A 46,300-nucleotide genomic window follows, 5' to 3' on the forward strand; every position below is an offset into this window, starting at 1 on the left:
ACCCGTGCCGGTGGCCGTGGCCGGATACACCGTGGCGCCCAGCTCGGTAAAGCCCTTGGGCAGATCGTTGCTGGGCTCACGCTCGCCGCTGCCGCAGGCCGCCAGCGCGGCCGCCGCCAACGCCGTGAAGGCCCAGCGCCAGGGGGTTGCAGGAATCGACGACACCATCTCTTCACGCTTCAACATGCCCATCTCCTTGTGGTAGTTCTCTGATGCACGAATGCGCCAGGGGCCCTGGTCAGGCTCCGGCGCGGGAAGAACGCAGACGCCCCACGACGCCCGTGGGGAAATAGTAGACCGACAACACGAACAGCACGCCCAGCCACAGCAGCCAGCGGTCGGGCGACAGCAGCGCGGCCAGCCAGGGCAGGCTGTGCGCGGCCTCGCTGGCCACGCGCAGCAGGTCCTGCAGATAGCTCTGGGCGATGAGGAACAGCACCGAGCCGATCGCCGCGCCATAGATGGTGCCCATGCCGCCGATCACCACGATCAGCAGGCAGTCCATCATGATCTCGAACGACAGCGAGGTATCTGGCCCGTTATAGCGCAGCCACAGCGCCAGCATGGCACCGGCCACACAGGCGAACAGGGCCGACAGCACGCTGGACAGGGTGCGGTACACCACCACGCGGTAGCCGATGGCCTCGGCACGGAACTCGTTCTCGCGGATGGCCTGCAGCACGCGGCCGAACGGGGAATTGACGATGCGCAGCAGCGCCAGCACCAGCGCCACGGCCAGCACGAACAGCAGGTAGTAGGTGATGATGCGCCCGTCGATCAGCACGCCCAGCACCTCGTTCTCGAACGGCTCGAAGCTGGGCGACAGCCACTCGGGCAGCTTGAAGCTCAGCCCGTCCTCCCCGCCCGTCCATTCCGACAGTTGGGAGGCCAGCGTCTGGAACGCCGCCGCCACGGCCAGCGTGATCATGGCAAAGAAGATGGCCCGCACGCGCAGCGAGAACAGGCCGATGGCCAGCGACAGCAGCAGCGACACCAGCAGCGCCGCGCCCAGGCCCAGCGCCAGCGCACCCCAGCCCGCGCCCATGCGCGACGATGCAATCGCCACGCCATAGGCGCCAATGCCGAAGAACATGGTGTGCGCAAAGCTCACGATGCCGGTGTAGCCCAGCAGCAGATCGAAGCTGGCCACCAGCACCACGAAGATCAGCACCTTGGCCGCCACGTTCAGCGCCTTCACGCCAGGGAACACGAACGGCGCCGCCGCCAGCCCCAGGAAGATCAACAGCAGCAGCACCGCCAGCACGCGGCTGCGCGGCAGGTCGCCGGAAAGCAATCGGTTGAGCATGTCGATCACTCCTTCAGCGGTTCGCCACGGGATAGACGCCCTGCGGGCGCCACAGCAGGATGGCCACCATCAACGCAATGTTGGAAAACAACGCCACCTTTGGCACCAGGAACCCCGTGTAGTTGGCCATCAGTCCCACCAGCAGCGCGCCGATCAGCGCCCCGCCTGTGCTGCCCAGCCCGCCAATGATGATCACGATGAAGATCAGCACATTCACCTGCGCGCCCATCTGCGGCACCACGCTCTGCTGGTACATGCCCCACATCACCCCGCCCAGCCCGGCCAGGGCCGAGCCCGCCACGAACACGCCCACGAACAGGCGGCGCACGCGGTAGCCCAGGGCCTCCACCATCTCGCGGTCCTGCACGCCCGCGCGGATCAGCAGGCCGATCTTGGTGCGCGACAGCGTCCAGGCCAGCAGGGCAAACACCGCCAGCCCCACCAGCACGGCCACCACGCGGTACTTCTCCACGGCGGCATCGCCCAGCAGCCAGGCGCCCTTCATGCCCTGGGGCAGCGGCAGCGGAATCTGCTGCGGGCCCCAGATGAGCTTGATCAGCTCCTCGCCGATGATCATGCCGCCCATGGTGATCAGGATCTGCTTGAGATGCTGGCCGTACACGGGCCGCACGATGAAGCGCTCGAACGCCAGCCCGATGGCGCCCGCCACCAGCATGGCCACCACCATGGCCGGCAGCACGGCCAGCAGGTTGCGCCACAGCTGGTCCGACCCCGTCCAGTCGCCCATGGCGCCCAGCACGCTGGTGGCCACGAAGGCGCCCAGCGCGATGAACACGCCGTGGCCGAAGTTCAGCACGTCCATCAGCCCGAACACCAGCGTCAGCCCCGAGGCGATGATGAACACGATCATCCCCATGGCCAGCCCCGCCACCGTCAGCGTCAGCCAGGTCGAGGCCGAGCCCACCAGCGGCAGCGCCGCCAGGGCCAGCACGGGCACCAGCAGCAGCGGCTTGAAATCCATATCCAGCCTGTTCAGCTTGTTCATAGCGAAAGCCCCAGCAGCGACTGCTGCAACGCCGCGTCTGCCGAGAACTCGGCCATGCCGCCCGCGTGCACCACGCGGCCGTTGTCCATCACCGCCACGCGGTCGCCCAGGCGGCGCGCAAAGCCCAGGTTCTGCTCCACCAGCACAATCGTCGTGCCGCCCGCCTTGAGCTGGGCGAAGGCCGCGATCATGTTCTCGATGATGGCCGGTGCCAGGCCCTTGCTGGGCTCGTCCACGATCAGCAGGTCGCGCGGCTCCACGATGGCGCGCGCCACCGCCACCATCTGCTTTTGCCCGCCCGACAGCTTGCCGGCCGGGTGGTTCCAGAACTTCTCCACGGCCGGGAACATGCCGAAGATCCACTGCAGCCGCTGCGCGTCCATGCGGTCGGCGCGCGAGGCGCCGCGCGCGGCCAGCAGCAGGTTTTCCTGCACCGTCAGGTCCGCGAAGATGCCCATGTTCTCGGGCACATAGGCAATGTTCAGCCGCGCGATCGCGGGCGTGGGCAGGGCCGTGATGTCGGCCCCGCCAAAGGCGATGCGCCCCTGGCTGGCCCGCCACAGGCCCATGATGGTGCGCAGCGTGGTCGTCTTGCCCGCGCCGTTGCGCCCCAGCAGCATGGTCAGCTGCCCGCGCGGCACGGCCAGGTCCACGCCATGCAGGATGTGATAGGCCCCGATATGCGTGTGCACGCCCGACAGTTCGAGCAGGTTGGGGTGGGAACTGTGGTCGAGCGTCATGCGGACTCCTTCACGGCGCCCTGCTCCGGCATCACACCCAGGTAGGCCTGCTGCACCACAGGCGAGGCAATCACCTCGGCCGGCGGCCCATCGGCCACCAGCGTGCCATTGGTCAGCACGATGATGCGGTCGGCCAGCTCGCGCACCACATCCATCTTGTGCTCCACCAGCAGGATGATCTTGCTGCGGTCCTGCTTGAGCTTGCGTATCAGGTCCAGGATCACCGGCGCCTCGTCATGGCTCATGCCCGCCGTGGGCTCGTCGAACATATAGACCTGGGGTTCCAGCGCCATCAGCAAGGCCACCTCCAGCTTGCGCTGGTCGCCATGCGGCAGCGCGGCCACGGCCTCGTCGCGCCGGGCGGACAGGGCCACCTGGTCGAGGATGTGCAGCGCCCGCTGCGTCAATGCCCGGTGGTCGCTCCAGATGCTCCACAGGTTCAGGCCGCGCCGGTGCGGCCCCTCGTCGCGCGCCTGCACGGCCAGGCGCACGTTCTCCAGCACGCTCAGGTGCGGGAACAGATTGGTGAGCTGGAACGCTCGCCCCAGCCCGGCCCGCGTGCGCGCCGAAGGGGCCAGCCCCGTCAGCTCGCGCCCGCCCAGCAGCACGCGCCCGGCCGTGGCCTTGAGCTGCCCCGAGATCAGGTTGAAATACGTGGTCTTGCCCGCCCCGTTGGGCCCCACGATGGCCGTCAGCGTGCCCGGCTCGAAAGCGCAGCTCACGCCGTTGACGGCCACATGGCCCCCGAAGCGGATGGTCAGATCCTCTGTGCGCAGCATTGCTCAGCGGCCGTTGCGGATGGGAACCTGCATCTCCTCGGGCTTGATCTCGCGCACCAGCTCCGGCACGCCCCAGGCCAGCGCCGGGTCCACGCGGATCTTGAAGTGGTACATGCTCTGCAGGGCCTGGTGGTCTTCCTTGCGGAAGGTCATCTGGCCCTTGGGCGTGTCGAAGCTCATGCCCTCCATGGCCTTGATCAGACCGTTGGTCTTGGTGTCTCCACCTGTCTTCTTGAGCGCCGTCACGATGGCCATGGCCGCAGAGAAGCCGCCGGCCGTGAAGAAATCCGGCGGCGTCTTGTACTGCTTGTAGTGCATGGACACCAGCGCCTCGTTCACCGGGTTCTTGGGAATGCCGTAGTAGTAGTACGTGGCGCCCTCCATGCCCGGCAGATTCTTGTAGGCCGCCATGGCGGGCAGGATGTTGCCGCCCGTGGCGATCTCGATCCCGTAGCGCTTGAGATCCATGTCCGCGATCTTGAACGGATTGCCCGCCCCGGCCCACACGATCCAGATGATCTTCCTGCCCGGCTGGTCCTTGAGCTTGTCGATCAGCCGCTGCGCCCCTGCCGTGAAATCCGTGGTGGCGGCAGGCAGGTACTCCTCATGCGCCAGCTTGCCCTTCTTGATGGCGTCCTTGAAGGCCTTCACCCCGTCGCGGCCGAAGGCGTTGTCCTGGGCCAGCGTGGCAATCGTCACGCCCGCCTTGTCGATGGCCACCGCATTGCTGATGGCGTCCTGGCTGGAGTTGCGGCCCGTGCGGAAGATGTACTTGTTCCACTTGTCGCCCGTGATCGAATCGGCCACGGCCGGCTCCACCAGCAAAATCTTCTTGTACTCCTCGGCCACGGGCAGCATGGCCAGCGCCACGCCGGACGACGTGGGCCCCACGGCCAGATCGGCCTTGTCATCGGAATACGCCGTGGCCAGCAGGCTCTTGCCCAGGTCGGGCTTGCCCTGGTCGTCCTTCTCGATCACCACCAGCTTTTTGCCATTCACCGCCATGCTGCCGCCCGTGGCGTACTCCAGCCCCATCAGCAGCCCGGCCTGGGTCTGCTTGCCATAGGCCTCCAGCGCGCCGGTCTTGCTGTAGACGTGGGCAATGCGGATCTCGCCCTGCTGGGCCAGTGCAGCAGGAGCTGCAGCGGCCATGGCGGCGAGTGCGATGGTGCAATGGAGGAAGGGGCGGCGGTGCATGGTTTGTCTCCTTTGGGGTTTGCGGCTTGATGGCCTGGCTGGGCCTGCCGTTTTGCAAGGGGACCATGCATGCTTTGTGCCAGGCACGCCCAGACGGCACCCAGGCGGCACCAAGACAGGGACGGCCTTGCGCCCCCCGGGGCCAGGCCGCCCGTGCCAGGGCCGAAAGTGTCTGTCCATTGAACAGATTCAATGTCTTTTTCCAAGACAGCTGCCTGAATCCGATACAGGGCAAACCATGAATTCCTGGGATGTTCCCCTGCGCCTGGCCCGCCATCACGTCCTGGCCGGCCAGCAGCTTCATGAGTTCAGGAGGCCCATGGGCGTGGAGAGAAAACCGTTGTTTTCTTCATGCAACAGCCGCTGATTCGGCCAGATGGGGCATGGTGCGCTGCCTCAGTTCGACCAGCGGCAATGCCCGCTGAACCGCCAGCGCGGCCCGCTGTAGCAGTGCCTCGTCGTGCAGGCGGTAGTCCACGAAATCCTTGTCGGTCGCGTAGACACCCAGTGGCAGGGTGCGCGCCTGGAAGAAGCTGAACAGCGGCCGCAACTGGTGGTCGATCACCAGGGCATGGCGCTCGCTTCCACCGGTGGCCGCCAGCAGCACGGGTTTGTCGATCAAGGCGTCCTGGTGGACGAAGTCGAAGAAGTGCTTGAACAACCCGGTGTAGGCGCCGCGAAAGACCGGTGTGGCCACCACCAGCACATCCGCCTGCTCCACCGCCGCAAGCTCCCGCTCCACCGTCTCGGGCAACTGCGAGCGCCACACCGCGCCGGCAAGCTGCGGCGCGAGCTGGCCGAGTTCCACCAGGCGTTGTTCACACGGAACTTCGTCGGCGATCAGATCAGACAGATGCTCTGCCAGGGCGGCAGACTTGGAGGGGCGCTGCAGTCCGCCGGATACGGCGACCAGACGAAGTGGACGTGTCATTGCTGCTCTCACGCAAGATGGCCGGGGTTCAACGCGGGAGCCGGTTGTGGCGACCATGCGGTCCGAGGTGAAGTGATGGCCATGACTGCTTCCCAAAATGCAAACGAACAATGGGAGCGGATGATATGGAGCCAAATCAATGAAGTAAAATGGTTTTATCTCACAATTACATGATTGAAACTCATATAAAGCCTTAAACCTGCCCCGTCGGTGCTGTTCGGGGGAGCATCCGGGTCACAAGCGAGGCGGGCATCTGCATCGCGCACAAGCGGGCCGTTGCCGAACCGGCATTCCCGCTCAGCAGCCCGCCCCCTGCACCTGCACCAGGCACTCCCGCAACGCCTGCGCCACAGGCCCCAGCACGCGGTCACGCCTTTGCAGCAGGCCCAGCGTGCGCCACACATCGGGCGCGGTCAGGGGTACGCCGCAGACCTGGGCGTGGTCCTGGCGCAGAGCCAGCTGGGGCACGGCGGCCAGGCCCAGGCCGGCCTCCACCAGGGCCAGGGCGCCTGTGACGTGGTTGCACTCGTGCCAGGCCACGGGCTGCTCTGGCAGGCCGGCCATCACCTGGTCCAGCAGCAGCCGGTTGCCGCTTTGGTGGGAGACGGACACCAGGCGCTTGCCCGCCAGCTCGGCCCATTCCACCTGGCTGCGCCCGGCCCAGGCATGGCTGCGCGGCATGGCCAGCACATAGCGCTCGCGCGTGAGCGCCTCAAAGCGCAGCGACGGCTCCTGGCTGCCCGTGAAGCTCAGGCCGAAATCCGCCTCCCCGCGCAGCACGGCCTCCACCACCTGGTGCGCGCTCTCGTCGATGACGTGCACCTGCACATCGGGCTGCTCCACGGCAAAGGATTTCAGCACCGGGGGCAGCAGATTGGTGGCCACCGAAGGCACGCAGGCAACCGTCACGCGGCCACGGCGCAGCTTGACCTGGTCATCCACGCGCTGCACGGCCTCGTCCAGGCCGGCCAGGGCCCGGCGCGCCTCCTGCAGGAATTCATGGCCTACCTCGGTCAGCTTCACTTGCCGCGTGGTGCGCTCCAGCAGCCGCACGCCCAGCACCGACTCCAGGCGCTCCACGCGCCGGCTCAAGGCAGGCGGCGACAGGAAAAGCGCTTCTGCGGCCAGGCGAAAACTGGCCTTCTCGGCCGTGGTCACGAAGGCGATCAGTTCCCCCATGTCGAATTTGATGCGCTGCACGCAACAGTCCTTCCAAAAGTTGCAATTCACAGAATAACACCCGCTGCATAGGATGGCGCCCTTGATAACGCTGCCCCCTGCGGGCAGGCAAGACCAACAAACGGAGACGACATGCACCAACGCAGACTGATCGCGGGCGGCGCCCTGGCCGCCCTTCTTTCCCTGGCCGTGGGCACTGCCCAGGCCCAGGACTTCCCCCCCAAGAAACCCGTGGTCATGGTGGTCGGCTTCGCCGCAGGCGGCTCGGCCGACATTGCCGCGCGCATCATCGCCAAGAAACTGGGCGAGAACATCGGCCAGAGCGTGGTCGTTGAAAACAAGCCAGGCGCAGGCGGCAACCTGGCCCACACGCAGGTGGCCAATGGCCCGTCCGACGGCTCGGTGCTGCTCTTCGGCTCCATCGGCCCGCTGGCCATCGCGCCGCACTTCATGAAGATCGGCTACGACCCGCTCAAGGACCTGGCCCCCATCACCATGGGCGTGAACTTTCCCAACGTGCTCGTCGTGCCTGCCGCCACCGGCATCAAGACCCTGGGCGAATACGTGGCCAAGGCCAGGCGCGAACCCGGCAAGCTGGACTTCGCCTCCACCGGCCCCGGCTCCGCATCGCACCTGGCCGGTGAACTGCTCAACGATGTCGCCAAGATCGACACCCTGCACGTGCCCTACAAGGGCGGCGCGCCCGCGCTGCAGGACGTGCTGGGCAACCGCGTGACCTCCTTCTACGCAGCCCCGCCCACGGCCCTGCCCCACATCGAATCGGGCAAGCTGATCCCGCTGGCCACCACGGGCCTCACGCGCCCGGCCTACCTGCCCAACGTGCCCACCGTGGCCGAAAGCTTCCCCGGCTTCAACGCCACCAACTGGTACGCCTTCGTGGCATCCGCCAAGACGCCCAAGCCCTTGCTGGACCGCTGGAACACCGAGCTGGTCAAGGTGCTGAACACCCCCGAAGTGCGCGACAACCTGCTCAAGCACGGCCAGACCGCCGCCCCGGGCACCCGCGAGGAACTGGGCCAGTTCATTGCCGCAGAACACGCCAAGTGGGGCCGCATCATCCGCGAGCGAAAAATCACCGCCGATTGATTCCCTCGGCAGCCGTTAGCCGTTCCCCAACCATAAAAAACCAGGAGACAAACCATGACCGCCATCCGTTCCACCCCCCTGCAGTCCTCCGTGCCATCCACCCTGCGCCGCCGCACCCTGGGCGCGCTGCTGGGCGGCGCCCTCAGCCTGGGCCTGGCCCTGGGCGCTGCCACGCCCTCCACGGCCAGCGCAGACGAAATCCGCGTGGTCACCTCGGGCGGCTTCTCTGCCGCCTACGACCAGTTGATACCCCTGTACGAGCAGGCCACGGGCCACAAGGTCGTCACCTCGCGCGGTGCCTCCATGGGCAATGCGCAGGACTCCATTCCCAGCCGCCTGGCACGGGGCGAGCAGTTCGACATCGTCATCCTTGCGGATGGAGCCTTGGACAATCTGGCCGCCCAAGGCAAGGTGGAAGCGGGCAGCCGCGTGGACCTGGCGCGCTCCATGATCGGCATGAGCGTGCGCAAGGGCACGCCCAAGCCCGACATCAGCACCGTGGACGCGCTCAAGCAGACCCTGCTGGATGCCAAGACCATTGCCTACTCGGCCAGCGCCAGCGGCACCTATCTGGCCAACGAACTGTTCCCGCGCCTGGGAGTGGCCGAGCAGATGAAGGGCAAGGCCACCCGCATCCTCAGCGAGCGCGTGGGCGCCGTGGTGCTGCGTGGCGATGCGGACATCGGCTTCCAGCAGGTCAGCGAACTGCTGCCATTCAAGGAACTGGAATTCGTCGGCCCCCTGCCCGATGAAGTGCAGCAGCGCGTCTTCTTCTCCGCAGGCGTGGCCACCGGCGCCAAGAGCCCTGAGACGGCGCGACACCTGATCCGCTTCCTGGCAGCCCCCGCCGCCGCACCCATCGTGCGCAGCACGGGCATGGAGCCGGCGGCCAAGCCCTGACGGCAGGCCCCCGAGCCCTCAAGGCTCTCTAGGCACTCAAGGCCCTCGACACAGAGAGGGCCTTCACCCCTCCCCGGTTCGACCTCCATTCAGCGGCGCTGCAACGGCACTGCTGCGGTATGCCGCTGCCCAGCCCTATCACCCTCGCCACACCCATGAACACCAAAACCCTGGTGCTGATCACCCTCGCCGCCGCACCGCTGTCGGCCCTTGCGCAATCCAGCATCACGCTCTACGGCATTGCCGATACCGGCGTGCGCTACACCAGCGGCCTCACCGCCGCCAACGCGGCCAGCAACACCTCGGGCGCCGCGCTGTCCAGCGGCGTCAACACCACCAGCCGCTTTGGCTTTCGCGGGCGCGAAGACCTGGGCGGCGGCATGTACGCCCTGTTCAACCTGGAAACAGGCCTGAACCTGGACACCGGCACCACCGCCAACTCCAGCAAGTTCTTCGACCGCGCGGCCATCGTGGGCCTGGGCGGCAGCTGGGGCCAGGTCACGGCCGGCCGCCAGACCAACCTGCTGGCAGAGGCCATCAGCCCCGTGGACCCCGTGGGCATGCGGTTTGCATCCTTCAACCCCAACATCGCCACCGCCGCGCTCAGCAGCCACGGCCTGGGTGTGGAATACGGCAGCGCGGGCGCCACCACCGGCTCCTACCGGCTGGACAACTCGGTCAAGTACACCGGCCGCTTCGGCGGCCTCACCGCCCGCGCCATGTACAGCTTTGGCGAGACGGCGCAAGGCGGCTCCGCCCGCTCATCGGCCGGCGCGGGCCTGGCCTATGGCACGAAGACATGGACCGTCTCCGGCGCCTACCAGCGCTTCAAGACCGCAGACCAATGGGAGCTGAAAGCCGCCACCCTGGGCGCCAGCTACCAATGGGACAAGCTGCGCCTTGCGCTGAACACCGCGCGCAGCGACGGCCAGACCAACGCCACCACCGCCCGCACCGTGCAGCGCGTGCACTCGCTGGGCGCCACCTGGTCCGCCCGCAGCACGCTGGACCTGACCGCCGCCCTGTACCGCGTGGAACGCGAACGCAGCGGCCGCGCCGCAGACGGCTACACCCGTGCCCTGCTGTTTGCGGAATACAAGCTCTCGCGCCGCAGCAAGCTGTATGCGGAACTGGACCGTACGCATTGGAGCGGAGGGTTTCAGGGCGGGCAGAACAAGGATGTGGCTACGGGGGTGACTGCGGGGTTGATGCATAGCTTCTAAGGGGCGCTGCGAGCACTCGCCCCATTGCCAATTCAGCCGCCCAGCTTTTTGAACGGCGTGTCGGAAGTGATCCAGCCCTTGCCTTGGGGGCAGATCACTTCCTTGTAACGCAGCTCCTTTTCAAAGCTCCAATGCTGGCCGAGTGCGCAAACGTCCCCTGCGTTGAGGACAAATGCCACCGTCTGTGGATCGCCTTTTTTCAGCAGAACATCGACGCTTTGCGTCGCTTCCCACCGCCAACTCGGCGACTGGCTGCATCCCAGGGTTGCCAGCAACGCCATGATCGCGCCCCTTCGCAGAACGTTTTTCATCAACTGCCCTTCTTGTAGTTGTCGCGCGAAGACTTTCGAGCGACGGCTTCAGGCTGAGAGCCGACAGGCCGCTTGGCAGGGCGTAGGGCAACCCGAAAACAGTCGTCCAACCTTGGGCTGAGCCGAGAACGACAGCTTTCTAACATTGTTGGAACATTGTCGGTAGTTTGCCCCCTCGCTACTGATGCTTAAAACTTAGTCTGGTAACGCGTCTTGATGTGATTGCAGGTAGCGACCAAGTTGGGGAAGACGGTACTCTCAGTAATATCGAGGCGTTCAAGCTCTTCCAGGACGGCACGCTTGTTCTCCACATTTATTCGATGGATAGTGATCGTGTCTGTGGTTTCTTCGGCCAGCACTGCTTCGTGGCCAAAAAGAAGAAAGGCGCCCGCTTGCGAGGAGATGCGGTCATTGCTCTTCTTACCTTTAACGCAGATTACACTGCCAAGTGACGAGGGCACGATGCGGTCTTGAAAGTAGGGCTTCTCGTTCTTGATGTAGTGCAGCAGGCGACGGATCGAGGGTTGGACGTTGAATTTATTCAGTTCAAAAGTCTGTCCAGCTACAACATCCATAGCCCCGGTGAAGTCGATGCTGTTTTTGTCGGCCGCGCTCAGCAACGCAAGATTGGCGATGCAACTTGCGGTGTCCGAGTCGAAATACTTGATGTGATCACGGCTGAGCTGGAACAGGATCACTTGGCCAGGTACGCCTAGCTTCTCTTCCGTCTGCTGCTTGCTGAAAACAGCGAAAAACAACGCAATCAAGGGGTTGGCGGTGATATCGAGCAGGCGCGTAGGAAGCTCGTAGTGCTGCATTCGAACCAAGCGGTCAAGCGTCGACGTGTCGTCCTTGAAGTCAAAAGAGTTTGAAACCAGCACTTCGCGAAACATTTGATGTTCGCTGTTTCTATAGAGCGGTACGCCTTGCTTATTTGTGCGAAATACAGATGGCTTCAGTTGGTACTCAATGTCTGTGTGGCCCCGATAGAAGGCTTCCCGGGTCGCGTCGTTCAGCTTGTTCACCTGGGCAATGAACTCGGAAACGCTGCGCACTACTGTCGGACCCTTCTGAACTATCAGGCCAGAGACGTCTTCGGCAGGTGCAAAATCCTCGAAGACATCTGCCAGAGCAGTCTCTTGGTCGACAAATGCAATGCTACTTTCTCGGAGCTTTTCTAGTAGATCGCCACTCTTGATTGCCCAGTGGGTGCGAGAAAACTCCCATTCGTGAATTCCGAAGCGCTTCTTGTGCTTGCTGAAATCGTCAAATGGAATTGGAGAAATGCGATTATCGAAGTCGATTTCAATGCGCACTGACCCCGCTTGAACTTCAATTGACTTGACCTTTGCAACACGAATGTCATACTCGCCTTCGTAAGCGCAAAGGCAAGGCATCTTCTTCAGTTGCTCAATAACCTCACTTGTAATGTTCGAGAACTTGGCAACGATGTCGTCCGGCGTGTACTCAAGGAAGCGGCTGCGAGAGTAGATCTCGACCTTGCCCTCCCATGCGCCTTTATCGGAAGTAACGAGGAAATGGAACATGGAGTTAGGATGAATTTATAATTTGACTACAACTTGGCTTGACTGAAGTCTAGTAGACTCAATGTAAGTAAGCGCATTGCTTCCATGTGTGTCGTTATTACATGAATAACCGATACGGATAGCTGTGCGCGGGTAAGCTGGGCACATTAGAGATGGTGCGTGACAGTCGTTGCGAGTACATAATTGTCACCGGCAAGGGGTCATACAGCGCATCGTTATTCCAGTCCATTTTGGCCAGCGCCATGGCTTCGGAAGCCAGGAGTTCGAAGGGGCCGCGCCCCATGTGACGACGAAGGACAATCGGTTTCGGGATACTCTTGCCTCCTTGGAAGTAATCCCTACCACCAACGGCTGACGGTGCATTGCCAGCAAGCCACAGGAGCGCCGCATTGCCGGAGGTCATAACAAGGGTGCCGCGTGGAACAGGGAAGCGCGCTGGCTGGATGCTGGGTTGCTTGGCTCGCGCCTCGACCATCCAGACGCCTCGCCATGCCGAGCTTGAGCCGATCTCGATGCACTCGACTTCCGGGATCGACTGCGTCGCGTCCTGCACTCCCTTGAGTTCGCTTTCGGTGAAGGCGGTGGTCTTATGGATCACAAGGCGACGCGGGACGCGGCCTGCATGTCCTTCGAGGTAAAGCCGGACGCTGCGCGTGAGGACCGCCCGCATGTCAGCTTGCGAAAGAAACGGGTTGCGCCGTGCCTCGGCTTCGTCGGCAATTGCATCGTTCGCTTCGAAGGCAATGAACTGCATGCCGCCGCCCTCCATATCGAAGACCTGGGAGCAGCAGGTCACATAGTGGGCTTCGTCCGAGGATCGACGAATGGCATAGGCCAGTCCGATGTAGGCGGTGTCCTCGGGTATGCCTTCGAGTGGCGCCAGCTTCCAGGGCGTCCCGCCGGCCTTGGCATACAGCGCCACGGAGAGGCGCCATGCGCGAGCGCCCCAGTTGCCGAACTTCAGTGACTTGTCATTGATGACCTGGGTCGGTATGCCCAATTGAGCCCCCAGCGCCTTGAGCTCGTCGTGCGCATCGAATTCCTTAGTCCGAAGATGTGAGAGCCATCGGTCGGGAAAGTACACCAGCGCCACATCGAACTGGGCGCGTGCAGCCTCAAGGCGCTTGAGTGCGTGATGGAGAGCTGCGCGGACCCGCTCGCTGACCGTGTCGCCCTGACCGAGGTCGTACAGCTCCTCGGGCCACACAACATGGGTCTGCTTGTCAGCGCTGAGCAGATCCACACCGAACAGGTTTTCGAATCCCGGATAAGCTTGAGCGTAGCTATTGTTGTCGGTATTGCGTTGCGGGCCACGCAGGCTCTCCCGCATGTCGCGCACCAGTGCCGCGCCCGATCTGGGCCCCACATACGCGACGCGAAGGTCCTGGCTGTAGTGTCGATACGATGCCTGATCGAACGCGCCAAAGCGCGACAGTCCAAGCAGCGGGTGCCGGTGGCGGGCCTTGGGGTCACCAGACGCGAAGGCCAGCTCAGGTTCCTCCAGCAGCGTGAACGCGGGCAAGCCGATCGGGAGTGGCTTCTCGACACTCATCGCTGCCCCCGCTGCACATGGAAAAAATCGTGGTCGTGTGCTGGCCTGCTGCGCGCAGTCTTTGAGCCCAGCTCGAACAACGCATCGACACCCGGCTCCTCGACCAAGCCGTAGGCGCTGCGTCGGGGGCCTTGGGCATGTGTCAGCAACTCCACCCAGGCATCAAGGATTTCAGACCAGCGGTCGTTGTACTTCCTCACCCAGCGCTCCCTGCGCCAATCCTCGGCCTTACGCCATTCGGCGCTTGCCTGAGGGGGATCAGCATCGGCTGCGCGGTGGTCGATGTCAATGAAAGTCGCCGGTTCGAACACAGCCCACCAGCGGTCGTCAGCCTGTTCCAGCCGTATTGAGAGACCTTCCGAGTATTTGCTGGACGTGCCTGGGATCGGGCCGGTCAGCTCGGACCGATACGCCGTTTTTAAGCGCGACAACCGTTCGTTCCTGGCCTGTGCCAGCTCCCTGGGGAGTTCGCTGTTCGGACGTGACACCGAGAGGCTGTGGCCACGGCCATGCAACCGTGCGAACAGAGGTAGCCCCCTGCAAAGCGCGCGAACGAGTGCGTCGTAAATCACGCCTTTGGCCCAGGAATCCCTAGCGATGTCCAGCGCGACCTCTCCAGCCAACCTGGCTCCGAGGGGTGCCAGCGCCTGCTCCAGCAGCGCGTCGGGTCCGAATGCTGCCAGTACGCCAGGGCCCCCTGCCTGTCCAACGGTGGCTCTCACGCCAGCCTGCTTGAGCAGGGCACGAACGTCGGCGATGCCAGCGTTCGAGTTGAGAGCGATCCTCCGGGCGGACTTGGGCATCTCGATCAGAGGCATTGCCGAAAGCCTGAGCACCGGCGCACGCAGTGCCGCATGTCGCTGCAGCGGTACTTGCGTTAGAGCGGCGGTGCTGCGGTCGCCGAACACATGGGTGACCAAAGGGGCGGGAAGTTCCGTGACGTCTGCGATATCTCCACATAGCTCATCGAAGGTGGTGCCCCTGACAAGATGCACATCCACTTGTGCCAATTCGGCTTGTTCAAGGAGCTCCCGGACCGAGGGGAGCAAGCTGTCGGCATCACGGCACAGCCAGTAAATGCCCTTGGGATAGCGAACAGGGAATCGAAGGACGGCGCTCAAGGCCTGCATGATGGACTCATCGCGGCCGCTGTAGCCGACAACGACCAGTCCGAACCGCTGTAGGGATTGGGTCAACACCAGCCGCAACTGGGCGTCTTGCTGTGCCAGCTCCTGATCGGTATTTTTGAGTGCGACAGACTGGTAGTCGCCGTGCAGCTTCACGATCAGCGGCCACTCGCTCTCGCGCAGGCAGGTTTCGGCGCGGGCCGCGTTGTCGATCGCGGCGAGGGTCGGCGTACCACGTTCGCTGGCGGGCAGAAGCTGCGATGCAATGGTGGCAGCACTTTCGATGAGCGAATCGAAATTCGTGGTGAACACGCAGGTGGTCTTCCGTGCTCCCAGAAGTGACCCCAACACCTTATGGCCGAGCGACGGGCTTCCCTTGCTGACCTGATTTCTGATGAAGAGCCGCCGATCCTCAGGCGTGGGGTACAGGGCTTCGAATGCCCGGCTGTACTCCGAGGGGTCTCCCTTGGCTGGGAGAATCCCCTTCCTCTCATGGTGGAGGTCGATGCGCGACTGCCAAACGGGGTCCGCTGAGTCGATTTCGCGCAGGCTGATACCGGTTTCCGAGGCAAACAGGCGTGTTCGGAACTCCTGAATCATTTGATAGCCCGTAGGTATGCCCGCAGTAGCAGAGGCTCCGGCACCGAGCAACCATGCAAAACCCAAAGGATTCAGAGCAAACCGCTCGGCGAAAGCCCGACCACTGATTTCCTTCATCCAGAACTCCTCTTGATCGCTTCTTCTTGCTTGTTTGTAACGTATCACAAGCGAAGTCCGACGCCAGCTTTTTGGGTTGACATGACCGATGCAAGGCGTGGGAACAACTCCTGTTTCCTTAGCCACACGCGAGTACAAAAGGGCAGTCACGCGCTTTTTTGGGAGCGCCACGGATTCAGGGCGACCAGTCGCATATGTGTTTTCGAGGACGAAGGTCTTGGTCTTGTTGCAATGGCTCACCAACTCTGAATAGACGGGAATGTTGAAGAGATTTGCTTCATTCGGAGCTCAAAGGCCGCTTCTGCCTCCCTACAGTTGCGGCCACACCGTAATCCGCGACCGACGGCGATCGCTGCAAAGTGGGCACCGGCAGGTACTGGAAAAACGTCTGCAACGGGTCAGCTTGCGACAGTCGAGCCATTCTCGCTGAGATCCACTGCCGCAAGGTTCGGCTATTGGCCGCGCTGTTAGGCTGCACGCGACCGATGTCGTTGCGCTGATGCGGAATGTGTGACCACCAAGTACCCGCCGATGATATGCCCGGAGGCGTATGGGCAATCTCTTGCCTCTACGGTTTAGAACATTTTTGTAATTTCGTTGGACTGAGCGTGGATGCGAATGCCCTTTACGTACGCTGGCGGATCACTCCACTCCATTGGGCTAGCGACGATTGGCGTGACAACCATGAGTGCCATGCCCTTTGGAGGGTCAGCAACGAAATCAAGATCCTGTATCCCATCTTCTGGGAAATTGATGTAATACCTTGGTTCAAGTCGAGCATTTGTCCAACCGGATGTGGATACTGATCCGGCAGCTTCGATGACGTATTGAGGTGGATTGGATTTGAGAATTTTTACATCTGCAGTTGTGACTGACATTACGGGCTTGCTCATGTCTTCTCCTGTCAAGTGGTTTGGCCTTAATGCTGCGAAATACAGGGAGGCTTACTCCCAGATTTTTGAGCCAGTGTTGCTGCAAAGGGTAAGTGCACTTCTTAAAATTTGAATAGGGGTATCCCTAGTGGTGTAGCAACAGCCGCAATCCTGACTGCACTTCAGGGCATCGACTGGGGACGCGAGGTGCTGATGGTGCGCACTTGGCCAAATGGTCGTATCGATGAGGTAGCGAAAGATGATAATGTTTTCTCAGAAAAAGCCTATGGAAGGCATTGGGGCTGATCAGTCTTTGTTGGATGTGTGCCAACAAGAATTTGGCAAATTTCTTTGCGAAGTTGCACCGAAGAAAAGTAACAGCTACTATGCACAACACTTATTTAAAGGAGATTCCTCATGAACCTTAAGCCGGGACCAAAACCGATTGCAAAATCGACGGGCAAGCCTGACCAGCGTCGTCGTGACAACAAAGAGACTCCTGGAAATAATCCTGCTTTGAAGCCTGCAGCACCTAAAAAGAAGTGAGGCACGCACTGGTCACAAGTTGCTATCAGCGGCAATAGATGGGGGCGTATGATTCATACATGAGCGGCCGAACATTAATTCCCATCTAGGACACTATCGCCGCCTGCATGGTGGCGATAGTGCCTATTTCACTACGCGGCCCATTCGAGTACGCATCGCTCTAAGCTATGCGCCACGATAGCGAGGCGCTGGCGGCTTTGGTGATTGGATGACCACTATGCGGCTGTGATCGAAACTGAGGATGCAGGCATGAGTGGCAGCAATCGCTGCAAAGCCGACACCTGCAGGCAACAGATGAGCATCACCAAATGGGTAGATATCAGGCCAGAAGCTGGACCACCAGCCAAGCCGGTTGACCAGTCCGGAGGAGATGCTCCGTGTCGCATTGCTTTCCAAGGCGGCGTTCACGGAGCTGCGCATACTGGCAGATCCTAGGGTCAAGGTCGCGGAAACTTCCGCCGCAACTCCAGCATGGTTCCGATCACGGAAAGCCCGTAGTTGTCACTGCGCATGACGGGATGGTCCTGGTTAAGCGGCATCAGCTCGAAAACCTCCTCGCCGCTGTCATCGTGGCCGAGCAGCCGGTACTTGCGAAACAGGGTTTCATTCTTTCCGGTCTTGGCGGCCACATAGTCGCCGGGCTGCGGCGTGACAGCAGGGTCGATCAGCACACGGTCACCTTCGCGGAACTCCGGGGACATGGAGTCGCCATCGAGTTGAAGGAAGAAAGCCCCCTGTGAGGGACTGTCGTCTCCGAACTCCACAAGGCGAACCCTCCGGCGGCGGGAGGGTCCCGTGAAGCTCAGAGGATAGGCGCGCCCCACGGCCGAGACCGCGCCATCTGCGGAAACATCAACGTCCAAAAGCAGGTCTACGTTCAGGATTCTTCCGACGACGGGAAGCCACATCTTGTCCATGCGGCCCGTCTTGAACCAGCCATTGACGCCTTGGGGAGTGCACTTGACGCCCAACTCCTTCTCGCACAGCTCCGCGAGGCGCTTCTTGGTTTTCTTGCCCTCCGCAGGCTGCCACCGGGCGAACGCGGCCTCCAGTCTGACCCGCATCAGCTTCGCTGTTTTCTCAAGCATTGCTGGATTCTGCTTTTAACAATTGATACAAACCAATACTTGATTTAATAAAGCATTGATGTATTAATTTAAGAAATCTACTAATTCGTCGGCCTCGCGATTGGCCGCAACTTTGGAATCCATGCACATCACCCACCACTTCACCCCTGGCCTGCGCTTCGCTGCGCAATGGAAGTACGCCGCCCGTGCGCCATCGGGCCGGGCCTGTTGGTCGCGGCTGCCGCTGGGGCAGCCTGATGCGGGCAGGGCTGATCCGCATGGCGCCTGGTGGTGTGTGCGGCGCTGCGCTGCCGTGCTGCGGCGGGAGATGTGGCAGTCGCTGGATCTGCCTTCAGACATGCCCTTGCGGCCGGGGCCGGAAGATGTGGCGCTGGCCCTGCACGCGCTGATGCCGCGCTGGCAGGTACAACTCAGCGCAGGGGCCGGGCACATGCCCATGCAGTCCTGCACCCAGGCGGTGATGGCAGGAGGCGGGGCGGTGCTGCAACTGCAGTCAGAGGCGCTGCACCGGCGGCCGCAGAGCACGTTCTGGGCCTGGGTGATTGGCGTGGAGATGCATCAGAAGATGCGGCCCGCGCCGGTGAAGCCATGGCCCGCAAGCCGCGCGCCCCGCCCTGCCGCGCTGCTGACCATTCCCTTTGGCTGGAGCATGCCCTGGGCCTGCGGCTATGCGGCGCGGGTGCAGATGAACAGCGACGGGCGCTGCGATGTGGATGGCATTGACGGGCAGTGGCGCGAGTGCCGCTGCCTTTCCGCCGTGACGCTGTCACCCGCGCAGGACGACCAACGCGGCCAACTCGGAGAACGAGGCCAAGTCGACCAAGTCGGCCATGCCGGCCTCCTGCAGGGGCACCCACTGTGTTGATGCCTGCCCTCGTCGGAAGATTTGCCCAAGCCGCTTGTCCCTTGCCGCCATCCATGAATCACGGGCGCGGCAGCCGGCAGCACCAGGGCCGCCGCAGCGGTGCCAAGGCCTCGGCCCTGCTACCGGGCCTGGAACCGCCGGCGATGCTCCACCACGGTGCCGCGCAACTGCAGCGCCTGCTCGTCGCTGCACAGTGTGGGATGGTCTTCGTTGAGCGGCACCAACTCGAAGATTTCCGCACCGGCCTTGTCCAGCCCGCGCACCCGGTATTTGCGCAAGATGGCCTGTTGCCGGGAGTCGGTGGCCAGCACGCAGTCCCCGGGCCGCGGCGGCAGGGCGGGATCGATGAGCACGCGGTCCCCTTCCCGGATTTCCGGGGCCATGGCGTTGTCTTCCAGTCGCACGAAGAACGCACGGGGCGATGCGTTGTCGCTGGCGACTTCAATGCCCAGGAACTGCTCATCGTCGGCATCGTCCATGGCGTCTTGTGCGCTGCGGCCGCCAGCCTGCTGCAGGCCAAGCAGCGGGTAGCGGCGCGTGCCCTGGGGCAGTTGGCGCTGCAGCGCCGCGGCATCGGCCGACATGGGGCCCTTGCCGCATTCCAGCCACAGGGCCGAGACACCGCACAGGGAGGCGAGCGTGGCCGTTTTGGAGGTGCCGCTTCCGCCTCTTTCAAGGTCGGCAATGGTCGATTGCCCCATGCCCGCCTGGCGGCCCAGCTGCGCTTGGGTGAGGCCCGCGAGACTGCGAGCGCTTTTGAGGCGTTGGCCGAAATCGGTTGACATGCTCCGTAGCTTACGGAAAACCGATATGTCAAATTCGATTGTAAAAAAATCGACTTTTCGATAGGATGAAACTATGGAATGGAAAGACTACCTCGCCAGACTTGCAGCGAAGGGTGTCAGTCAAAGCCAGATCGCCCGCGAAGTGGGCTGCGGTCAAGCAACGATTTCTGACCTCGCATTGGGCAAGACCAAAGAGCCGCGCACATCCCTGGGTATGGCGCTCATGCGCATCGGGGACCGCTGTGGCATCAAGACTCCCTACGGGGCCAGCCCTTCGGCACACGATGACGAGAGGTCCCGTGGCTGAGACCGCGCACGTCACCCACCGCTTCACCCCTGGGCTGCGCTTTGACGGGCTGTGGACGTACGCGGCGCGCATGCCGTCAGGCCGTCGCTATTGGGCGCGACTGCCGGCAACCCGCGCAGGCGGCGTGGCTGCAGCAGATCCACAGCGCGCGTGGTGGTGCGTGCGCCAGTGCGTTGCGGTGCTCAATCGCATGCCCTGGCATTCCGTGCATCTGCCCCCGGGCCTGCCTGTGCAGCCGGAATGTGGCGATGTGGCATTGGCCCTGGGCGCAATGCTTGCGGACTGGAACGTCAAGGTGCTCGACGAGAGCACGGCACAGGCGCCGCTGCTGCGCAGCACCGATGCGCTGCTTGCCAATGGCTGCTCTTTGCTGCAGTTGCAGGCCGAAGATTTGAGTGTTGGCGCGCCACCCGTTTTCTGGGCCTGGGTGGTCGGCGTGGAAATGCATGAGAAGTTCAAGCGCGCCAAGCGCACTTCGGCCTTTGACGTGCCCGGGCGTCCTCGCGCCCTGCTGATCTGGCCCTTCGGATCGAAATCTCCCCTGGCAAGGAACCACGCCTTGAGGATGACGGTGGATGGCGAAGGGCTGTGCGGTGTGGATGGCATCGATGCGCGCCGGGGCCGGTACCGGTGCATCGGGGCCATTACCGTGGCGCAGTCGGACAACCACAGCGCCGGCAACGGCGGCCTTTCCGGATCCGAATAATGCAAAAGCCCGACGACGCACCAGAGCCATGTGAGCGGGAGGTTCCGCAGGAAGACATCCGTCTCGATCACCGCCTCATCTGCGGCCTGCGCTTTGATGAGCACTGGCAATACAAGAGACGCACGGAATCGGGCCACACCAGTTGGACACAGCTGCCGACGGCATCCGACCCCGTTGCCCCGGCCGACCCCTATGGCGTCTGGTGGTGCGTTCGCCGGTGCACCGTGGTACTGGAGCAGCGAAGCTGGCTGTTCCTGCAGCTTCCCACTCACCTGCCCCCTGTTGCCGGCGTGCAGGAGATGGCGCAGATCCTCGATGTGCTGATGCCCGATTGCAACGTGCAGGCACATGCGCAATGCGCCGAGACACACTTGCTCTGCGCCCATGCGGTGGAGCAGGCAGGAAGTGCATTGCTGATGCTGGAGTCGCCGGAATGTGACGGCCCCAAGCCCGGCATTTTCTGGGCCTGGGTGGTGGGCTACGAGCCGCAACTGCCTTTGCCGTGCACCGAAGATTGCGTTGCACCCGACACGTGGCAGCCACTGGACATACAAGCCATGGCACCGCCCCAGGCCCTGCTGGTCCTGCCCTTCGACTGGACCATCCCCTGGTCCAGCGGATACCCCACCCGGATCCAGGTGCAAGCCGACGGGTCCTGCCATCTGCAAAATGCCGACGGGCCATGGCACCCATGCCGTTGGCTTGGCACTGTCACGCTTGGAGCCAGGACCGCACCGGCCTGACGGTGGCGCATCTGCCGTCGCAATGCATAGCCCCACCAAGTCTGCCGCTCGCACCTTCATGCCTGGCCTGCGCTTCGATACGCAATGGCGGTATGCGGTCTGCACACCCTCGCGCAGGACGCGCTGGGCCACGCTGCCCACGGTTCCCGATGCCCAGTGCCTGCCCGATCCGCTGGGCGCCTGGTGGTGTGCACGGCGGTGCGCTGCCGTGCTGCGGCAACGGGCATGGCTGCAGGTGCAATTGCCGCTGCAGTTGACGCCACAGCCCGGCCCGCAGGAGCTGGCGCAGGTTCTGGCGTTGCTGCTGCCCGGCTGGAAAGCGCAGCTTGAGAATTTCCCCGCCCTCGCTCCGCTGCGTTGTGCCCAAGCCATGCAGCGGGGCGGCAGCGCCATGCTGCTGGTGGAAATGCCAGGTCATCGATTTCGCGACCCGGCAGTCTTCTGGATGTGGGTGATCGGGATGGAGCGATCACCGCAGCGCCTGCGCCCAGCCAAAAATCCCAAGGGACTGCAACCCAGCCCACCAGCACAGCCGCTGCCCGAAGCCTTGCTGGCCATGCCTGCCCGCCGTTCAAAGCCCGGGGCTTCGCGCCACGTCACCCGTATCCAGATGGACGCCACAGGGCGCTGCATATCGGATGATGCCGCTTGGCCAGCGGATGGGTGCCGATGGCTGGCCTGCATCACGCTGGAGCGGCTGGGCCTGAGTTCAGCCTGAGTTGGGCCGTGGCAGCAATGCGCGCACGGCCCGTGCCCTCAGTCCCCCGCGCCCGCCTGCCTCTCAGATGCGCGGCGTGTACTTGAGCGTGAACATGAGGTTGCGCGGGTCGCCGAAGTCGTTGTTGCCGTTTTGCTCGGCAAAGCCGGGGATCCAGTAGCGCTTGTCGAAGACGTTGTTGAGGTTCATGGCAAGGCTGACTTCGGGGTTGAGCTGGTAGGCCAGGCGCATGTTCCAGACGGTGAAGCCGGGGACCTTGAAGGAGCGGTCATAGCCCAAGGTATGGGTCTGTGCAGTGAAGCCGGCACCCACGTTCAGGTGGCTCCATTGACCGGGCAGGCGATAGGCGGCCCAGGCGCGCAGCATGTGCCGGGGCGTCCAGGTGCTGAAGACCTTGCCCTGGTTGACGGGGTCGCTGAGGAACCTGGTGGTGTTGTACGTGTAGCCGGCCATGAGCTGCAGGCCGCGCAGCACTTCGCCGCTGACTTCGGCTTCCAGCCCCTGGCTGCGCACCTTGCCCGAGGCGGTGGAGCAGTACCAGTCGTCGCAGGCCATGCCGGAGGCTACGTCGTTGACGGCACGGTTCTTGTGGTCATAGCGGAACAGGGCCAGCGAGGTGTTGACGCGCCCGTCCAGCAGTTCGCCCTTGAGGCCGATTTCGTAGTTGGTGCCGATGATGGGATCCAGCACGTGGCCGGCCACGGTGCGCTCGGACTGCGGCTCGAAGACGCTGGTGTAGCTGCCGTAGGCCGACCACTGGGGCGTGAGCGCATAGACCAGGCCCGCATAGGGCGTGATCTCGCCCGAGGCGGTGATGGAGGTGCGTGCGTTGGACAGGGGCACGCTGTAGAGGTAGTCGTACCAGCTGGCGCGTGCGCCCGCAATGGCGGTCAGCGGCTCGGCCAGCTTGGCACGCCAGCTGGCGTAGATGCCTTTTTGCTCCACGTCGTACCGGGGCAGGGTCTTGATCCCGCCTCCGGCCATGATGGTGTCCAGGTTCTGCCAGGGCCGGTTGTGGTCGATGTTGAAGATGTTGCCGCCCGGCGTGAAGGTGCGCGCATACATGTCGTTGGATTTGTACCGGGAGTAGTTGGCGCCCACGGTGATTTCATTGCGCAGGCCCAGCGCCTGGAAGCGGCCGTTGACGAAGGCGTCCAGGCCGACCTTGGTGGAGTCGAAGTCGGTGACCCAGTTGGCATAGGTGAGGCCGCTGCCGTCGGCCGCGACGTTGCCGTGCATGCGCTGGTGGGCGGAGGTGTTTTTCTCGCTCATGCGCAGGGTGGAGACCTTGAGCCTCCAGTCGGCGTTGAAGCGGTGGTCCAGGTCGGCATAGAAGGTGGTCTGTTCTATGCTGGCCCGGTTCCACCAGGCGCCGACGAAGGTGGAGCGCGGCAGGCCGAGGTCGCGTCCATCGGCAAAGCGCGGCAGGCCCCGGATCATGGGGCGGCCGTTGCTGTCGGAGTGGCTGATGCCCAGGCCCACGGTGGTGTCGGGGCTGATGTCGTAGTCAAGGGCGGCGTACAGGGAGCGCGTGCGGTCGTTGACGTAGTCCACGAAGGAGTGGCTGCGCGATTCGTCCAGCACGACGCGGCCGCGCAGGGTGCCTTCGCTGTTCAGGGGCCCGCCCGCATCGAGCTGCAGGCCGTAGCGGTCCCACGAGCCGGCACGGGCGGTGATGGCGACGGTGCGCTCCGCCTGCCCGCGCTTGCGCACGAGGTTGACGGCACCGCCGGGGCTGCCCGTGCCCTGCAGCAGGCCGGAGGCGCCGCGCAGCACTTCCAGCCGGTCATAGAAGACCATGCCTTCGGTGCCCCAGTTGCCCAGGGCGTAGTTGTTGCGGGGGATGGCGACGCCGTCGTACTGCCAGGCGTCGATCTGGAAGCCCCGGGCCGAAAGCACCATGCCCTGCCCCACGCCCTTGACGCCCACGGTCCCGGTGACGTTGTTGGCGGCCACGCGCAGGTCGGTGATGCCCTGGTCGTCCAGTTGGCGGCGCGTGAGCACGCTGACAGATTGCGGTATGTCCTTGAGCGCCTGGTCGCCCTTGGTGATGCTGATGGCGCGCGCGGCCAGGGATTCGGAGCCCTCGGTGATGGCGCTGCGCTCTGCCTTGGCCGAGACGTTGACGGGCGCAAGGGTGAGCGAGCCGGTGGCCGCCCCCTGGGGCATGCGCCGCACGATGACGGCGCTGCCGTCGATTTCCGCATACAGGCCGGTGCCGGCCAGCAGGCGGCCCAATGCCTCGGAAGCGCTCAGGCGGCCTTCGACGGCGGGTGCGGTCCTGCCCTCCACCAGTGCGGGCTGCACCATCAATTCAAGCCGAGCCTGGCGGGCCAGCGTGTCCAGTGCCTGCGCCAGGGGCTGGGAGGCGATGCGGATCTGCACCGGCACGGAGGCCATGGCCGACGCGCCACCCGCACCACCCGCGCCAGGCAGCGCCTGCAACGGAGCCTGGGACTGGGCGCGGGACGGCGCGGCCATGGTGGCCAGCAGCAAGGCCGTGGCCAGGGCCAGCGGGACGGGGGTGAAGAGGACGGAACCGGGAATGGAAATGGAAATGGAACGGGGCATGAGGGAAATCTCCGGAAGGCTGCGAATACGAATCCTTCTCAGGTAGACGCACGGCACGGCAAAACCCCAACCCGCCCGTGAAAAATTTTTGAGGAACTCGCAGCGCCCGTCTCAGTGCGCGGCGACGATGAGGGTCTGCGCGCCTTCCCCACCCTGGGGGTCGAGCAGGCGCACGGGCAGCACCTTGGGCAGGGCCTTGCGGAAGTTGTCCAGGCGGCGCGGGTCGAAGGTGCCGGACAGGCGCATGGCGGCCACGGCAGGATCGCGCACCGCCAGGCGCGTGGGGCCATAGCGCTCGAATTCCGCCAGCGCCTGCGACAGCGGCACGTTGTCGAAGCTGACGCGTCCGTCGCGCCAGGGCGCGATGCCGGCAGGCGGCACGGCGCCGACAGCCGAGAGGCGGCCATCGCCATCGGCCTGCACCTGCTGGCCCGCAGTGAGCAGCACGGCATCGGAAGGGCCGGCCGCAGACACCCGCACCTGCCCTTCCTGCACGGCCACCTGCACCGGGCTGCCGGCCGTGTGGCGCACGGCAAACTGGGTGCCGACCACGGTGACCTTCACGCTGCCGGCGAGCACATCGAAGGGCCGGTCCGCATCGCCGTGCACCTGGAAGACGGCCTGCCCTTCGGGCAGGCGCACTTCGCGCCGCTGGCGGTACAGCGCCACATGCACGCGGGTGGCGGTGTCCAGCCGCAAGCGGCTGCCGTCGGGCAGCTCCACGTTCAACTGCTGGCCGCGCCCGGTGGCGTAGTCCTGGACAAACAGGGGCCGGCTCTGCCAATGCTCCCAGGCCATGCGGCCCGCGCCACCGGCCACCAGGAGCACGGCGGCCGCCAGCGCGGCACGGGGCACGGCGGCCGTGCAGCCGCGCAGCCAGGCCAGCGGAGCGGACCATGCTGGCCGGGCTGGCTGGACAGCGGGGGCGGGCCGTGGCCGCGCCCTTTGCCCGTGCAGGTCAGCGGCCTTGTCGGCAGCCAGTTGGCGGCGCAGCTGCTGGACGGCGGTGTCAGGCAGCGTATCAAGGCGGCGCCAGTCGGCCTGCCAGCGCTCGAAGGCGGCCCGGTGGTCCGGATCGACGGCCAGCCAGGCCTGGAAGTCCGCATCATCGAAGGCGGCCTGCGGCTGCTGGCTGAATTGCGCAAACCAGTCCAGCGCCTGGGCATCGGCGCTGCGGCTGGCATCGGTGGGCCGGGCTGGGGGGAGGTGTTCAGTCATGCGAATGACGCAGGCTACAGGGAAGCAGACGCACGGACAGCCGCGAACCCAACCCCGCGTGCGGGGCAAACGGGGTGAGGGCACAGGCCGCAGTCCGCGCAGGCCATGCAAGGTCTGGCCTCATCGAGCGTCTCCCGGCCGGGGCGATGCTGCGGGCGCAGGCGTGCCGTCCATGCGGTCCTGGCAGGCGCGGCAGGCCTGCATGCCCAGCTTGATGTGGCGCTCGACCATGGTGGTGGAGATGCCCATGTGCCGGGCCACTTCCGCCTGGGACATGCCGTCGAACTTGTGCAGGATGAAGGCCTCGCGGCAGCGCAGCGGCAAGGCGCCGATGGCGGCCAGCAGCGCTTGCACGGACTGGGAGGACATGGCGGCGATCTCGGGCTCGCAGGCCTGGGGGCCGGCCAGGTCATCCGCGCCCTGCGCCTGCTCCGCGCCCTGCGGCCCGGCATCCAGCGGCGCATGCGCTCCACGCACCTCGCTGCGGCGGTACTGGTCGATCACCAGGTTGCGCGCCGTGCGGTACAGCAGGGCACGCGGTTCGGCAATGCCCTCTCCAGAGCGCTGCACGGCCAGCAGGCGCGCATAGCTTTCCTGTGCAAGATCCTCGGCCGTGTCGCGATCCTTGACGGCCCTTTGCAGGAACCTCAGCAGTTCTCGGTAATAGCGTACGACCACGGGAGCCAACAACGGATCAGTCAACGGATGGCCATGCCCGGCCGCCTTGGCCCAACGGCAGGCGGTGCCGGGGGCCGCGAAGCGGCGAGTATAGACAGTTGAATGAGTTTCAATCTCAAACAGGAATAAAAAGAGGGCCGGCTGTGCGGCCATGCCACCTGCTCAGGTGGGCGTGTCCACGTCATCCCAGTCGTTGCCCTCGAAGCGCACCAGCCAGTTCAGGGCGTGGTGGCGCTCCATGAGCACGTCGGCGTTCAGCCCCGCGGGCGCGGGCTGCTGTTGCACCTGGGCCTGGCGCACGATCCAGTGCAGGCGGTAGTGCTGGTCCAGGGCGTCGAGGATGTCGCTGTCGGGCCGCATGCGCGCGGCATGCAGGGCGCCTTGCAGGTCGCCGGCCTGCAGCAGGGTGCGCGAGGTGAGCGGCACGTCGCAGATGGCATCGGGGAACGGCAGCGTATCGACCAGGCCCAGCGCCCATTCCAGCAAGTACGCGGCTTCGTAGCGCCAGCCGAACTTGGCGATGGCCTCTTCGGAGGGCTGGGCAGTGGCCATGAAGTCGCGCTCGTTGGGGGTGAGCGCGGCCTGGGCGGCTGGCAGGCGCTGGAACAGCTCGTCGGGCGTGAGCGGTTCGCCACTGTTCATTGCTTCGTTCAGCGATTCGGCGCGCACGGCCACGGCCAGCAGGGCGAAGGCGCGTGCGGCGATCTCATCGGGCGCGCGCATGCGCAGTTCGGGCTCGGAGATCAGCGGCGGCAGGCTGGCCGCTGGCGTGAAGCCGCGCTGCGCCAGCGTCTGCTCGCTGCGCTGCTTGCGCTGCCAGGCCTGCTGCGGATAGGGCAGCGCGGCCTGTTCATCGGGCTCGGCGCCGTTGGCGGCCAGCAGGATGCGGCCCTGCGGGTCGCGAATGCTGCCGTCCGCCAGAAATGCGATGGCGTTGGCGCGCTGTGCCCAGCCGGCAAAGGCATCGAGCTGCTCCGGCGCAATGCCCAGGCTCAGGTGCTGCTGCACGCGCTGGATATGGCGCATGGCGTGGTAGCGGTTGCGCGTCATCTGCCCATCGCCGCGCCCCAGCACATAGCCGACAAAGCCGGAAAGATGCGGTGCCAGCTCGGGGTCCGACAGATCGCGGCGCCCGGCCAGCGTGTGCGGAAAGTCAATCGCAGGAAGGTCCCAGACGGTGCAGTAGGCGTTGATGAGTACTTCGTCCTTTGCAGCATCCGCCTGGGGTTCCTGCTGCTGGCGTTGGTGTTGCGGGTGTTCCTGTGGGCGAGCGGGCTCGGGTGCAGGCTTGCTGAATGCGGTCTTGAGGCGGGTAAGGAGGTTTTTCATGTTCACGGACTGGGTTCCGGGATGGGCTCCGGGATGGGGAACAGCAGGAATCGCCCTGCCTCTTGGCCACGGTACGGCCTGCAGATGGCGGGTGACTCAGCCCCCCAGCTCCAGCACCGCCATGCGGTCATACAGCGTGGCCCGCGAGATGCCCAGCTGGCGCGCCGTGGCCAGTTTGTTGCCGCTGTTGGCGGCCAGGGTGGCGGTGATGGCCTTGCGTTCCAGCTCGGCCACCTGCTGGGCCAGGGGGCGCAGCAGGTCGGTGTCGGCGGGGCTGTCGTGGGCAGGGGACGGGGCGGGCGCAGTCTCGGGGCCGGGCGCAGGGGCGGCGGGTTCCACGCCGGATGAGCGCAGCACTTCGCGCAGTTGCTCTGCGTTGATGGCGGTGTCTTCGCTGCGCATGGCGGCCTGCTCCAGCACGTTGCGCAGCTCACGGATGTTGCCGCGCCAGGTCTGGCCGGCCAGCAGGGCCAGGGCGTCGGGCAGCAGTTCGGGCGGGGGCATGTCGTTGCGCAGGGCCAGTTCTTCGGAGAGGACTTCGACCAGGGCCGGGATGTCGCGCCTGCGTTCGCGCAGCGGGGGCACGCGGATGGGCAGCACGTGCAGGCGGTAGAAGAGGTCTTCCCTGAAGCGGCCGTCCCGCACCATCTGCGGCAGGTCGCGCGAGGTGGCGGCGACCACGCGCACGTCAAAGCGCACGAGCTGGTTGGAGCCCAGCGGTTCGATCTCGCCTTCCTGCAGCGCGCGCAGCAGCTTGGCCTGCAGGTTCAGGGGCATGTCGCCGATTTCGTCGAGGAACAGCGTGCCGCCGTCGGCCAGCCTGAATTTGCCGTCGCGCGGCTTGCGGTCGGCGCCGGTGAAGGCGCCGGGGGTGACGCCGAAGAATTCGGCCTCCAGCAAGGCGTCCGGCACGGCGGCGATGTTGACGGTGACGAAGGGGCCGCCGCTGCGGGCCGATGCGGCGTGGATGGCATGGGCCAGCAGCTCCTTGCCGGTGCCGGTCTCGCCCAGCAGCAGCACGGGGCTGAGCGACTGGGCTGCGCGGCGCGCCTGGCGCTTGACCTCCACGGCCGCCGGGCTGCTGCCGACAAAGCTGGCAAAGCTGTACTTGGCGCGGCGCTCGCCCTGCACGGCCACGCGCAGGCTGCGGTTGCGCTGGGCGGCCAGCTCGCGCCGGGCCTCGTCCAGGTCGCGCTGCAGAACGGCGAACTTGCTGATCAGGGGCTGCAGCGTGGTCTCCGGCTGGTCGAACAGCACGATGCCGATGGCACCGATGACCGCGCCCGCATCGTCCTTGAGCGGGATGCGGCTGACCACGAAGGTGCCGGCACGGTTGGTGAGCAGGTCGATGAGCACGGGCTCGCCGGTTTCCAGCACGCGGCGCATGCGGGTGTTGGGAATGACGTCCTCGACCATGTGGCCCAGGAACTCATCCACCGAGGCCACGCCCAGGTCGGGCAGGAAGCGCTGGTAGCCCTCGTTGACCCAGACGATGCGCCCTGCCCTGTCGGCCAGGAACATGCCCTGGCTCATGGTGGAGAACAGCTGGAACATGGAGCGCGCTGCCAGCGCGAGGATGCCGTCGGCATCGAGCGGCAGGGGCTGGACCAGGGTGGGTGTGGGCGGCATGGATGGCATCCTAGCCGAGTCGCCCCTGCCAGGCTGCGGCACTCAGCCCTGCTCGATGGCGACCTGGGTGCAGATGGCGCAGCACATCTGCGCAGCCTGCTCGTTGGCGATGAAGTAGTAGATGCTGACGCCTTCGCGGCGCCGGCCCAGCACGCCGGCCTGGTACAGCGTGTTCAGGTGCTGGGACATGTTGGGCTGCGTGGTGGCGATGCTGGCGAGCAGCTCGGTCACGTTCTTCTCGCCATTGCACAACACGCTGATGATCTTCAGGCGCACGGGCGCCGCCATGGCACGGAACAACTCCGCAGCGCTCTCGAACACGCTGTCGTCGCTCAGGTCCATGCTGTCATTGCGGCTGTCCATAGGCGTCTGTCATCCTGGTATACGGCGGGAGGGCAAGGGGGCTGGCATGCTTTGCCGCCCGACCGGGCTAGTTTATAGCCCGCAGGGCGGCAGCGCAGGCTCGGTGCGGCTTGATGGAAGGCAAGCCGCCCTGTCATCGCTCAGAAATCAACCGTGGCCGACAGCATGAAGGTGCGCGGTGCGCCCAGCCCGAGGCTGGTCCACAGCGGCGTGGCCCAGTAGGCCTTGTTGGCCACGTTGGTGATGCTGCCGCGCAGCGTGAGCGGATGGCCGGCCGCAGTGGTCACGTAGCGCGCACCGATGTCGAACACGGTGCGGCCCGGCACGGACAGCGAGTTGTCGGCATTGATGTACTGTCTGGAAGCCGTGGTGGCGTTGGCCGTCAGCGTCAGGCCCTGCACGGCGGGCAGGTCCCACTCCACGCCCAGCTTGCCCTGCAGCCTGGGCACGCCCGCCGCCAGCTTGCCCTGGTTCACGCCGCCTGCCGTGCGGGTGAGCTTGGGCTGTACGTAGGCAATGCCGCCCATCAGGCGCACGCCCGTGGCCACGTTGCCGAAGAAGCCCCATTCCACGCCCCGGTTGCGCTGCTCGCCGCCGAAGGAGAAGACGTTGGAGACGGGATCGGTGTAGCCGTTGGGCCGCTGGATCTCATAGAGGCTGAAGGTGTGGGCGAAGTCGCCCAGGTCCAGCTTCAGGCCCAGCTCCTTTTGCCGGGACTTGTAGGGCGCGAACACTTCGCCCGCGTTGGCCGCCGTCATGGGTGCGGTGGCGCCCTGGCTCAGGCCTTCGATGTAGTTGGCGTAGACCGAGACACGCTCGCTGGCCTTCACCAGCAGCGCGGCGGCCGGCGTGGTGGCGCCTTCGTCATAGCGCGCGGTGCGCGCGCCCGTGGCCACGTTGAAGGTGTCGCTGAGCACCTGCTGGCGGCGCAGGCCCAGGGTGAGCTGCACGCGGTCCTGCGCAAAAGACAGGGTGTCGGCCACGCCGATGCTGGTCAGCCGCAGTTCGGTGCGCGAGATCGGGGGCGCGTTGAAGCTGGTGGCCGGGCCCCAGATGGGGTGGTAGATGTTGGTGATCCAGTCCTGGGCCAGCACGTTGCGGCGGCCGAACTGCTTGTCGGTATGCGTGTAGTAGGTGGCGTTGAGCGCCCACTGGTGGCCCACGCCGGCCGTGTTGAACTTGCCCTTGAGGCCGGCCTCGGCCGACTTCTTGTCCATCTCGAAGCCCAGGTCGGCCAGGTTGGTGCGGTAGTCGCCGGCCGTGTTGAAGACCTGGATCAGGTAGGCCCCCGTGGAACGGTACCGGGTCTTGCTGGTGCCCACGGCGGCATAGGCCGTGACGCGGTCGCCCAGGTCGAGTTCGCCGCGCACCATGGCGCCCTTGTCCTTGGTGTCGTAGAAGGCCCAGCTGGGGTTGAGCAGGGTGTCGGCCTTGGGCGGCCTGGGCACGGGCAGGCCTGCGGCCAGGTTGATGCCGCGGTTCAAGCCGTCGGTGCGGTCCTCGCTGCTGTACAGGTCGGCCGACAGGCGGGCACGGTCGCCGCGCCAGTCCAGGCCCAGCGAGGCCAGCCGGGTCTCTTTTTCCTGGTGGTTCACGGCGCCGTCGCCGTCACGCAGCACGCCGTTGAAGCGGATGCCGAACTGCTTGCGCTCGCCGAACCGCCGGCCCAGGTCGATGTGGGCGCCCAGCTGCGCATCGGACATGAAGGAGGTGGTCAGCCGCGTCAGCGGCTCGTCGCCCGCGCGCTTGGGTACGAGGTTGACCGTGCCGCCCACCGAGCCGCCGGGCGGCATGCCGTTGAGCAGGGCCGAGGGGCCCTTGAGCACGTCCACGCGCTCGAACATTTCTGGCGATGCGCGGTAGAACGGTGCCACGCCGAACAGCCCGCCAAAGGTCACATCGCCAATGCTGGAGCTGAAGCCGCGAATGGAGTAGTTCTCGCTGATGATGCCGGTCATGCCCGTGCTGAACACGGTGGGGTCGGCGGCGGAGATCACGTCGGTGATGTCGCGGGCCTGGCGGTCGGCGATGAATTTCTCGGTGTAGCTGATGGTGTTGAAGGGCGTCTCCATGAAGTCCTTGTCACCCAGCAGGCCCATGCGGCCGCCTGTGGAGACCTGGCCACCGGCATAGGCTTCCGGCGCCTGCTGAGCCTGTGCGCGCACGGTGACGGCAGGCATGAGCACGCCGCCGTCCACGGGCGCTGCCGCGTTGCGGTCGCGGCCCAGGGTGTAGCTGCCGTTGGCTTCGCGCAGGGCGCGCAGGCCCTGGCCGCGCAGCAGCTCGGCAAAGCCTTCGGCCACGCTGTAGCTGCCCGACAGGCCTGCGCTGCTGCGGCCTTGCAGCAGGCTGGCATCCACCGTCAGCTCCACGCCGGCCGATGCGGCAAAGGCGTTGAGCGCCTGGCCCAGCGGGCCGGCCGGGATGCTGAAGGCGCGGCGGGCCTCGCCGGGTGCCGCCCCGGAGGCGGCTCCAGATGCGGCCCCCTGGGCAGCCGCCTGCGCCAGCGCGGACGGCATGGCCACGGCCAGGCCCCCCAGTGCCAGGCCCGCCATGCAGAGCATGTGCACGGCGATGGCCGTGTGCCTGCAGGCAAAGGCCGGGCGCGGCAGGGCGCGCGATGCGCCGTTGTGCGCGGGACGGGATGGATGGCGTAGTGCCATGCGGGACTCCTTTCGATTCGGGTAGGCGTTGGGTGTTTCACCTTGTCTTCCGAACGAGAAAGCCAAACCCTCAATCGAGAATGCGATCAATTTGCAACCGCAGCGGCCACCGGGCCCGCGCCCGCTGCCGGCACATCGCCGTAGCCCTTGAGCACGTCATCGACCATGAGCTTCACCGAGGTCACGCTGGCCGCCGTGACGTACCAGGCCTCGGAATCGACGAAGACCACGCGGTTGTTCTTCCAGGCGCTGGTCTGGCGCAGCAGCGGGTTGTCCATGCCGGCAGCATCCATGCCCGGGCGGCGCTGCATGATGGCCGTGCGGTCGATCACGTAGAGGATGTCCGGGTTGGCCTGCTGGATGAATTCGCTGGAGATGGGCTGGCCGTGCAGGTCGGCCTCGGCCGCCATGCTGGCGGGCCTGACGCCCAGCGCGTTGAAGACAAAGCCGTAGCGCGACTGCGGGCCGAACGAGGTGAAGGAGCCGTTGTTGTGCATGACGATGAGGGCCGTCTCCTTGCGCCCTTCGGTGGCGCGCCGGGCCTGGGCCACCTTGTCGTACATCTCGGCGGCCTTGGCGCGCGCCAGGTCCTGCTTGCCGAAGATGCGACCCAGGGTCAGCAGATGATCGCGCACGGTGTCCAGGTGCCGGGTGCCGCTGTTCCTGAAGTCCACGTCGAAATGCACGGTGGGCGCAAAGCCCGAAAGCTCCTGGTAGGCGCTGGCCTGGATTGGCGAGATCAGCACCAGGTCGGGCTTGAGCGCATGCACGCGCTCCAGGTTGGGCTGGACGATGGAGCCCAGGTCCTGCACGTTGGCATCGTCCTTGTACCGGGCCAGGAAGTGGGGCACGAAGTCCTTGGGCATGCCGGCAATGGGCACGCCGAGCTGGTCGAGGAAGTCGGCCTCGTTCATGTCCAGCGCGGCCACGCGCTGCGGCGGGCGCTCCACCACCGTCGTGCCCAGTTGGTGCTGCACGGTGACGGGCTTGAACTCGCCGGCGCCCGCCGCCTGCGGCGCTGCGGCCTGTGCCGACGGGTTGGCGGGCCGGTCGCAGGCCGACAGGGCCAGGGCAGCAGCCAGGGCCAACATGGGAGCGTGATGGGGAACGCGGAACAGACGGGTCACGGGCTTTCTCTCCTGAAAAATGGCATGCATTGCTTGACTGTTTTTTGGTGGCGCCGGTGCTCGGCTCAGGCCCGGCCGCGCCCGCGCACCATGAGTGCAAGGAAGTAGCTGCCGCATACCAGGTTGACGAGGATGCCCACCGAGGTGCGGTAGTTGAAGACATGCTCCACCGCCAGCTGCGCCGCGATGAAGATGGACACGGCCACGGCACAGCCCAGCGGCAGCGTGACCCGGTGGCGCGCCGTGCCCGCCAGCGCATAGCTGATGTGGGCCACGAAGATGCCCATGAAGGCCGTGGGCCCCAGCAGGCTGGTGGACACCGCCACCAGCGCGGCAATCAGCGCCAGCTGCAGGCGCAGCTGGCGCTGGTAGTGCACGCCCAGCGAGATGGCCTGCTCGCGCCCCAGGGCCAGCACGTCCAGCACGGGCAGGCTGCGCCGCACGATCACGCAGGCCACGGCCACGATCAGCGCCGACCACAGCAGCTGCGCGGGCCGGGCGCGGTTGAACGAGGTGTAGCTGTAGCCCTGCAGCACAGAGAACTCTCCGGGGCTGATGCGCAGCTGCACGAACTGCGTGAAGGTGCCTATCACCATGCCCAGCACCAGGCCCAGCAGCAGCAGGAAGTACACGTTGTCGCGCCCCCCGCCCAGCAGCCAGCGGTGCAGGGCCCAGGAGTAGCCCAGCATGCAGGCCACCGACAGCCAGAAGTTGCCGCTGGGGCCCAGCACCACCAGGCTTTGCACGCCCATGGCCAGCACCAGCAGCGCCTGCAGCAGCAGGTAGACCGCCTCATAACCCATGATGGCGGGGGTGAGGATGCGGTTGCCCGCAAGCGTCTGGAAGACGATGGACGACAGCGCAATGCAGATGCCGCCGATGACGATGGCCGACAGCCGCGTCAGCCGCCGTGCAATGACGTAGCCGAAGTCCAGCCCCGAGCCCAGCAGCACGAAGCAGGCCGCCAGCGCGACGGCAACCACGGCAGCCGCAATCCATGCGGTGGTGTGAGGCAAGGCCTTGCGCATCACGGCCTTCTGCGCAGGATGAGCACGAGGAACAGCACGCCGCCCACGCTACCCGCCGTCAGGCCGATCGGCACCTCGAAGGGGTGCATGATCAGCCGGCCCACGATGTCGCAGGCCAGCAGCAGCGAGGCGCCGCTGAGCGCGACGATGGGCAGGGTGCGGCCCAGGTTCTCGCCGCATCGCATGGCCACCAGGTTGGGAATGACCAGGCCCACGAAGGGAATGGCGCCCACGGTGATGACCGTGGCCGAGACGGTGACCGCCACCAGCACCAGGCCCAGCGTGGCCAGCGCCGGATAGCTCAGCCCCAGGCTGGTGGCCATGCCCTCGCCCATGCCCAGCACGGTGAAGCGGTGCGCAAACGCATAGGTCAGCACCACGATGGGCACGATGAGGTAGATGATCTCGTAGTGGCCCTGCACGACGCGCGAGAAGTCGCCCAGCAGCCAGCCCTGCATGCTTTGCAGCAGGTTGTGGCGGAAGGCATGGAACTCGGCAATGGCGCTGAGCACGCTGCCGTACATCAGGCCGACCACAGGCACCAGCACCAGGTTGCGCAGGCGCATGCGGCGGACGATGGCCACGTACAGCAGGCTGGCGCCCAGGCAGAACACCAGCGCGAACACCATGCGCCAGGCCACGCCCCACGCGCCCGAGGTAAAGGCCGAGGCGGGCGCCACCGTCAGCGACACCAGAATGCCCAGCTTGGCCGCGTCCAGACCGCCGCAGGTAGCAGGCTCCACAAAGCGGTTCTGCACGATCTGCTGCAGCACGACGCCGCACACCGACAGCCCCACCCCCGTGAGCACCAGCGCTGCCAGGCGCGGCAGGCGGCTGGCCGTGAGGGTGAGCCAGGCATCGCCCGACAGCGACAGCAGCTGCCCCCATTCCACCTGCCGCGCGCCGGTGAGCACGGAGGCGCAGCACAGCGCGGCAAACGGCAGCAGCCATGGCGCCAGGCGCGGGACCTGCGTCCCTGTCGTTGGCTTCGCAGGCTCGCTCAACGGAGGTCCTCGTCCGTGCCCGTGCGCGTTCCCGCAATGCGCCAGCCCTTGGCGGCGCGCCGCCGCGCCAGAAAGCGCGCATACAGGCCCGGCGCCTGTGCCAGCTGCTGCGGCGTGCCCTGCTCGCTGACGCGGCCCTGGTCCAGCACGATGATCTGGTCGGCCATGGCCACGGTGGACAGCTGGTGGGCAATCACGATCAGCGTGCGCCGGCCGCGCAGCCGCGCCAGCGCCTGGGCGATGGCCGCCTGGTTTTCGGCATCCAGCGCGGCCGTGGCCTCGTCGATCAGCAAAATGGGCGCATCCTTGATGAGCGCACGCGCGATGGCGATGCGCTGGCGCTCGCCGCCCGACAGGCGCGCCCCGCCCTCGCCCACCGGCGTGTCCAGGCCCTGCGGCAGGCGCTCGATGATTTCGGCCACGCCGGCCTGGCGGGCCGCTTCCATCACCTCGGCATCGCTGGCCTGCGGGCGGCCCATGCGGATGTTGTCGGCAATGGAGCCTTGGAAAAGGTAGCTGTCCTGGAAGATCTGGCTGATCTGCCCGGCCAGCCGCTCGCCCGCGATCTGGCGCACGTCGATGCCGCCCACCAGAACGCTGCCCTGCTGCACATCGAAAAAGCGTGCGACCAGCCGCAGCACGGACGATTTGCCAGAGCCCGAGGCGCCCACCAGCGCCGTCATCGAGCCCGGCTCCACGCGCAGGCTCGGGCCGCGCAGCACCTCGGGCTGGCCCGGCGCGTAGCGGAACACCACATCGCGCAGCTCCACCGAGGCATCGCGCGGCGCCTGGGGCACGGCAGGCTCGGGCAGCGGCTGGACCGCGAGGATGTCGCGCACGGCATCGAGCTGCACGCGCGCGGCGCGCAGCGAGTCGGCGTAGCCGGCCACCTCCAGCAGCGGATCGACATGGCGGCAGGCCAGCAGCAGGGCCACGATCACGGGGATGGCGGCTTCCATTCCCATGCCCATGCCCTGTGCTGCAACGCCGCCCAGGCGCTCGTCCAGCCACAGCGCGCCGGCCACCAGCAGGGCCGCAAACACGGCCTGCACGGCCCAGCCGTTGAGCACGCCCGACAGCGCCGCCAGGCGAATGGACTGCGCGCCGGATGCGCGCTGCCGGCCCAGGGCCTGCTCCAGCCAGCGCGTGCCGCCGCCTTCGCCATTGAAGGCGCGCAGCACGGACTGCGCCTGCGCAAACTCCACCATGCGCTGGCTGGCGCCGGCCATGCTGCGCTGCAGGCGCTCGTCGGCACGGCGGCCCAGGTGTGCGGTGACCAGCAGCACGCCGGCCAGCAGCGGCAGCGCCAGCAGTGCAATCAGGCCCATGCGCCAGTCCATGGCACACAGCGCGGCCACCACGGCAACGGGCGCCACGGCGCCGCTGAACACGGGCGTGAACACATGGGCCGGCAGCTGGGCCACTTCCATCATTCCCTGCGAGACAACGTGGTTGAGCCGGGCCGTGTTCTCGGGCGTGAACCATCCCACGGGCAGGCGGGCCACATGGTCGCCAAGCCGGTGGCGCGCCACGCGCAGCACGGCGGCGCCCAGGCCCAGGCCGGCCTTTTCCACCTGGCGCTGCCAGGCCCAGCACAACACCACGCCCGCCAGCAGCACGGCCAGCCAGGCCGAGGCGCCGCGCGTATCGCCTGCCAGCAGGCGCGACAGCACGGGCACAAGAGCGGTGACGACCAGGCCGCTGAGCAGGCCATGCAGCACGGCCATGCAGGCATAGCGGCGGAAAAGCCGGGCATCGTCGCCCAGCAGTTGCATCAGGGTCTTCAGCATGACGGCAGCTCCGGGGCCAGGGCGGGGGTGGAAGGCAGGGATTGGGAGGGCTGTGACTCGTACCCGCCCAGCGCCCACAGCCGTGCGTAGCGTCCGCCCAGCGCCAGCAGCTCGGCATGGCTGCCGCGCTCGCGGATGACTCCGCCTTCCACCACCAGGATCTGGTCCGCATGCATGACGGTGTCCAGCCGGTGGGCGATGACCAGCAGGGTGCGTCCGGCGGCCAGGCGCGACAGGGCTTCCTGGATGGCAGCCTCGCTCTCGGCATCGGCAGCGGCCGTGGGCTCGTCCAGCACCAGCACGGGCGCATCCAGCAGCACGGCGCGCGCAATGCTCAGGCGCTGCTGCTCGCCGCCGGACAACTGGGCGTCTTCGCCGATCACGGAGTCATAGCCGCGCGGCAGCGCCAGGATGCGTTCATGGATGTGGGCGGCGCGCGCCGCCTCTTCCACCTCCTGCGCGCTGGCCGAGGGCCGGCCCAGTGCGATGTTCTCGCGCACGCTGGCATGCACCAGGCGCACGTCCTGCAGCACAAAGGCCAGGTGGCGGTACAGCTGTGCGGTCTCGATCTGCCGCAGGTCCACCCCGCCCAGCGTGATGCGCCCTTCGTTCGGGTCGAAGAAGCGCAGCAGCAGCCGGGCGAGCGTGGACTTGCCCGCGCCCGAGCCCCCCACTACGGCGGTCACCGTGCCGGGCCTGAGCGTGAAATCCATGCCCTTGAGCACGTCATGCCCCGCCTCGTAGGCATGGCCCACGCCTTCGAAGCGGACTTCGCAGCCTTGGGGCGGCCTGCATTGATCGGCGGCCGGTTGCTCCAGCACGGGCGTGCGCAGCAGCGCCTGCACGCGCTGGGCAGCGCCCGTGGCGTGGTTGAGCGCATGCAGGTTGAAGCTGAGCAGCTGCAGCGGCGCGCTGATGCCCGGCGCCACCAGGGCAAAGGGCAGCACGTCCACGGGCGCCATCCAGCCCAGGGCCGTGAACAGCGTGCCAAAGGCCAGCACCACCCCCAGCACGGCCACGGGCGCGATCAGCGCATTGGCATTGGCGCGCGCCGACACCAGCGGACGCGCAAAGCCGAGGAAGGCGTCGGTAAAGCCATCGACGGCCTCGCGGTAGCTGCCATGGGCGCGCCCGCTGGCACCAAAGGCCTTGACCACGGGAATACCGTGCACAAACTCCACCACCGCGTTGTTGATGCGCGCCAGCCCCGCGCCAAAGGCCGGCATGTGGGCACTGCTGGCCTGCATGGCGTGGCGCATCACCAGAAAGAAGATGCCGAACGGCAGGGCCGAGACCAGGGCCATGCGCCAGTCCATGGCCACCAGGTAGACCGCAGAAGCGGCCACCGTGCCCGCGCCGCGCCCCACCGTGGTGTAGAAGTGCGCGGTCAGCTCGTGCAGGGTGGCCACGTCGTCCTGCATGGCCTGCTTGACCTGGCCCGAGGCCCGCTCGGTGAACCAGCCCAGCGGCACACGCGCCAGCCGCTGCATGGCCGACAGGCGCAGCCCGTGGGTGAGGCGGTTGTCGGCCAGATGGGCAATCAGCTCGCCCGCCGACACCAGGGCCATGCCCGCGAACAGGCAGACCAGGCACAGCACGATGACTCGCCAGGCATCAGCCGCCACCATGCCGCCATCGGCCAGCGCCAGCCGCGCGATATGGGCGATGCCGGCCAGCGGCGCCAGCGCCAGCACGGCGCCCGCAAACGACAGCAGCGCGGCAAGAACAAGCTGCGCGCGGATGGGCTGCAGCGTCTGCGCAATGGGGCCGGGGCCGGCCTGGGCGTCATCGGCCTCGGGTGAGTGCATGGGTTCTCCTGGAAGGCATGGCGGAACAGAAAAGAACAGAAAACAAGGGCTCTTGCCTGTCTTCCGAACGAGAACGCCAAACCCTCAATCCCCAGGGGCAGAAAGTTGAATCAGCCGGTAACGGGTTCCGAGAAACGGGGAAGGCGCCGCGATGAAAGAAGCCTCAGCCCGCCGCCTGCACCGTGACCCAGTAGCGCGTGCGCGAGACCACCTGCACGGGCAGGCCCAGGGCCAGGTTGTGCAGGGCGCGGTCGGTGTCGCGCAACGAGAACACGCCCGTGACGCGCAGGCCGGCCACCTGCGGGTCGCAGCGCAGCAGGCCCGTGCGGTAGCGCGCCAACTCGGCCACCAGCTCGCCCAGCGGCATGTTGTCGGCCACCAGCACGCCGCGCGCCCAGGCGGCGGCGCTTTCCTGCGCGGCCACTGGAGGCTGGGCCAGATCGCCGGAGAAGACGGCGCCCTGCCCTGCCTCCACGCGCACCACTTGGCCCGGCGCCCGGGCGGGACGCACTTCCACCGCGCCCTCGAACACGGCCACGCGGGACTGCTCATCTTCCTGGCGCAGCGTGAAGCGCGTGCCCAGGGCCTGCACCGTGCCGTGGCGCGAGCGCACGCGCAGCGGGCGCGGTGTGCTTTGCGGATCAGGCGCGGTGGTCACGAGGATTTCTCCGGCGCGCAGCAGGATCAGGCGTTCGGCCCCGTCAAAGCGCAGGTCGATGGCCGAGGCCGAGGCCAGCACCACCTGCGTGCCATCCGGCAGCGTGATCTCGCGGACCTCGCCACGCGCCGTGCCATGGCTGGCAGCGGCGATTTGCCAGGCATCGGTGCCGCGCACCACATGGGCCAAGCCACCGGCCATGGCCATGGCCATGAAGCCCAACACCTGCATGGCACGGCGGCGGCCACGGCGTGGCGCCGGCGACGCAGAGGAGGTGTCCGCCAGCGTATGCCGCGCAATGCCGCCGGGCACGCTGCGCAGCTTGTCGTCAAAGGCCTGCAGCCGGCTCCAGGCCAGCTCGTGCCGCGGATGCTCGGCACGCCAGCGGGCGCAGGCGGCACGGTCTTCGTCGCTGGCGTCATCGGCCCACAGCCGGGCCATCCATTCGGCGGCACGCTGGACAATGGCCGGCTCCAGCAGTTGGCCGGATGCGTCGGAAGATACGGGCGATGAGGACATGCGGGCGAACCGTTCAGCACACCGGGCCGTGCAGCGCCTGGTAGCAGGCCAGCAGGCCGGCGGCGATGTATTTCTCCACCGAAGACACTGACACGCCCAGCTCGGCCGCGATGTCGCGGTAGGCCATGCCGTCGAGCTTGCACAGCAGCAAGGCCTTGCGCGCCTTGGGCGGCAGGCCGTTCAGTGCGGCGTCGATCTCCACCAGCGCCTCCAGCGCCAGGGCACGTGTTTCTTCGGAGGGCGCCATCTGCTCGGGCAGCAGGGCCAGCGCTTCAAGATAGGCCGCCTCCACGCGGCGACGCCGGTACAGGTCGATCACCAGGCCGTTGGCAATCTGGGTGAGATGGCGGCGGTGCTCGTCGGCCGGCGGAACACGGCCGGTGCGCAGCAGTTGCAGGTAGACGTCGTGCGCCAGATCGGCCGCATCAAAGGCATTGCCCAGCTTGCGGCGCAGCAGGCCGCGCAGCCAGCCGTGGTGATCGGTGTAGAGAATTTCGACTTGTTGCTGAAGCGCAAACTCGGCGGCGGCCACAGTACCCCTCCCTGTGCCCCAGGGCGCAGGCACGCCGGGGACGTATGACAAATGAGAACCATTTGCATTTTATATGGAAGCCAGCCCCCGCCGCCGCGACGCACTAGCGCTGCGGCAGGCCGGGCAGTATGGCGTTCAGGTCTACCGCATTGGCCATGGCACGGTTGCCTTCGTCGCCAGGATGCAGCCGGTCGCCCGAGTCGAAGCGCGCCGCCATGCGGGAGGGATGGGCGCCATCGCGCAGCACGGCATCGAAGTCGATGACGGCATCGAAGGCACCGCTCAACCGTATCCATGCATTCACCTGCCGTCGCAGGTCGTCCTTGTCGTCCTGGTAGTAGTCCTCCAGCGGCGTGCCTGGCAAGGCGCCCTCGAAGGGTGGCAAGGTGGCGCCGATCACGCGCAGGCCGTGGCTGCGCGCCCTAGCAACCAGCTGGCGATAGCCCTCTGCCATGTCCTGCAGCGTGGGACGCGGCGCCTGCCGCGCAAAGGCCGTGCCGGGCCAGGAAATATCGTTGATGCCCAGCAGCACGATGAGGCTGCGCACACCGGGCTGGGCCAACACATCACGCTCCAGCCGCGCCAGCGCATGCTCGCCCATGCCATCCGACAGCAGGCGCGCGCCCGAAATGCCGGCATTGACCACCGCCGCGCCGTGCGGCGCAAGGCGCGCGGCCAGGAAATCCGGCCAACGGCTGTCCCTGTCCAGGCTGGCCGTGGCACCGTCGGTGATGGAGTCGCCCATCACCGCTACCACGGGCGCCGCAGCTTCTGCCTCGGCCTCTATGCCCGCCAACAGCGGGCGGGCCGTGCTCCTGATTGCGCCAGGGTCCGAAGTCCGCAGCGCCGCAGCAGCGGACTGATCGCCCGCCACGATCCAGCCGGTCTGGCGCCCATCCCAGTGAAAACTCTGCACAGGCATGGCGCCGGGCAGGTACAGGCTCACGGCCACCTGCGACAGCGAGGCCAGCGGCAAGGCCACAGGGTCGCTGACCAGGGATGCGCCTGCGGCAATGGTGGCTTGCGCGCTGCCGCCAAAGGTCACGGCCTGCAGGCTGCCAGCGTCAATGGCGCCCGCCGGCAACGGCTTTGCCACGGTCGCCCTGCCCACCGTCACAGGCTGGCCGCCATAGGCGTTGGACAGCACGATGCGCAGGCGCGGCCCGCCCAGGCTGATGCGCGCCACCTGGCGCACGGTCTGGTCCCGCAGAACGGCAGGCAGGTTGGTGGGAAAGAGGAAGTCCGCCCCCCAGACCGGCTGCGGGCTGGCCTGCCACGTGGCAGCCCAGTTGGAGGCTTCAGCCGAACCCGCCGACACCGTCGAATCCGCCATGGCAGGCGTGGAAATCAAAAGCGCCAGAAGGACAGCGCCCGAGGCCGTGGAAAGCGATGGAAAGGGTTGCCGCATGCAAGGAATCCGATGTCTGTTGATGGCGGGATCATGGATTCAAGGGCTGCGCGGGACTAGACGGTCTGCTGGAACACCATCTATGAATTCAATTCACGATGAGGCCTGTGCTGTGCTTTGGCAGCGAGGATGGGATGCGTATTCAAGCGTTTTTTTTAGGAGCGATGCAAGGCTGAGGCGGTCTTCTGGCGGCAAAAATCACATCCTATAGATTAACCTGCGCCAATTACCTGATGTCCAGATATTGCATTTCAGGCTTGAAATCGCCATGCTCACAATATTCCTTCGCCATTTCATTATCATATTAGGCCGAATTCAAGAAAATATTCTACTGGCTTATATACTCAATAACCACAAAATAAGCGCCTACTTCGAAAAATACCCACAATGAAATTCTAGAAATCCCTGTGGAACCTTCATTCTTTAACGCCTCACAAATCTACTTCCTCCGTCAACAGCCCCCTGAGTATTGGATAATTTAGTATCCATAACAGAAGAGCCCCAGCCAGAAAGAACCATCTATTGTCTTCAACAATAGATAGTCCAGCGCCAGCAAAGAAGATAATCACTCCCAAAATTTTCCCCATTATCAATACGACCCGATATTTTTTCTTTGAAATTTTTACATTCATATATTTTATTCTCATCAAAAGTTAAATTATTTTGATTTGCAACAGCTGCATGAAAAGAGTTCATAGCGACCAGCTGAGTTGCTCCTACCACATTTGGCTGAACAATTTTCCCGGCACCACTTTTACACAACCGGTTATTTGAATATTCTCCACTGGCATATAGAATCCTGATTCACATAAATACGCACCATCAAATCACAATGCCGATCCCGGTTGTAATACGCCCCCGTTTCCCTGTCATGGTGCTGCCTTTGCGGGTTGCATTTCTTCAGCACATTGCCCCAGGGGTGCAGCTTTGCGGCCCAAGCCACTTGGCCGGTCTGGTCCGTCAGAGCCATTGGCGTGCCAAGATGGTCGCAGTGGTAGAGGTCGATAGCGATGTGGGCGCGCTGTTCTCTCTCTTGTTCCTGGAGTTGGGCCTGCATGCCGCCGAGCAGGTAAGTGGTGCCGTCGGCCTGTTCGCCCAGCAGGGCCTGGGCACTGGGCGGCAGGCCGTGGTCCACTGGTGTGCCGCAGATGTTGGGCAGCGTCTTGCTACAAATCACGCGGCATGCCCGCCAGCATTTCTGTGGTCTGCCCGTCGTGAATGTCCAACATGGCCAAGTGATCTGCATGGATTGGAATCCTACCTTTTTCAAATCATTGATTCGAAGAATCTGGACAACTGAGAAATCAAGATGGCTTCTGATCTTTGGCTTCAATAATCTCTTTATTTATTAGGAAATCACCGTATGGCCATACCGTTATGATTGTTTTTCTTACGAAACCTCCATTTACCTCATCGAATCTTGAAAATTTTGAAATCTTGAAATACTGGGTGTGATCACCCAATGTATTTGCAATCTTTATTGATCTAGGGAAGGCATTCAAGTCAACCTCAAGCCCACTAGTTCTAATCTCTATATTCTTCCTTATTATCTTATGATTTATTTGCCAGGCAAAAATACCTTTAACTTCAAGAGAATACTGTGGATCGCCTAATTTCTCAAATATTTTAGATATGCGCATACCTTCGATGGCAGATAACTCCATCTTCGTCGGAATTAATAAGAAAATCAACAAAGACGCCATATGCATGACAAACAGCGCGATTGTTAGATAGATAAATTTTTCAATCACATTAATTAATCTTTGCATCTTCTGTAGACAGGATTTCCCTTAGGAGCACCACCATTCCAAGGCCAGCCGGTTGAATGAGACCCATTTTCTGATCCTGCACCAATAGTAGTATTATTTTCCGTGACAACTGCGACGTGCCCACTCGCATCTGGGTAAGGGTATGCTACTGCAACAATATCCCCAGGTTTTGGTGAATTAACTATTTCAAAATTTGGTATGATATTTTTCTCATCAGCCCAATCTCCTGCACTTATTGGGCCTCTTGGTATAATCCCATACTTGTAACGAGAAGGTGACTTAACACTTGCATCCTCGAGCACTTCATGAACAAAGAGGTTGCATTTATTTTTATCCTCTCCAAAACCATAGCTAGATTTACTTGAATATCTTGCTTGATTGTTTAGTTTTTTTGCTGCTTGCAAAATTCTTTCTGCACAAGTTTTCACAGGAGCCAATCCCAAAGGATCAGTAAATATTATGGGACTCGTCGCGTATATACTTTTATTAACCCCACCTGCCAACCCAATCGGATCCTGATTCACATAACTCCCCACCATCGGATCGTAATACCGATGCCGGTTGTAATACAGCCCCGTTTCCCTGTCATGGTGCTGCCCCGGCAGCCGGATTGCCTGGTGGATGCCTTGCGGGTTGTATTCCTGCAGCACATTGCCCCAGGGGTCCAGCTTGGCCGCCCAGGCGACTAGCCCCCGTTGGTCGGTCAGGGCCATTGGCGTGCCCATATGGGCACATGGATGGCAGGGAATGACGATGCGCCGTTGCCATTCTTTTCCTGCCCTTGAAGTTAAGCTTCATTTAACTGAACTTGCTTTGTGCTGTGCGCCGTGGCGCTTTTATTATCACCATTTTTAGACGGAGCTTTCCATAGTATATTTTGTATATATACTATTTCTTGAAACGGATGATGATGCAAACACTTGCTATAACAAAAATACAAGTTGATGTTATTATGGAAAACTTATTATCAACAAAAGGTATTTTTAAATTAATAATGCTCTTAAAAAGAAATAGAAGAAAAATATATGCCATTGCATATACTTTATTCTTCGTACATTTGATTTTTGTTGCGCAATATATTGAGAATATAAAAACCAGCGTATCTACTGAAATTAAATAGATGGCAGATATATCGCCTGATGCCCAGCAGGTAACGGGCCACATAAATGCTGTGCATGCTATAAAACTGTAATTCCTCATTTTATTTACAGGGGCAGGTGAATCCATTTATGTCGCTGGATTTAAATGCTTCCCACGCTTTCTTTGTGGCCTCAAATAGAGGGCTATCCTTACTGGGGACAATCGATTCCTTGCCTATATGAATAAGAATTTCCGCAGCACTCTCTTGTCCAGTCCACAGTTGAAAACCCGAGTGAGATGGGGACGTCGCATCTTGTATAGTGTGCAATGCCGCGCCGAAATGGAATAGTGCTGAGTCCATATCGCCAGATTTTTTGGCGTTCAGCGCTTTCTGCGCTTCATTTTTTATAAATTTATTTGTGGTGGCACATGCCTCTGCTTTGGTCTGACCGGGGCGTCGCATCGCGTGCATATGACTAAACTCCGGCGTTTGGTGCTCAGCGCTATCGGCCCACACATGACCTCTTGCGACGGCCGACAATTGTGATTGACTTATCTCTTTGCCAAAAACCAAATAACCGGCTCTTTGATGCACGTATGCGCCTTTCTGGGAAGCCCATAAACCTAGTGGGTCAATCTTTTGCAATGGAATCAATGGATAGATACTCTTATTCATGCCGCCGCTTAACCCAATAGGATCCTGATTGATATAGCTACCCACCACCGGATCGTAATACCGATGCCGGTTGTAATACAGCCCCGTTTCCCTGTCATGGTGCTGCCCCGGCAGCCGGATCGCCTGGTGGATGCCTTGCGGGTTGTATTCCTGCAGCACATTGCCCCAGGGGTCCAGCTTGGCCGCCCAGGCGACTAG

The 46,300-nt window shown here is 64.4% G+C and carries 44 protein-coding genes and 1 pseudogene (1 of these 45 only partly in view); 9 read left to right on the plus strand and 36 right to left on the minus strand.

What is annotated here, in order from left to right; genetic code table 11:
- The 8 genes from PO605_RS26790 to PO605_RS26825 form a co-directional block, all read right to left on the minus strand.
- A protein-coding gene (locus PO605_RS26790; RefSeq protein ID WP_272207160.1) for a 3-hydroxybutyrate oligomer hydrolase family protein crosses the window boundary here: on the minus strand, nucleotides 1-186 show its 5' end (the start). The gene continues 2,019 nt to the left of window position 1, outside the view; the window shows 186 of its 2,205 coding nt (coding positions 1-186); it begins with the start codon at nucleotides 184-186; its stop codon lies beyond the left edge, outside the window.
- A gap of 52 nt (nucleotides 187-238) precedes the next feature.
- On the minus strand, nucleotides 239-1,306 hold the full coding sequence (locus PO605_RS26795) for a branched-chain amino acid ABC transporter permease (protein ID WP_016449609.1): 1,068 nt from the start codon (nucleotides 1,304-1,306) through the stop codon (nucleotides 239-241).
- A gap of 13 nt (nucleotides 1,307-1,319) precedes the next feature.
- Complete coding sequence (locus tag PO605_RS26800) at nucleotides 1,320-2,312, minus strand: branched-chain amino acid ABC transporter permease (protein WP_272207161.1); 993 nt, start codon at nucleotides 2,310-2,312, stop codon at nucleotides 1,320-1,322.
- On the minus strand, nucleotides 2,309-3,052 hold the full coding sequence (locus PO605_RS26805; RefSeq protein WP_046240153.1) for a branched-chain amino acid ABC transporter ATP-binding protein: 744 nt from the start codon (nucleotides 3,050-3,052) through the stop codon (nucleotides 2,309-2,311). Before PO605_RS26805 ends, PO605_RS26800 begins: the two co-directional genes overlap by 4 nt.
- On the minus strand, nucleotides 3,049-3,831 hold the full coding sequence (locus tag PO605_RS26810) for an ABC transporter ATP-binding protein (RefSeq protein ID WP_043823827.1): 783 nt from the start codon (nucleotides 3,829-3,831) through the stop codon (nucleotides 3,049-3,051). Before PO605_RS26810 ends, PO605_RS26805 begins: the two co-directional genes overlap by 4 nt.
- A gap of 3 nt (nucleotides 3,832-3,834) precedes the next feature.
- The gene (locus tag PO605_RS26815) at nucleotides 3,835-5,028 is read right to left on the minus strand and encodes a substrate-binding domain-containing protein (protein ID WP_272207162.1); all 1,194 of its coding nucleotides are present in this window, start codon (nucleotides 5,026-5,028) and stop codon (nucleotides 3,835-3,837) included.
- Between the two features lie 349 nt (nucleotides 5,029-5,377).
- Nucleotides 5,378-5,959 (minus strand): FMN reductase, encoded by a 582-nt coding sequence (msuE, locus tag PO605_RS26820; protein WP_016454049.1) that lies wholly within the window; start codon nucleotides 5,957-5,959, stop codon nucleotides 5,378-5,380.
- Nucleotides 5,960-6,256: 297 nt separating this feature from the next.
- Nucleotides 6,257-7,159: a LysR family transcriptional regulator gene (locus PO605_RS26825; protein ID WP_209803192.1), complete on the minus strand. Its 903-nt coding sequence runs from the start codon at nucleotides 7,157-7,159 to the stop codon at nucleotides 6,257-6,259.
- 111 nt (nucleotides 7,160-7,270) lie between these two features.
- Between PO605_RS26825 and PO605_RS26830 the strand changes: the two genes are divergently transcribed.
- The 3 genes from PO605_RS26830 (at nucleotide 7,271) to PO605_RS26840 (ending at nucleotide 10,368) form a co-directional block, all read left to right on the plus strand.
- Nucleotides 7,271-8,245 carry a Bug family tripartite tricarboxylate transporter substrate binding protein gene (locus tag PO605_RS26830; RefSeq protein ID WP_013803335.1) on the plus strand — a complete coding sequence of 325 codons (975 nt, stop codon included), beginning with the start codon at nucleotides 7,271-7,273 and terminating at the stop codon, nucleotides 8,243-8,245.
- Between the two features lie 54 nt (nucleotides 8,246-8,299).
- The gene (locus tag PO605_RS26835; protein ID WP_272207163.1) at nucleotides 8,300-9,145 is read left to right on the plus strand and encodes a substrate-binding domain-containing protein; all 846 of its coding nucleotides are present in this window, start codon (nucleotides 8,300-8,302) and stop codon (nucleotides 9,143-9,145) included.
- A 119-nt stretch (nucleotides 9,146-9,264) separates the two neighbouring features.
- The gene (locus PO605_RS26840) at nucleotides 9,265-10,368 is read left to right on the plus strand and encodes a porin (RefSeq protein WP_272207164.1); all 1,104 of its coding nucleotides are present in this window, start codon (nucleotides 9,265-9,267) and stop codon (nucleotides 10,366-10,368) included.
- A gap of 32 nt (nucleotides 10,369-10,400) precedes the next feature.
- Here the strand turns inward: PO605_RS26840 and PO605_RS26845 are convergent, their stop codons facing one another.
- The 5 genes from PO605_RS26845 to PO605_RS26865 all read right to left on the minus strand — a co-directional run bounded on the left by PO605_RS26845 (nucleotide 10,401) and on the right by PO605_RS26865 (nucleotide 16,515).
- Nucleotides 10,401-10,679 carry a hypothetical protein gene (locus PO605_RS26845; RefSeq protein ID WP_272207165.1) on the minus strand — a complete coding sequence of 93 codons (279 nt, stop codon included), beginning with the start codon at nucleotides 10,677-10,679 and terminating at the stop codon, nucleotides 10,401-10,403.
- A gap of 188 nt (nucleotides 10,680-10,867) precedes the next feature.
- A complete protein-coding gene (locus PO605_RS26850) occupies nucleotides 10,868-12,226 on the minus strand; it encodes an FRG domain-containing protein (protein ID WP_272207166.1) in 1,359 nt (452 codons plus the stop codon).
- Nucleotides 12,227-12,323: 97 nt separating this feature from the next.
- Nucleotides 12,324-13,778, minus strand: coding sequence for an argonaute/piwi family protein (locus PO605_RS26855; RefSeq protein WP_272207167.1), 1,455 nt, complete (start codon nucleotides 13,776-13,778; stop codon nucleotides 12,324-12,326).
- The gene (locus tag PO605_RS26860; protein WP_272207168.1) at nucleotides 13,775-15,622 is read right to left on the minus strand and encodes an SIR2 family protein; all 1,848 of its coding nucleotides are present in this window, start codon (nucleotides 15,620-15,622) and stop codon (nucleotides 13,775-13,777) included. Before PO605_RS26860 ends, PO605_RS26855 begins: the two co-directional genes overlap by 4 nt.
- A 575-nt stretch (nucleotides 15,623-16,197) precedes the next feature.
- Nucleotides 16,198-16,515, minus strand: a complete 318-nt coding sequence (locus PO605_RS26865) for a hypothetical protein (RefSeq protein ID WP_272207169.1) — start codon at nucleotides 16,513-16,515, stop codon at nucleotides 16,198-16,200.
- Between the two features lie 396 nt (nucleotides 16,516-16,911).
- On the opposite strand from PO605_RS26865, the gene PO605_RS26870 reads away from it, so the two are divergent.
- Nucleotides 16,912-17,040: a hypothetical protein gene (locus PO605_RS26870; RefSeq protein WP_272207170.1), complete on the plus strand. Its 129-nt coding sequence runs from the start codon at nucleotides 16,912-16,914 to the stop codon at nucleotides 17,038-17,040.
- Nucleotides 17,041-17,205: 165 nt separating this feature from the next.
- Here PO605_RS26870 and PO605_RS26875 read toward each other — a convergent pair whose 3' ends face one another.
- Both PO605_RS26875 and PO605_RS26880 read right to left on the minus strand, forming a co-directional pair.
- The gene (locus tag PO605_RS26875) at nucleotides 17,206-17,460 is read right to left on the minus strand and encodes a hypothetical protein (protein WP_272207171.1); all 255 of its coding nucleotides are present in this window, start codon (nucleotides 17,458-17,460) and stop codon (nucleotides 17,206-17,208) included.
- 17 nt (nucleotides 17,461-17,477) lie between these two features.
- Nucleotides 17,478-18,128, minus strand: a complete 651-nt coding sequence (locus tag PO605_RS26880) for a S24 family peptidase (protein ID WP_272207172.1) — start codon at nucleotides 18,126-18,128, stop codon at nucleotides 17,478-17,480.
- A 121-nt stretch (nucleotides 18,129-18,249) separates the two neighbouring features.
- Between PO605_RS26880 and PO605_RS26885 the strand changes: the two genes are divergently transcribed.
- On the plus strand, nucleotides 18,250-18,993 hold the full coding sequence (locus PO605_RS26885; protein WP_272207173.1) for a hypothetical protein: 744 nt from the start codon (nucleotides 18,250-18,252) through the stop codon (nucleotides 18,991-18,993).
- Nucleotides 18,994-19,112: 119 nt separating this feature from the next.
- Here the strand turns inward: PO605_RS26885 and PO605_RS26890 are convergent, their stop codons facing one another.
- Nucleotides 19,113-19,778 carry a LexA family protein gene (locus PO605_RS26890; protein WP_272207174.1) on the minus strand — a complete coding sequence of 222 codons (666 nt, stop codon included), beginning with the start codon at nucleotides 19,776-19,778 and terminating at the stop codon, nucleotides 19,113-19,115.
- A 299-nt stretch (nucleotides 19,779-20,077) separates the two neighbouring features.
- Here PO605_RS26890 and PO605_RS26895 point away from each other — a divergent pair, with 299 nt between their 5' ends.
- The 3 genes from PO605_RS26895 (at nucleotide 20,078) to PO605_RS26905 (ending at nucleotide 22,252) form a co-directional block, all read left to right on the plus strand.
- Entirely contained in the window at nucleotides 20,078-20,791 is a 714-nt protein-coding gene (locus PO605_RS26895; RefSeq protein WP_272207175.1) for a hypothetical protein, read from the plus strand.
- Complete coding sequence (locus tag PO605_RS26900) at nucleotides 20,791-21,534, plus strand: hypothetical protein (RefSeq protein WP_272207176.1); 744 nt, start codon at nucleotides 20,791-20,793, stop codon at nucleotides 21,532-21,534. Before PO605_RS26895 ends, PO605_RS26900 begins: the two co-directional genes overlap by 1 nt.
- A gap of 208 nt (nucleotides 21,535-21,742) precedes the next feature.
- On the plus strand, nucleotides 21,743-22,252 hold the full coding sequence (locus PO605_RS26905; protein WP_272207177.1) for a hypothetical protein: 510 nt from the start codon (nucleotides 21,743-21,745) through the stop codon (nucleotides 22,250-22,252).
- 63 nt (nucleotides 22,253-22,315) lie between these two features.
- Here the strand turns inward: PO605_RS26905 and PO605_RS26910 are convergent, their stop codons facing one another.
- From PO605_RS26910 to PO605_RS27000, 19 genes and pseudogenes are all read right to left on the minus strand, one after another.
- Nucleotides 22,316-24,823: a TonB-dependent siderophore receptor gene (locus PO605_RS26910; RefSeq protein ID WP_272207178.1), complete on the minus strand. Its 2,508-nt coding sequence runs from the start codon at nucleotides 24,821-24,823 to the stop codon at nucleotides 22,316-22,318.
- Between the two features lie 111 nt (nucleotides 24,824-24,934).
- The gene (locus PO605_RS26915) at nucleotides 24,935-26,041 is read right to left on the minus strand and encodes a FecR family protein (RefSeq protein WP_272207179.1); all 1,107 of its coding nucleotides are present in this window, start codon (nucleotides 26,039-26,041) and stop codon (nucleotides 24,935-24,937) included.
- 120 nt (nucleotides 26,042-26,161) lie between these two features.
- A complete protein-coding gene (locus PO605_RS26920; RefSeq protein ID WP_047471487.1) occupies nucleotides 26,162-26,719 on the minus strand; it encodes a sigma-70 family RNA polymerase sigma factor in 558 nt (185 codons plus the stop codon).
- A 162-nt stretch (nucleotides 26,720-26,881) separates the two neighbouring features.
- Nucleotides 26,882-28,048 carry a DUF4272 domain-containing protein gene (locus PO605_RS26925; protein WP_047471481.1) on the minus strand — a complete coding sequence of 389 codons (1,167 nt, stop codon included), beginning with the start codon at nucleotides 28,046-28,048 and terminating at the stop codon, nucleotides 26,882-26,884.
- A gap of 96 nt (nucleotides 28,049-28,144) precedes the next feature.
- Nucleotides 28,145-29,677: a sigma-54 interaction domain-containing protein gene (locus PO605_RS26930; protein WP_047471484.1), complete on the minus strand. Its 1,533-nt coding sequence runs from the start codon at nucleotides 29,675-29,677 to the stop codon at nucleotides 28,145-28,147.
- A gap of 42 nt (nucleotides 29,678-29,719) precedes the next feature.
- Nucleotides 29,720-30,040 carry an ArsR/SmtB family transcription factor gene (locus PO605_RS26935; RefSeq protein WP_016449629.1) on the minus strand — a complete coding sequence of 107 codons (321 nt, stop codon included), beginning with the start codon at nucleotides 30,038-30,040 and terminating at the stop codon, nucleotides 29,720-29,722.
- A gap of 140 nt (nucleotides 30,041-30,180) precedes the next feature.
- Nucleotides 30,181-32,703 (minus strand): TonB-dependent receptor, encoded by a 2,523-nt coding sequence (locus tag PO605_RS26940; protein WP_272207180.1) that lies wholly within the window; start codon nucleotides 32,701-32,703, stop codon nucleotides 30,181-30,183.
- Nucleotides 32,704-32,789: 86 nt separating this feature from the next.
- The gene (locus tag PO605_RS26945) at nucleotides 32,790-33,830 is read right to left on the minus strand and encodes a siderophore ABC transporter substrate-binding protein (RefSeq protein WP_047470989.1); all 1,041 of its coding nucleotides are present in this window, start codon (nucleotides 33,828-33,830) and stop codon (nucleotides 32,790-32,792) included.
- A gap of 65 nt (nucleotides 33,831-33,895) precedes the next feature.
- A complete protein-coding gene (locus PO605_RS26950; protein ID WP_047470984.1) occupies nucleotides 33,896-34,858 on the minus strand; it encodes an iron chelate uptake ABC transporter family permease subunit in 963 nt (320 codons plus the stop codon).
- Entirely contained in the window at nucleotides 34,858-35,862 is a 1,005-nt protein-coding gene (locus PO605_RS26955; RefSeq protein WP_047470986.1) for an ABC transporter permease, read from the minus strand. The genes PO605_RS26950 and PO605_RS26955 overlap by 1 nt, the downstream gene beginning before the upstream one ends.
- The gene (locus PO605_RS26960; protein ID WP_272207181.1) at nucleotides 35,859-37,652 is read right to left on the minus strand and encodes an ABC transporter ATP-binding protein; all 1,794 of its coding nucleotides are present in this window, start codon (nucleotides 37,650-37,652) and stop codon (nucleotides 35,859-35,861) included. The genes PO605_RS26955 and PO605_RS26960 overlap by 4 nt, the downstream gene beginning before the upstream one ends.
- Nucleotides 37,646-39,460: an ABC transporter ATP-binding protein gene (locus PO605_RS26965; RefSeq protein ID WP_047474159.1), complete on the minus strand. Its 1,815-nt coding sequence runs from the start codon at nucleotides 39,458-39,460 to the stop codon at nucleotides 37,646-37,648. Before PO605_RS26965 ends, PO605_RS26960 begins: the two co-directional genes overlap by 7 nt.
- A gap of 163 nt (nucleotides 39,461-39,623) precedes the next feature.
- A complete protein-coding gene (locus tag PO605_RS26970; RefSeq protein ID WP_047474161.1) occupies nucleotides 39,624-40,637 on the minus strand; it encodes a FecR domain-containing protein in 1,014 nt (337 codons plus the stop codon).
- Between the two features lie 13 nt (nucleotides 40,638-40,650).
- On the minus strand, nucleotides 40,651-41,169 hold the full coding sequence (locus PO605_RS26975) for a sigma-70 family RNA polymerase sigma factor (RefSeq protein ID WP_013803359.1): 519 nt from the start codon (nucleotides 41,167-41,169) through the stop codon (nucleotides 40,651-40,653).
- Between the two features lie 103 nt (nucleotides 41,170-41,272).
- Nucleotides 41,273-42,577 (minus strand): SGNH/GDSL hydrolase family protein, encoded by a 1,305-nt coding sequence (locus tag PO605_RS26980; RefSeq protein ID WP_047474163.1) that lies wholly within the window; start codon nucleotides 42,575-42,577, stop codon nucleotides 41,273-41,275.
- Between the two features lie 528 nt (nucleotides 42,578-43,105).
- Nucleotides 43,106-43,273 carry a hypothetical protein gene (locus PO605_RS26985; RefSeq protein ID WP_156136136.1) on the minus strand — a complete coding sequence of 56 codons (168 nt, stop codon included), beginning with the start codon at nucleotides 43,271-43,273 and terminating at the stop codon, nucleotides 43,106-43,108.
- 70 nt (nucleotides 43,274-43,343) lie between these two features.
- A complete protein-coding gene (locus PO605_RS26990; RefSeq protein ID WP_442855565.1) occupies nucleotides 43,344-43,823 on the minus strand; it encodes an RHS domain-containing protein in 480 nt (159 codons plus the stop codon).
- A gap of 58 nt (nucleotides 43,824-43,881) precedes the next feature.
- The gene (locus PO605_RS26995) at nucleotides 43,882-44,328 is read right to left on the minus strand and encodes a hypothetical protein (protein ID WP_156136137.1); all 447 of its coding nucleotides are present in this window, start codon (nucleotides 44,326-44,328) and stop codon (nucleotides 43,882-43,884) included.
- Nucleotides 44,329-44,333: 5 nt separating this feature from the next.
- A pseudogene (locus PO605_RS27000) lies at nucleotides 44,334-45,119 on the minus strand (RHS repeat-associated core domain-containing protein); the annotation flags it as partial.
- Nucleotides 45,120-45,253: 134 nt separating this feature from the next.
- On the opposite strand from PO605_RS27000, the gene PO605_RS27005 reads away from it, so the two are divergent.
- Nucleotides 45,254-45,466 carry a hypothetical protein gene (locus PO605_RS27005; protein ID WP_231574474.1) on the plus strand — a complete coding sequence of 71 codons (213 nt, stop codon included), beginning with the start codon at nucleotides 45,254-45,256 and terminating at the stop codon, nucleotides 45,464-45,466.
- Between the two features lie 81 nt (nucleotides 45,467-45,547).
- Here PO605_RS27005 and PO605_RS27010 read toward each other — a convergent pair.
- A partial coding sequence (locus PO605_RS27010) for an RHS repeat-associated core domain-containing protein (RefSeq protein ID WP_334313825.1) occupies nucleotides 45,548-46,300 on the minus strand: 753 nt, incomplete at its 5' end.

The organism is Delftia sp. DT-2, from assembly GCF_028401915.1.
Lineage (GTDB): Bacteria > Pseudomonadota > Gammaproteobacteria > Burkholderiales > Burkholderiaceae_C > Comamonas > Comamonas tsuruhatensis.

Excerpts from the sequence above, each read along its gene's own strand:
- PO605_RS26855 (WP_272207167.1), bottom strand. The coding sequence starts at position 13,778 with ATGAGTGTCGAGAAGCCACTCCCGATCGGCTTGCCCGCGTTCACGCTG.
- PO605_RS26800 (WP_272207161.1), bottom strand. The coding sequence starts at position 2,312 with ATGAACAAGCTGAACAGGCTGGATATGGATTTCAAGCCGCTGCTGCTG.
- PO605_RS26880 (WP_272207172.1), bottom strand. The coding sequence starts at position 18,128 with ATGCTTGAGAAAACAGCGAAGCTGATGCGGGTCAGACTGGAGGCCGCG.
- PO605_RS26860 (WP_272207168.1), bottom strand. The coding sequence starts at position 15,622 with ATGAAGGAAATCAGTGGTCGGGCTTTCGCCGAGCGGTTTGCTCTGAAT.
- PO605_RS26845 (WP_272207165.1), bottom strand. The coding sequence starts at position 10,679 with ATGAAAAACGTTCTGCGAAGGGGCGCGATCATGGCGTTGCTGGCAACC.
- PO605_RS26840 (WP_272207164.1), top strand. The coding sequence starts at position 9,265 with ATGCCGCTGCCCAGCCCTATCACCCTCGCCACACCCATGAACACCAAA.
- PO605_RS26965 (WP_047474159.1), bottom strand. The coding sequence starts at position 39,460 with ATGCACTCACCCGAGGCCGATGACGCCCAGGCCGGCCCCGGCCCCATT.
- PO605_RS27005 (WP_231574474.1), top strand. The coding sequence starts at position 45,254 with ATGATGCAAACACTTGCTATAACAAAAATACAAGTTGATGTTATTATG.
- PO605_RS26795 (WP_016449609.1), bottom strand. The coding sequence starts at position 1,306 with ATGCTCAACCGATTGCTTTCCGGCGACCTGCCGCGCAGCCGCGTGCTG.
- PO605_RS26935 (WP_016449629.1), bottom strand. The coding sequence starts at position 30,040 with ATGGACAGCCGCAATGACAGCATGGACCTGAGCGACGACAGCGTGTTC.
- PO605_RS26830 (WP_013803335.1), top strand. The coding sequence starts at position 7,271 with ATGCACCAACGCAGACTGATCGCGGGCGGCGCCCTGGCCGCCCTTCTT.
- PO605_RS26910 (WP_272207178.1), bottom strand. The coding sequence starts at position 24,823 with ATGCCCCGTTCCATTTCCATTTCCATTCCCGGTTCCGTCCTCTTCACC.
- PO605_RS26940 (WP_272207180.1), bottom strand. The coding sequence starts at position 32,703 with ATGGCACTACGCCATCCATCCCGTCCCGCGCACAACGGCGCATCGCGC.
- PO605_RS26805 (WP_046240153.1), bottom strand. The coding sequence starts at position 3,052 with ATGACGCTCGACCACAGTTCCCACCCCAACCTGCTCGAACTGTCGGGC.
- PO605_RS26900 (WP_272207176.1), top strand. The coding sequence starts at position 20,791 with ATGCAAAAGCCCGACGACGCACCAGAGCCATGTGAGCGGGAGGTTCCG.
- PO605_RS26850 (WP_272207166.1), bottom strand. The coding sequence starts at position 12,226 with ATGTTCCATTTCCTCGTTACTTCCGATAAAGGCGCATGGGAGGGCAAG.
- PO605_RS26990 (WP_442855565.1), bottom strand. The coding sequence starts at position 43,823 with ATGCAGATCACTTGGCCATGTTGGACATTCACGACGGGCAGACCACAG.
- PO605_RS26815 (WP_272207162.1), bottom strand. The coding sequence starts at position 5,028 with ATGCACCGCCGCCCCTTCCTCCATTGCACCATCGCACTCGCCGCCATG.
- PO605_RS26890 (WP_272207174.1), bottom strand. The coding sequence starts at position 19,778 with ATGTCAACCGATTTCGGCCAACGCCTCAAAAGCGCTCGCAGTCTCGCG.
- PO605_RS26985 (WP_156136136.1), bottom strand. The coding sequence starts at position 43,273 with ATGAACTCTTTTCATGCAGCTGTTGCAAATCAAAATAATTTAACTTTT.
- PO605_RS26925 (WP_047471481.1), bottom strand. The coding sequence starts at position 28,048 with ATGAAAAACCTCCTTACCCGCCTCAAGACCGCATTCAGCAAGCCTGCA.
- PO605_RS26835 (WP_272207163.1), top strand. The coding sequence starts at position 8,300 with ATGACCGCCATCCGTTCCACCCCCCTGCAGTCCTCCGTGCCATCCACC.
- PO605_RS26960 (WP_272207181.1), bottom strand. The coding sequence starts at position 37,652 with ATGCTGAAGACCCTGATGCAACTGCTGGGCGACGATGCCCGGCTTTTC.
- PO605_RS26970 (WP_047474161.1), bottom strand. The coding sequence starts at position 40,637 with ATGTCCTCATCGCCCGTATCTTCCGACGCATCCGGCCAACTGCTGGAG.
- PO605_RS26950 (WP_047470984.1), bottom strand. The coding sequence starts at position 34,858 with ATGCGCAAGGCCTTGCCTCACACCACCGCATGGATTGCGGCTGCCGTG.
- PO605_RS26865 (WP_272207169.1), bottom strand. The coding sequence starts at position 16,515 with ATGAGCAAGCCCGTAATGTCAGTCACAACTGCAGATGTAAAAATTCTC.
- PO605_RS26885 (WP_272207173.1), top strand. The coding sequence starts at position 18,250 with ATGCACATCACCCACCACTTCACCCCTGGCCTGCGCTTCGCTGCGCAA.
- PO605_RS26980 (WP_047474163.1), bottom strand. The coding sequence starts at position 42,577 with ATGCGGCAACCCTTTCCATCGCTTTCCACGGCCTCGGGCGCTGTCCTT.
- PO605_RS26870 (WP_272207170.1), top strand. The coding sequence starts at position 16,912 with ATGAACCTTAAGCCGGGACCAAAACCGATTGCAAAATCGACGGGCAAG.
- PO605_RS26930 (WP_047471484.1), bottom strand. The coding sequence starts at position 29,677 with ATGCCGCCCACACCCACCCTGGTCCAGCCCCTGCCGCTCGATGCCGAC.
- msuE (WP_016454049.1), bottom strand. The coding sequence starts at position 5,959 with ATGACACGTCCACTTCGTCTGGTCGCCGTATCCGGCGGACTGCAGCGC.
- PO605_RS26875 (WP_272207171.1), bottom strand. The coding sequence starts at position 17,460 with ATGCGCAGCTCCGTGAACGCCGCCTTGGAAAGCAATGCGACACGGAGC.
- PO605_RS26810 (WP_043823827.1), bottom strand. The coding sequence starts at position 3,831 with ATGCTGCGCACAGAGGATCTGACCATCCGCTTCGGGGGCCATGTGGCC.
- PO605_RS26915 (WP_272207179.1), bottom strand. The coding sequence starts at position 26,041 with ATGACTGAACACCTCCCCCCAGCCCGGCCCACCGATGCCAGCCGCAGC.